Origin of the sequence: Paraherbaspirillum soli (genome assembly GCF_042654985.1) — a bacterium.
Classification (GTDB): domain Bacteria; phylum Pseudomonadota; class Gammaproteobacteria; order Burkholderiales; family Burkholderiaceae_D; genus Paraherbaspirillum; species Paraherbaspirillum soli.
The window spans coordinates 230367-285483 of record NZ_JBHSMT010000028.1; the positions used below are offsets into that span (position 1 = coordinate 230367).

A 55117-nucleotide genomic window follows, 5' to 3' on the forward strand; every position below is an offset into this window, starting at 1 on the left:
GCATTTGGGGACCCGCCTACGGCGGGCAGTGGCTTGCGGTCGCCTTTTGTTTGCTTACTTTATTTTGGCGAAGCAAAATAAAGTAAGTCGCCGTCAGGGCGAAAAGCTGAGATCGCCAAGACGGCAGCACGTAAAGGCAATCGCAAAACCTCGGTGCTCCGTAGTCCGTTAAAAGGGGTCAGAGTAATTTTCGTCAAACTGCCGACGAAAAAAAACTCTGACCCCATTTAACTATGTCATCGCGGCATTCGGTTTCGTGACGACTCAAGAAATGTCGGGCTTTACAGTCCAACCTACGCCGGCTGCGCGCCGCCAGACTGCGGAAGCGCGTGACCGGTTTCGAGCAGCGTCTTCAAATTCGAAAGAACCTTCGGCCAGCCGCCCGATATGCCCGCGAGCATCTGAGGATCGCGCTCGAGGTCTTCATGCGTGACCGTCAAACGAACCAACCGGTCGCCATGCGGCTCGATATCGAATGTGACACGCGAATGTTTCGCATCATCCTCGGCGTCGCTCGGCCTGGCCCATGTGAGCACCAGGCGACGTGGAGGGACGCTCTCGACAATCTTGCCGACAATGTCGACCGTTTGCGCATCGTCGAGGCGCCGGTGCTCCCATCGCGAACCGGGCCGCCAATCCGACACGTTCACGTGTACCGGACAATCCGTAGTCAAGCCAGACCAATATTTGCGCGTCACGTCGGTGTCGACCAAGGCCTGCCACACCTTCTCCGGAGTCGTTGCAATATAGGTCACATATACAAAGCTAGGTTTTGTCATCATCATCTCCTTCCAGTTTGTTCTTGAGGTCGCGCAACGCACCAAGGCGGCCGTGCTCGAATTTCTCGATCCAACGCTCGTAAATCTCGTGCAGCGGCACAGCGTTCAGGTAATGGAGCTTTTCTCGGCCTTGCCAGACAATGGCGACCAGATTTGCGTCCTCCAGCAGTTGCAAGTGCTGCGTCACGGCTTGGCGAGTCATGTCCATGTGCTCACAGAGTGCCGTCAGCGTCTGGCCGTTCTCCCGATGCAACAGGTCAAGCAGGTGCCTGCGACTCGGGTCGGCCAACGCTTTGAATACTTTGTCGATGTCCAAATGTGTTCTTTTAACAGGGTGTTGAAAAACGTCGCGAGCGGCCCGGGTTTTGGTAGATGAGCGCAAACCGACAATCGGCACTCGCAGTAGTTTTTCAACATCCTGTTAGTCCCAGTTGTCGATCTTGATGTCATTAGGGGCGGGAGCACCTTTACCGTTTTCCAGAAACGACTTCAAACTCATCATAAAGATCGCCCACTTGGTGCTGCAATGGTGCATGAATTCCACCGGCTCTTTCCAGCCCTGGTGCTTGAAGAGGACGATGCAATATTCGCCGTCCTGTCTGAGGTCCCAGCTGATTTTTGTGTCCATCCATTCCGCCGGCCCGTCGACCACTTGCCATAGCACCCGCTCGGACGGATGCAGCTCAAGCACTTTCATGTCGAGGCCGCCGGCGTCGGAGCGGAACTGGAGCACTCCGCCGACTTTGCCATCCCCTTGCGTGTTGTTGTTCCACCATGCGGCAAGGCCTTCACGCGTGCTCAATGCTTTATAGACCTCACCCGGCGGCGATTTAATTCCGACTCTATGCAAGATATCCATCGTGACTTCTCCTTATGGGTTGATCGAAACGACTGCGGGCGTTGTCATGGCAAAACCCTGATGGCGTCAGTCATCGCTTTGAAGGCCTTTGGCGATGTCCGGGTACGTGTGAATTATAGGCAAGCAGTCGCAAAATGCAAGTATTTGCCTGCATATTGAATGGCAAAAAACTGCCGCATGGCTGATGCACCTGCTCGCCCTGCCCGGCAGACGCCAGGCGAGCTTTATCCGTCAATCGAAAATCTTGTCCGATGGGTAGGCCAATGAGTCGCGCAACAGATAACTCATCGGCATCTTCATGTTGGTGTGGTTGGGGCCGTTCGGCTGGGTGAACCAATATGCGTATATTTTCTTGAATTCGCCTTCATGAATCAGCCGCGCCATTTCATGATCCACCAATTTCTTGAAGGCCGGATCACCCTTGCGGAACATCAGCGAGTACGGTTCGATCGACAGCGGATCGCCGACGACGGCAAAGGCATCAGGACTTGTCGCATTAGAGCGCATGCTGTACAGCACCACGTCGTCCATCGCGTAGGCATCGGCTTTGCCCTGCTCGACGAAGGAGAACGATTCCTTGTCGTCGCGGCCTTCCACCAGCTTGATATTGAGCGCGCGCACATTGTTGCGTCCATTGATCAGATCGGTTGTGGTGGTGTTCTTGGTAACGACGATGGTCTTATCCTTCAGATCGGGCCAGTTTTTGATGCCGCTGTCCGTCTTCACCACCATCCGCACCCCCGAAAAGAAGTGCGGGATGGTAAAGCCGACACGGGTGCGGCGCTCGGCATTGTTGGTGGTCGAGCCACATTCCAGATCGGCCTTGCCTTCGATGATGCTGGGAAAGCGGGTGCTGGTGTCAGCCGCCAGATAGCGCACTTTCAGCTCCGGCAGCTTCAATTCGCGTTTGACCGCATCGGCGATTTTCAGGCACAGGTCGATTGCATAGCCGACCACGTGCCTGTCTTCATTGGTGAAGGAGAATGGAGGGATCTCCCGATACGCGATCGTGATGCTTTGACTTTCGCGGATCTTGGCAAGAGTATCGCCAGCCATTGCGGCTAGCGGCTAGCGGCGCCAGCAAACACATCAAGCTCAAACCGTTCTTAATCACACCGTGCATAACAAAATCTCCAACAAGTCTGTGCCGGTCACCGACCGTCCCGCCAGCGACCAACAAATTGATCGGGACACATATTTGCCGTGCCCAATATAGTTGAAGAATTCCTGTCGGTACGGGTTATTGTGGTCTGCGCAAGCGATTTGTTAGCACATCGTACTGGCGCTGGGAAAACGCTGAAATCCTGGCTTGCGAGATTCAGAAATCGGCTAGCCGGCTATCGCTTTTTCCTTGGTTCAGGGCCGCAAAGTCGGATGGCGTGATTTCGTGATGAAATCGCGAAACGACCTCTGACCTACTCCGAACATATGATTGGAATTCAAGCGATGAAATTTCCCGCCCCTGACGCGCGCCGCGAAATACTGCTTGCACGCCGCAATCAAAAAATGGCGCGTTCGCCGCATGCCTATGTGCGCGGCAACACTGCCAAGTACTACGAATGGCTGCACAGTCTGCGCGGCCATGCTCTGCCGCAAGGACCGGCGATTTGGATTTGCGGCGACTGCCACCTTGGCAACCTCGGCCCGCTGGCCGATGCCGATGGCGCGATCGAGGTGCAGATTCGCGACTTCGATCAAACCATTATCGGCAATCCTGCGCATGATCTGGTGCGGCTCGGGCTGTCGATGGCCGCAGCCGCGCGCGGCTCCAGCTTGCCGGGCGTGGTCACCGCTCATATGCTGGAACATCTGATGGCGGGCTATGTACAAGCCCTCGGCACGGCTGGCAAAAGCGGTTCGAAGCAAAAACCCGACTTGATCAAAGTGGTCATGCGCAACGCTGTCAGGCGTTCCTGGAAGCAGCTGGCAAACGAACGGATTGTCGATACGCGGCCGAATATCCCGCTGGGAAAGAATTTCTGGCCGTTGTCGAAGTCCGAGAAGATCGCCATCTCGCAATTGTTTGAAACACGGGAAATGGCAAAGCTGGTCACCACGCTGAAATCACGCGATGACGACGCCAGGATCGAGGTATTGGATGCAGCCTACTGGGTGAAAGGTTGCAGTTCGCTGGGTCGCTTGCGCTACGCCGTGTTATTGCGGGTGGGCGACGTTGATCATTGCCTGATCGACATCAAGGAAGCCGTGCATGCTACCGCACCCCGCTATCCGCACGCCAGCATGCCGCGCGACAACGCCAGGCGCGTGGTGGCAGGCGCGCGTCAACTATCGCCGGCGCTGGGCGAGCGCATGATCGCACAACGTTTTCTGGAGCATGGCGTCTTCATCCGGGAACTGCTGCCGCAGGACCTCAAAATAGAAATAGACCAGTTGAGTATGGACCAGGCAACGCTGATGGCGCGTTATCTGGCCTATGTCGTCGGTTGCGCGCATGCCAGGCAAATGGATAGAGCGACCCGCAACAGCTGGCGCAACGAGCTGAAGCTGGATCGCAGCAAGACGCTCGCTAGCCCTGCTTGGTTATGGAACAGTGTTGTGCAGCTGATGGCTAGCCATGAGGCGGGCTATTTACAGCACTGCCATAAATATGCGTTGGGGGCGGATGGCAGCTGATGCATCCGGCTCGTCAAATGTGCCCTTCTATTACTTGGCAAAACATGACAATTGCCCTAGACGATGTTTTCCTTTGGGAAATATGCTATTTTTGCACCCTGAATTTAATGACAGGTTTTTCGTTCGTATTCACGCATTGATCCAACGACCGGATGCAACTGCGACGCCTCAACCCTTGGCCTAAAAGACCCACTATGACCGATCTTTCTTCCTTCCCCATCTCCAACAAATGGCCCGCCCGGCACCCGGACCGGATTCAGCTTTATTCGCTGCCGACACCCAACGGCGTCAAGATTTCGATCATGCTGGAAGAGACCGGCCTGCCTTACGAGCCGCACCTGGTCAGTTTCGAAACCAACGACCAGATGTCGCCGGAGTTTCTATCGCTTAATCCGAACAACAAGATCCCGGCCATCCTCGATCCCGCCGGCCCGGGCGGCAAGCCGCTGCCGCTGTTTGAATCCGGCGCGATCCTGATCTACCTGGCCGACAAGAGCGGGAAGTTCATGCCGCAGGATCCCGCTGGCCGCTACGAGACGATCCAGTGGTTGATGTTTCAGATGGGCGGCATCGGCCCGATATTCGGCCAGCTCGGCTTTTTCCACAAATTCGCCGGCAAGGAATACGAAGACAAACGCCCACGAGACCGTTACGTCGCAGAATCGAAGCGTTTGCTTGGCGTACTCAACCAGCGGCTTGCAGAGCGCACCTGGATCATGAGGGACACCTACACCATCGCCGATATCGCCATCTTTCCGTGGGTGCGCAACTTGATCGGCTTCTATGAGGCCGGCGATCTGGTGGCTATCGCGGATTTCCCGCATGTGACGCGGGCGCTTAATGCATTCCTCGCGCGTCCGGCGGTTGCTAGAGGTCTTGTGATCCCCAAGCGGGGTTGAGATCCGGATAGGCTGTCAGCCAAGCCGACTTTGACGAGTTTGACCGCCAGGTAACGGAGGCTATCGCATTCTTGGAGTTGCACGCGCCCGTTATCGCAAGGATTGCCGCGTTTCGGGGAGTGCAATGGGCGGTACTTGACTTTGGCGTCGCGCTTAACGAAGGATACGTGGCGCAATTCTCGTATTTACCGCCAAGGCTCATCCAGCTTGCCGCGGCAGCAGGAATTGGCGTGGAGATATCCCATTACGCATGTAGCAATGACGATGAAAAGATCTAACATGACGCTAAGTAGGAGCGTTCCACAAGCCGAACGCTGGCGAATTAATACGCTAGCGGTCATGAACATGGTTCTATTAGGCGCTATGGCAGTAGCAAATTCTGCACAAGCCCACGAACCTGAAAAGCACAACGTTCAGCCTGCCGCCGGTTATGTGCCTAGTAGCGAGATCGCCATAAAAATAGCTGTGGCCATTTGGGAACCGATATACGGACGCGAAGCAATTGCCCAACAAAAACCGTATCAAGCCATGTTAAAAAATGGAATCTGGGTTGTTGAAGGTTCACTCCCGAAAGACTACGCTGGCGGCACGGCGATCGCCGAAATCGCTAAAGATGACGGAAGGGTTTTAAGAGTAAGTCATGGCAAATAGATCCCATGGCACATCACTCAACCCCTGACACGCAAACGCGCCGGGCAACGTAACGTTAAAAGGCAAAATGGTCGCCATAGTTCTACTACCGGGCATGGATGGCGCCGGCACACTGTTCGCCGATTTTGTAGCTGCGCTCGGGGCGGATTTCGTGCCGACGGTCGTTTCCTATCCAGCGGACCAGGCGCTCGGATATGGTGCTCTGGAAGAATTTGTCCGCGCCAGCTTGCCGCTGGACCAGCCGTTCTTGTTGCTGGGCGACTCTTTCTCCGGCCCTGTTGCCATTTCGCTGGCGGCTTCGAGACCGGCCGGCCTTATCGGGCTGATACTCTGCTGCTCGTTCGCCCGCTACCCTATTCCCGCTTCGCGACCGATCAAGATGCTGATTAACTTTCTGCCGATGAAGAGCAATTTAATCTCATTGATTGGCCCTTTTCTTCTAGGCAGCTTTTCTTCAGGGGGCCTTCGGAAAACATTAAGGCAGACGCTGGGTCAAGTCCCGGCAAGCACCTTGCGAGCACGTATTCTGGCCATCATCGAAACCGATTATTCAGAGAAACTCAAAGAGATTCAAGTGCCGATTTTGTATTTGCAGGCGTCGGGAGACCATATCGTTCCATCGTCTGCTGCCAGACATATTGCGATGCTGGCCCCGTCTGTGCAGATCGCCACTTTTAAGGGGCCGCATCTTTTATTGCAGGTGTTGGCTGCTGAAGTTGCTGTGGTCGTCAAGCATTTTTCAGGACAGGCTGTGCAGGCTTTTAATACGGCGGTTGACAAAGATGCGCAGTAAGCTGTGTAGAACGCATAGGTAAATCAATGTTTATTAGCCTGCTTGCGACATTTCTAGGTGGCTTGTTACTTTATCTTGGCTGGTGGGCATCGTGCTGAAATATTTTAAGGGCGCGTCAAATACGCACTAACATTACGCTCCGCTCGGAGCCTCTCACGCGCTCCGGTGAGTTTCAATCCTGGAAAGCCTTTTAATGGATTCTCTACCGCATTTATTTTTAATAATCGTTTCGCTGATTGCAACCGGACTTTCTTGGAGCCGAATATTTGGTAAAAGAACTTATTGGCCGATCAAATTTGTTTATCTGGTTTTGTCAGCCATTCCCCTTGTTGGGCCTATTTTCTATTTGCTCATCGAGCCGCCGGAGAGCACTCCAATCACAGCTCCAACCGAAGTGCGATGGACTAGCAGTGCAAAAGGCACACAGGTGTGGCCATCTTTTGCACCGCTGATTGGCTGTTTACGGCGACTTCTTGGAATAAAGAGTGATAGTGAAAGATAAAGCCAGGGGCCGCTATGAGCAAAAAATACCTGACCTCGCACTGGGCGCCATTGTTTCTATAAGCGGCGCAACAGCCTGCTGCTTCCTCGCAGGCCCCAATGGGACGCTACGGATATTCGCCTTTTGGTGTGCCGGCATCATCGTTTTGCATTTATGGAGCAGCAACTCCCGTGCAGCCAGGATCACTGCTGCAGTGATCCTCCCAGCGATCCTGTTGCAATACATGTTGCCAAATAGCTTCCGATCGGCAATAGCCGCTTTGCCGACAGCAAATTGCGACGAATGACCGAAGGAGCCGCATCGGATCAGTCCATCGTCATCGATGAATCACCACCATCAACGCCTTCGCCTCGGTCTTGCCGGTGTTGCGGATCGCGTGATTCTTATCTGCTTGATAATGCGCGGTGCCGCCCAGTTTGATTTTTTTCTTATTGCCGTCCACTTCGACCTCTATCCCGCCGTGCAATACGGTCAAATATTCCATGGTTCCAGGATCGTGCGGGTTGGACACCAGCGCGCCGTTCGGGGCTAGCGTCAACTCATACCACTCGTATTTCCCTGCCAGTTCCATCGGCCCCAGGATCCGCAGCACGTAGCCGGCATGGTGGCCCGGCAGGGTCGGCGTTTCATGCGGTTCCATCACTTGTATCGCTTCCTGCTCGCGTGGCTCGGTGGCAAGCAATTCTTCGATGCCGATGCCCAGCGCGTTGGCCAGCCGCCATGCCACCGCGATGGTGGGATTGGCTTTCTCACGTTCAATTTGCGACAGCATGGATTTTGAGACGCCCGCTGCGCGCGACAGGTCTTCCAGTGTCAATCCCCTTTTCAGGCGTAGTTTTTGTAAGGTCGCGCCAACTTCCGGCGGCGTATTCTGGACTGTGGGCGTTTTCATAAAAGGTGCTTGCAATGTGTGATGAGAGTGATAGTATCCGCTATACTGCACAACGGTTCGATATAGTGGATTTTCTAGATATTGCCAAAATGTGCATCCTAACAGATGAATGGCGTATCAGATATGTTCGGCTGCTATCGTGATTTTTGCCAGTTCGCCGGCCTGCTCACTTGCCAACTTATGCAACTTTTTTTATTAATTAGGGACCGTCATGAACGTAAGTAATTCGAAGCAAAGTTTTTACACCGGACTGGCAAGCAATCTTGAGTTGATGCGCGAGCAAGGCTTGTACAAGCCGGAACGTGTGATCGCATCGCGCCAAGGTGCCGAAGTGGTGTGCGACGATGGCCGGACGCTGATCAATCTGTGCGCCAATAACTATCTGGGCTTGTCCGGCGACGAGTCGATGGTGCGGGCGGCGGTCGAAACCACCGAGAAATACGGTTACGGACTGTCGTCGGTGCGTTTCATTTGCGGCACGCAGACGGTGCATAAACAGTTGGAACAGGCGCTGTCGGAGTTCCTGGGCATGGAAGACACGATCCTGTACGCGGCCGCGTTCGATGCCAACGGCGGCGTGTTCGAGCCGCTGTTCGATGAGCAGGATGCGATCATCTCCGATGCGTTGAATCACGCTTCTATCATCGACGGCATCCGTCTGTGCAAGGCAGCACGCTATCGTTATGCGCACAACGACCTGGCCGATCTGGAAGCGCAATTGCAGGCGGCGGCGGACAAGCGCCACAAAGTGATCGTGACCGACGGTGTGTTTTCGATGGATGGCACGATTGCCCAGCTCGACAAGATTTGCGATCTGGCCGACCGCTACGGTGCATTGGTCATGATCGATGAATGCCATGCCACCGGCTTCATGGGGGCCACCGGCCGCGGCACGCACGAACATCATCAGGTGATGGGCCGGATCGACATCATCACCGGCACCTTGGGCAAAGCCTTGGGTGGAGCGATGGGCGGCTTCACCTCGGCGCGGCGCGAAGTAATAGCCATGCTGCGCCAGAAATCGCGGCCGTATCTGTTCTCCAACAGTCTGGCGCCGGCGATTGCAGGCGCTTCGCTGGCGGTGCTCAAACGCCTCTCCGACTCCACCGAGCTGCGCGACCGGCTGCATGCCAACACCGCTTTCTTCCGCAGCGAGATCACCAAATTGGGCTTCACCATCAAGCCTGGCACGCATCCGATCGTGCCGGTGATGCTGTTCGAAGCACAGCTGGCGCAACAGTTCGCCCAGCGCTTGTATGAGCTTGGTGTGCTGGTGACCGGCTTCTTTTATCCGGTGGTGCCGATGGGACAGGCGCGGGTGCGAGTGCAGATGTCGGCCGCGCACAGTACCGAGCAATTGACCAGGGCGCTGGCGGCATTTGCCCAGGCGGGACACGAGTTGGGCTTGTTGAAGAACGAAGGAAAGTGAACATGGAAAGAATTCTGGTAATCGGCGCCAATGGGCAAATCGGCAGTGAACTGGTGGAAGCGCTGACGGCGACGCATGGCGCCGACAATGTGATTGCCGCGGATATCGGCTTGCGTAGTCTGTATGCGGCCAACCGTTATGAATCGCTGGATGTGCTCGATAGCGAGCGCGTGGCGCAGGTCGTCGATCAATACGAAGTGACCCAGGTGTATCAGCTGGCGGCCTTATTGTCGGTTACCGGGGAGCAGGCGCCGATCAAGGCCTGGACCCTGAATATGAACGGCTTGCTGAACATCCTGGAACTGGCGCGCGAGCGCGGCCAGGCCGGCAAGCCATTGCGCGTGTTCTGGCCGTCGTCGATCGCCGCTTTCGGCCCGAATACGCCCGCGGTCGATACGCCGCAGGTAACGGTGATGGACCCGACCACCATTTACGGCATCAGCAAATTGGCGGGAGAACGGCTGTGCGAATACTACTTCGCCAAATTCGGCGTCGATGTGCGCAGCATTCGCTACCCCGGCATCATCAGCCACAAATCGCCGCCGGGCGGCGGCACCACGGATTACGCAATTGCGATTTTCCATGCGGCCAAGCGGCACGAAGAATACGTGTGCTACCTCGGACCGGAAACCACGCTGCCGATGATTTACATGCCCGACGCGATTCGCGCCACCATCGAATTGATGGAAGCACCGGCGGCGCAGGTACAGGTTCGTTCGTCGTACAACGTGGCCGGCGTGAGCTTTAATCCGCGCGAACTGGCGTTGGCGATTCAACAGCAGCTGCCGCAGTTCCGCATCCGTTACCAGCCCGACGGTCGGCAACAGATCGCCGACAGCTGGCCGCAAAGCCTGGATGACGCAGCCGCCCGCGCCGATTGGGGCTGGCGCGCCGAGGTCGGCGTCGACCAACTGGTCGAGGACATGCTGGCCAACATCAAGGTGCAGGCTTATGAACTCGGTCACGCGGCTTGAATGAAGTAGGGTGGAAAAGCGTAGCGCCTTCCACCGCAGCGAAGCTCGCTTGATCGGCGGCGTGCAATACGTCGGAAAGGTGTAGCAGGGGTTTCAGATGGCATGCCATCTGCCTGCGCAACGGTATCCGCTTGCAAGCGGATACGCGCCCTGCAAGGGCTGTGCTTTTCCGACCTACCTGGTCAAGCCGGCAGCAGCCGCAAACAGGTAATTTCGGACGGCGCCCATAACCTCTTGGGCGGTCCCCAATAACCGGTGCCGCGGCTGGTGTACACCCACAAATTGCGCAGCTTGTTAAGCCCGGCGATATAGGGTTGTTGCAGCGGCACGAAAAAATTCCACGGAAAGAACTGTCCGCCATGCGTATGGCCGGATAACTGCAGGTCGAAGCCGGCATCGGCCGCGGCTGCGGCGGAGCGCGGCTGATGCGCCAGCAACAGTTTTACGCCGACCTGGCTGGGACCGCCGGCCAGCGCGGCGTGCGGATCGCTACGATGCGCCTCGTCGAAATGGTGGGCGGTATAGTCGGTCACGCCGGCTACCAGCAGCGATGCGCCTTGATGCTCCAGCACCACATGCTCGTTCATCAGCACCGTCAAGCCGAGCCGCCGCACTTCGGCAATCCAGTCGTGTGCATTCGAGTAATACTCGTGATTTCCGGTAACAAAATAAGCGCCATGCCGCGCCGCCAGGTTTGCCAGCGGCGCCGTGTGCGGCGCCAACTGGCTAACGCTGCCGTCGACCAGGTCGCCGGTCACGGCGATCAAATCGGCGTCAAGTGAATTCACTCGTTCGACGATTGCTTGCAGATAAGGACGTTTGATGGTCGGGCCGACGTGGATGTCGCAAATTTGAACAATCCTGAAGCCATGCAAAGCAAGCGGCAGATTCGCGATCGGCACATCGACATGGACCACCCGCGCCAAGCGTCTGGCGTTGACAAAACCGATCACACTCACCAGTCCTGCCAGCAGCGGTACAGCCAACGCAGTCCAGCCCGAGACTTGCGCGACATTCGTGCCGAACAACGGGACCAGTAGCAAGTAAATCTGGCGCAACAGCGTCAGCAACAATAAGGACGAGAACACACCCATCGCCAGCATGCCGGCCCATGCCAGCCGATCCGACCATGACTGGCTTTTAACGACGGATGCCAGCAAACCGGCAGGAATCAGCAAAAACGACAAAGGCAACCACCAAGCCAGCAATGACTGCAGAATCGGAGCCGCCGTCAGATCCGGCAACAAGAGCCATCCGATCAATGCGTGCAGGACGCCGAGCAAGAACAGCGTGACAACGATGACTAAACGCGAGGGCATGTGCTACCTATATGAGATGGGAACGACGCTGAGCGACGGCGATTTGAGCGATAACTGAACTCTATGTTGGTGCTCAGGCGCGCGTTTCAAGTCAGGATTATTGCGTCGGAACAATCTGGAACGCCAGGCCAGACTCTATCGCCTCGTTTGAATCGATGATCGCCATCTCGCGTACCCGCGCGCCCGATGGCCCTTGCCAGGCCCAGCGGATCATTTGATCGAGCACATCGGGCTGACCTGAAATGAGCGCTTCGACCGAGCCGTCGAGCCGGTTGCGGACCCAGCCCGATAGCTTGAGCCGCCTGGCTTCGGCCTGGAAGGTGGCGCGATAGTTGACGCCTTGCACGATGCCGCTGATGCGCAAATGTTTGCTTGGTTGCTGTGCCATGTTTGTGCTCGGAAATGGTTAGTCAGGACAGTTGCGCCAGCGTGTCGGCATCGGCGACGCCGCCAAAATATTTCTGCAAGCAATCGTTAAACACCTGATTATCAGCGCTGGCCTGCGCGAACAAGGTCATAGCCGATTGAAATTTCATATCATCCGGATAAGCAAAAATAGCTTCGATAGTGCGGCCGTCAAGCTCCGCCACGATCCGGCTGCACTGGCGCAACCTGGGACCGAGCAGCGGGTGTTCCAAATAGGCCCGGGCTTCCTGCAGCGACGAAATCGCGAACTTGCGCGCCATGGCGCTGTGGCCCAGTCCCTCGATCTGTGGAAAAACGAACCACATCCAATGCGTGCGTTTGCGCCCTGCGCGCAGTTCAGCGCAGACGCTGTCGAACAGCGGCTGTTGGGCCTCCACGAAGCGTTGCAAATCGTAGGGATCGTTCATTTTTTTCTCCGGAGATGCGCGAGATTGCAGCATGCGCTTTTGGCTGCAAGGTGCAATACTTTGCAGTGCCCTGCCCCGCAAATAGTTGAATCAAATGACTATCGCCACCTTCCGTTTCTATGAAGAACTGAACGGCTTCCTCGCGCCCGAACGGCGCCGGCGCGAATTCCAATGCTCATGTGCGCGGGCGGCGACCACCAAACATATGATCGAAGCGCTTGGCGTGCCGCATACCGAGGTCGAATTGGTGCTGCTCAATGGCGAGTCGGTGGGCTTCGACCGCTTGCTGAAAAACGGCGACCGGGTGGCGGTCTATCCCAAGTTCGAGGCGCTAGACATCAGTCCGCTGCTGCAGGTGCGCGAACATCCAATGCGCGTCACGCGGTTTGTGGCCGACGCCCATCTGGGCGGGCTGGCGCACCTGCTGCGGATGACCGGCTTCGACACCTTGTACGACAACAATTTCGAAGACAGCGAAATCGAAAACATCGCCGCCCGCGAAGGCCGCATCGTGCTCACGCGCGACCGCGAGCTGCTCAAGCGCCGCACCATCACGCACGGCTGCTACGTCCACGCGATCAAGTCGACCCAACAGTTGGGCGAAATATTCGATCGGCTGGACCTGGCACGCAGCGCACGACCATTCACCCTATGCCTGCATTGCAACGCACCATTACGCGCGATCGACAAGTCGCAGGTACAGCTGCGCGTGCCGCCGGCCGTGCGCGAACGCTTCGAGCACTTCAGCACCTGCGATGTGTGTCTGCGCGTGTTTTGGGAAGGCTCGCACTGGCGCTGCATGCGCACATTGCTGGACGGGATCATGCCGGCAGGTTAATCAGGCCCAGGGATTTTGTTTTACCTGGCAATCGCTACCGCGGCATGCCTGACCTATACTTTTATCGCGACCTCCGTGGCGCTTGCCCCCTTGGTCCCAATTAACAGGAGCAATGATGAGCACTTCACACCATGCAATCCGCTTCCCCGGCGAGAGCGGCGAATACCGGACGGCCCGAGATGCATTGCTGGACGCGGAAATCGCACTACGCCGGCAACAGGAAGCGGTTGCGGCCTTGCGCAGAAATTTGCCGCTTGGCGGAGCCATCAAGGAAGATTATCTGTTCAATGAACTCGGCCCCGATCTCAATGCGATCGAGGCCAGAAAAGCAGGCCGGGTATCGGACCTGTTGCGCGAGGGAGTGTTCGATGAAAGCGCGCCCGATGTCGATGCGGAAGATGAAGAAAAAACGGTTCGCCTGTCGGAGCTGTTCAGCGACGGCAAGGATAGCCTGATCGTCTACAGCTTCATGTACGGCCCGGAGATGCAGCAGCCGTGCCCGGCCTGCACCTCCATCCTGGACGGGCTCAACGGCAGCGTGCCGCATGCGCTGCAGCGGGTCAACGTGGCGGTGGTCGCCAAATCGCCGATCCAGCGCATCCAGACCTTCGCCCGCCAGCGCGGCTGGCACAATCTGCGCCTGTTGTCCTCGGCCCACAACAGCTACAACGCCGATTATCACGGCGAGACGCCGGACGGCAAGCAGATCCCGGCGCTCAACGTATTCGTGCGGCGTCAGGGCCGGATCCATCACTTCTACAACGCCGAGTTGCTGTACGCCCCCAGCGATCCCGGCCAGCATGCGCGCCACGCCGATGCGATTTGGCCGCTGTGGCACTTGTTCGACCTGACACCGGATGGACGCGGCAGCGACTGGCACCCGCGGCTGGCCTACGACCAGGTGTAAGGACGGCAAGCAAAGGAAAGCATGCCATGCCGAAAAACATCATTCTCGCAGCCTCCTTTGCCGCCACCGCGCCGGAAAAACTGTACGACATGTATCTCGATCCGGTGGCTCATGCGGCGTTCACCGGCGCCCCCGTGACCATAGCAGCGCATCCCGGCGCCGCCTTCAGCGCCTTTGACGGCGAGTTGTCCGGCACCATGCTCCACGTCGAGCCGAAGCGGCTGATCGTACAAACCTGGCGCTCCGCGCACTGGGCTGGCGAGGCCATCGACTCGGTGCTCGTTCTTACTTTCTGGCCGCAGGGAGACGGTGCGCGCATCGAGCTGATGCACATCAATGTTCCCGACGATGACTTCGCCGGGGTCAGCCGCGGCTGGGAGCAGTATTACTGGACGCCGTGGCGGGCTTACCTGGACCATGACCCGCCGCTGCCATGAGCTCTTCGAGGTCGGAGGCCTGCATTGTCGTCGGTCGACGAGTAAATGATCTCTAAAAAGTTCCCTTAAATAAATAAATATGATAAATTTGCACCGCAACTTTCCTGTTGGAAATGACAGGCGAGAAGCGTCTTTGATCCTCAATTATTTGAAAGGTACAGATATGAAACTTTTCTCAAGCTCCGCCCAAGTCAACACTGCAACTGCCCCAACTCCTCCGGACACTGAACGTTCGAACAACCGTCGTCCACGGCATCAAAAATAAATTTAGCGAACCGGGCCGGTGGGCTGCAAAGCCCACCGGCCCTGTCAGTCTGACCCGACTCAAGCCAGCAATCGGAACGCGCGCTCCCGCAGGTAAACCCGGACGCCGTCGATCAGCGAACTGGAATACAGCCCGAATCCCACGACCGGCAAGTCCGGCAGCAAGAACGCCGCGTGCTGCTCCAGGAACAGGCTCACTACACTGGCAGGCACCACAGGCTTGCAGCGAGCCAGCGTGATGTGCGGGCTGTAGCGACGCTTCTCCGGCAGGAAGCCCTCCCCGGCCAGCGCGCCGGCAACTTCCGCGTGCAGTCTCAACAGTTGCGGGTTGTCGCGCACCCCGACCCACAGCGTGACCGCGCCACCAGCGGCGGCGAAGCGGCCTACCCGTTCCAGCGTCAATGAGAACGCCGGCAGCGCTACCGCCTGCAGCGCGGCCCCCATGCGCTCGACGTCGGCTTCGCCCAGATAATGCAGCGTCAAGTGCATCTGATCCTGCGCGATCAGTCGCATCCCCGGCATCGGCAGTGGTTCTATGCGTGCCAGCTCCGCGGTCGCGGCGGCTGGCAGGTCAACAGCGATGAACAACCTTGGCATACCCTCTCCCACGACATGGAAAACTGCGAACAACAGTCGAATTTGCAGTCTAGTAAAAAGGAACAGGCTGTCAAAGCGCAATGCATAAGCCCAGTTGACCGGCTTAACGTAGTAACATGTGTCCCGGCTGCAACTAAATTCGTTTGTCAAAGTTTAAAATTTTTCAAGAAAGAGAGATTGATATGAGTCGTTGGGGGTCCAAGGCGGTCTACAGTATTGCGCTGGCGTGTTTGATGACGCCATACATCGCGCCAGCCGCGCCCGTCGCCCCGGCTATGAAGCCGGATGCCGTTGCCGCTGGATCGAACAGTGCGCCAAAGACCAGCCAGGCAGACCAGGAGATCAAAGTGCTCAAGGACGTGGCCCAGGTGCGCCCGACGGATAAAACGCCATGGTTGCGCATGACGCAGATCAAGTTTGACGCAGGCAATTATGGCGACGCAGTCACATACGCGTTGGAAGTATTGCAGCGCGATCCTGCGGATAAGTTTGCGAAAGGTATTGTGGCTTTAGGCAGTCTCAAATTGTCGATCAAAGCGCTGAATGATTTGAGCGCACAGAACAATTTGAACGGGACGGTCCTTGCCGATGCGCAAAACCAGGCAAAAATGTTGCGCGAAAGCCTGGGCGAAACAGGAGTAGTTTCAGCAGCAGCGCCGGAACAAAAAACCACCCCTCCTGCCAAGAAAAAGGCCGTGCGCGCCGTCAATCGTAGCGCCGCACCAAAAGCCGGTGGCGATACACAGCCGTTCAGTAACTTGCAATAATCCTGCGCGATAGGTAGGCGCGGCTGCGACACCCGCCGGCTTACCGTTGCAGCGTCGCCCCGCCGTCCCACAGCACCATGGCGGGCATGCTGCGCTTGTCGCTGACCGCTTGGTGCAACGCATCGTAGCTTTGGTGCAGCAGCGACGCAATTTCGGCCCAATCGGCGTCTTCGGCGCCACCCGCATCTGCGCGGGTATCACGGATGTTCATGGCTGCGGCGCGCAACTGGCCGTACTGCAGGGTCGAAGCGGCCGAGACATGATAGACAGACGCTGCCGCTTCAGCGCAGGCGCGTCCCAATGCGCTTTTCGGATAGTTGACGCGGTCGCGATGCACTATCCACCACTCCAGTTCCAGCGCTGCCGCGCGCTGGACGTCGAAATCCACATTGCCGGTGCTGCGGATCAGGCCGAAGTAAGTGTTTAGCGCGGGCAATGCCAGTTCGTAATCGCTGCGTCGCTTGCCGTCCTTGAAGGTGAACGCGGCGGCCGTGCCGTAGTAGGCCCCAAGATAGGACCTGAGCAAGGGGAACTGATACTGGCTGCGCAACATCTGCGCCAATTCGATGAACAGCGCCGCCGGCTGGCGATCGTAGTACGAGCGCCACATCTTGGTCTCCAATTGTCCCAGGGTCACCGGATCGAACTGGCGCAGGTCGCGCTGCAAGGGCCAGAAGATATCGACTCCGGCGTACAGCAACAGGACCGCCAGGATGATCAGGAACACGCGTCGCATGATGCACTTGCCGGGGCGTTTATTTGACCATGCGCTGCAGCACCGCGGCCAGCGCCTGATCTTCCAACACCGGGTACGTGTTCAATTCCATCAGATCGCTCCACATCAGCGCGAATTCAGCCAGCGCCTGCGGGTCGTCGGTCTCCACCAGATCGAATCCGCCGTTGAAATCGGCGCGGGTCCAGCGCCCCAGCAGCGTCACGCCTTTGGGCGGCAATCCCCCGGTTTTCTGGAAGCGGGCGATGGCCTCATTGCGAATTTGCGCATCGGCTTTCCACGAGAACGTCGTGATGAATTTCATGCTGTTTCTCCTTGTTGATGCGCCTGCGGTCAGGCTGCACCTACAAAGAATAATGCAAAAAAATCAAAATTCCAGTTGCAAAAAATTCTTTACTACCCGGGATTAAATACTTGCTTACAAATACGTTGTCACGCTGAAGAAGCCTGGGCTTGGTAGCGCCGCACAATGCAATCAATGCTGGCCCAGAATGCCGGCAGCAGGTCGGCCACGGCGCTCATGCCGCCGCTCTTGATGTCGCGCTGCAGAACGTCGCAATGCGCTATCGCATCGTGCTCTCGCAATACCAGCAGCGCCCCCTTGAGGCGATGCAGCCGGCGCAGAAAAACACCGCCGTCGGCGCCGGCCGCCGCCTGCCGCAAAGCAGCCTGGTCCGCTTCCCAAGTCGCCAGGAAAGCGGCCTGCAGTTTTAGCGCAAACGCGCTGTTTTGCGCCGGGTCCGCCAGCGCGTCGATTGCGGCGGCAGGCGCTGCCGCGTTTCCCAGCACACGGTTGAGAGCATCGCCCAGCTGAACTATGCCGACCGGCTTGTGCAACACATAGGCAAACCCGTGCCGATCGGCGTCGCGATCCTGTTCGGTGCTGGCCGTGTTGACAATGATGGGCGTCATTATGCCGCGCTCACGCAAGGCTGACAGCAAGCCCTTGCCATCCATCACCGGCATGTTCAGGTCGCTCAGGATCACGTCATACGATTCAGTCAGGCAACGCTCCAGCGCCTGTTGCCCATGTTCCACGGTATCGATCCGGTAGTAGCCCAGCGCTATCAGTTGCGGTCCGATCAGAGCTCGGCTGACCGGGTCGTCCTCCACCACCAGCACCCGCTGGCGGCGCAACGCCGGAGCGGCAGGTACGGCTAAAAGCGGTCGCGCCGGTTGAACGTGACCCTGACCGCAGATGCTCAGCGCCAGGCGCAAGGCATCGCTGGCATAGGCGCTGAGCGCGATGACACTTGCTCGCCGTTCGGGATGCAAAGGGCCGTTGGGCGAGATCCAGACGGTATCGCAGAATGGCAGTGCGCCGAGTGCGCGCCAGGCCTCAGGCAAGGCCGCAGCGCCGGCGGCCAGCAACAGGATGGCGTCGGGCGACGCGCACGCTCGCGCTTGCTCGGGATCGGCAGCCCAGATCAATTTGACGGCCGGTAGCGAACGGGCTATGCCGGCTTCCAGCATGGCCCGCCAGCCTGGGGTATCGGACAACACGACAATGGTGTCAAATGCCACGTCCAGCGTGTCCTTATCGGCATCGCTCGCAGCAGCCGCAATCTGTAGCGGCAGTTCGACGCTAAAGATGCTGCCCACCCCCTGTTCGCTATCGACCGCGATACGCCCTTGCATCAAGTCGGTCAAGCGTTTACACAAGGACAATCCGAGTCCGGTGCCGCCGAAACGGCGCGCCACCGAGCCGTCGGCCTGGGAAAACGGCGTGAAGATGTCCTCTTGCCGATCTTCGGCGATGCCGATACCCGAATCCGATACCGAAAAACGCAGCCACGCCAGTTTGTCGTCCGCTGCGTGCGCGTCGATCAACTCAAGCTGTAGCGTGATTACGCCGGACTGGGTGAACTTGGCGGCATTGCCGAGCAGGTTCATCAGGATCTGCGCAATCCGATGACTGTCGCCCAGCAACAAGGCCGGCAATTGCGGCGAGCTGAAGCAAAAAAAGTGCACATTCTTGGCGGCGATCAGCGGCGCGAAGGTCTGCGCGCAGCGTTCCGCCAACGCGTGCGGACTGAACGGCTCGCTGTGCAGCGTCAACTCGTTGGCCTCGACTTTGGAGAAGTCCAGGATGTCGTTGATCAACGCCAGCAGCGCATCGAAGGAGCGCCGTATCGTGCCGACCCGCTCTTTTTGCGGCAGAGACAGGCTCTCCATATCGAGCAATTCGAGATTGCCCAAGGCTCCGTGCAGCGGGGTGCGGATTTCATGGCTCATGGTGGCCAGGAACATCGACTTGGCCTGATTGGCCTGATCGGCGGCGAGTTTGGCTTGATGCATCAGGCGTTCGGCATGTTTGCGTTCGCTGATATCGGTGAGGCCGAACAGCACCACGTCGCGCTCGCGGTAACGGGTGTGGGAAAACGCCGCGGCAACGTCGCGCAGGCCGCCCTCGCCGGCCGCATCTTCCACCGTTGCTTCCGCAAAGTGGAGCTTGCCGGGCGTGCGCGCGCCAGCGCCAGACGCGGTCAGCAACTGCCGATAAAACGCCGCCTCGCCGTTTGCCGCATGGTGCACCAGCTTGGCGGCAATCTCGTTTTGCAGCACCATCTCGCCGCTCAGCGGATCGACCACGCCCAAGCCGACCGGGGCGGTCTCGATCACGGTGCGGTTAAACGCTTCACTGTCATGCATCCGTTGCGAGTGGAGTTGCAGCGGAGTAAACACGAAACGATCGAGGGTGATAACGAAGGCCCACAGGATCGCCAGCAGCAAGAACATCAGGGCGAGCAGCCAGGACAGCTCCGGCCATAGTCCGGCAAGGATGGTGGTCCAGTCGAACGCATACACGGCGATCCAGTTCGGCCCCGGGACGGTCTGCGTGACAAAGTAGACGCCGCCGCGGCGTGCGATCTGCACATGGTCGTCGGCCTTGCTCAGGACGTCGGGATGGGCCAGCAATGTGCCGCTCCAGCTCTGCTCGACGGCGTCGTTCACATCGACGCCGAACAAATGCCGATGCCTGCGCGCCACCACAAAAAAACCGCGCTCATGCGCGCCATTTTGAAAAAGATGGGCAAATTGCTTGAGCGGCACCACCACGGAAATCACCGCCGCCCGCCGGCCGCCGAGAAAAACCGGGCTGGCGAAATGGGTGATCAATTGACCGTCGAACGGGTCGTCATACAGGCTGATCCAGAAGACGCGCTGGCGCTTCAGGGTCTCGGTCGAATACTGGGACAGCTCCTGCTCGACCTTGGCAACACGCTGGTGGATCAGGTCCGGCATAGCGCCCTGCCGCGCCGCTTGCAACAGCGGCGGCCGCAGCGGCGGGATAGTCGCCAGGAACCGCTGGTCGGGTGTGTAGGTAAAACCGCCGAGAAAATGACCGGTGTCGCGTTGCCGGAAACCTGGCGCCGGCGATACTTCGCGGATGATGCCGAACAGCGACGTCAGACGGTCTTGATCGGCAGGCGTGGTCAGCGTGGTGAGCACCGAGAACGGCGCAGCGGTCAGGTCGGGTTCGGTCAGGGTGACGCCATGCTCGGTCGCCAGCCGCTGGCGGTACTTCTGTACAGGGATGCCGTCGCGCTGGTGCAAGGTCCAGAGCGCCTCATAATTTTCGACGTACTGTTTCAAGCCCACTTCGTAGCGGTCAACCCCGGTCTTGACCAGTTCGCGCTGGCGCGCAAACACGTGCTGCTGGTCATTGATAAAGCGCTGTACCCGGGAATTGATGCCGACCGCCATGGTCAGCAGGACCACCAGCGTCAACAGCGCCGCACCGCCGTATAGCAGGCGCTTGGCATAGCGTCCGGACACCTCCGGCAGGATCGCCGCAACGCCCGGCGGCACCAGCCGGGTCCGCAGCCATTGCGCTACCCGCTGCCTGCGGGTCATGTCGGATCGGATCCCGGATCGGGCTGGCGATGCGTTCCTCCCATGCGGCCGAAGGCATTGATCAGCTCAATATCATTGCGCGCGCCCAGCTTGATCATGGCTTTCTTTTTCTGCGTGCTGATGGTTTTCAGGCTGCGCTTGGTTTGCAACGCGATCTCGGTCACCGTCATGCCCGACACAAACAGGCGCAACACTTCCACTTCGCGCACCGACAATTTGACCGCCGACAGCAATTGCGCGCCTGGATTGTTTTCCAGCATATATTCCAGCATGGCCTTGGACGTTGTGGGGTCCAGATATCGTTCGCCGCGCATCACGCTGCGCACCACCATCGGCAGCGCGGAAAATTCACCGCTGCTCTTGCTGATAAAACCCAACACCCCCAAGCGCATCGCCTGCCGCACCACCACGATATCGTCGTGCGCGGTCAGCAGCACGATCTTCAGCGCCGGATACATGCGCCGCACCCGTTCCAGCATGTGCATCCCATCCGGTTCGCTGTCGCCTTCGAACGAGTAATCCGTAATCAGGATGTCGCACGGCACCTGGCGCAGCGTCTCGAATAACTCCGAGATCGTCACCGCCGCAGACAGCAGGTGAATATCGGATTCGTTCTCAAACATATTACTGACGCCCAGGATGACGACCGGATGGTCGTCGGCCACGACCACATTGATAGCAGGCGCACTATCCCGCGATGAAACATCTGAGATATCTGCTTGCACTATTGAAATGGGTTCTGTCATAGATAAAATGGATGAAAAAGCACCGATTTGCTCGGTTTAGTAGGATTCGGCATAAGAATATTCTTATTATTGCTGTTTTTCTAGTGTCGAAGAGAAATATTAAAGCGCTTGCTTGCCGCCTAGCGAGCTCAAGACAAATGGCTTTTACTGCAGGTTAATTGCAATTTCATTACTGCCGCACTGACAACACCCGGTTGCGCATCGGGAACCGTCAAGCGCTCGCCGGCGGCATGGTTGAGTTGATGATAGGCGGCGCTTCCGCCATCAAGCCGACCCAATGCAATGTCGACGCGGCTTGCGAGTCGGTTTTTGCCGCATGCATGGAGGCGTGATAGTGCCGCTTGTTGGCGTGCCGGACCGATCTCTGCCTGATGCGCTCGGTACGCTGGTCGCCATAGGCAACAATCTGCTCAAGCATGGCCGACAATTCCGGATCGCCATGCATTGCCTGCATCAATTGCCGCCACAGGTCGTATTCGTTCCAGCGCTTGAAGCGCATATACGCGGTGTGCCACTTGCCAAACTCCGGCGGCAAATTGTTCCACCGCGATCCGCCAGCCGCCACCTGCAGCACGGCCTCGATAAACAGGCGGTTGTTTTTACCGCGGACTCCCGGATCGCCGCGCTTTCCGGCTAACAGCGGCGCCAATTTTTCCCATTGATCATTTCGTAGTTGCATCATGATTCCTTTATCTTTCTACTTGGCGCATTCGATGCTCGGTCCGGGCTCATGTCCGTCGAGGCCGGATCGTTGCCGTTAGTGTCGGCCTATGTTTCGTCCGCACTATCCTTCGCTGGCAGATAGCGGGTACCGAGACCGGACGCCAATAACGCCGCTTCTACCTTCCCCCATGCCACAGCGTCGTAAGCCTCGCTGCCCCTTATCGCCTGCTGCGCCGAGTGAAACATGCGCCACATGGTCGGCATGCAACGCAAAGAGTTATCGGCAGCGCCCAATTGCCGGCGCAACCTGGACGCCAACGCAGGATTATGGGCAGCCCAGACATCCGCATAGGATTCCATCGCCGCCAGCGCATACGGATCCTTAGCCGTATCCAACACGTAACGTCCCTTACCCAAGTCAATAAACATCACTTACTCCTGATTCAAATTTGCACATACATCGTCGAGCGAGATTTCATTCAGTCCACGAGGCAACACAACCGGGACGTGAAATGTCGTGCAACCATTTTGCGGGGCGCCGAAGCGTAGAGAAATTGCTCGCGGTCCGCTTTTGTAGCAGGAGTATTCCTATACCGCTGTGTGCGTAACTTCCGATGTGCGCTTCACCAGATTCCCTCCTGCATGAACTGAATGACGACCGGGAATGCCAGCACCATCAACGTGACCGGAAGAATGAAGACCAACAACGGAAAAATCAGCTTCACCGGCACTTCCATTGCCTGCCTTTCAGCCCGCTGAAAACATTCGCACCGACGCCGTTCGGCTTGAAACTTCAACGTATTGGCCAAGCCGCTCCCCATGCGCTCGGCCTGGATCACGGCGTTGCTGAAATGGGTGATTTGCTTGATCCTGACCCGCTGCTCCATACGGCGCAACGCCTCGGCCCGGCTCAAGCCGGATTCCATGTCGTGCAGCATGCGCTTGAACTCGTGCTGCAAGAGGCCGCTCGGGCCTTTGTCGACCGCGTACTCAAGCGCGGCCGTGACCTTGCTGCCGGCGCTTACCGCCATGCTCAGCAGATCGAGGTAAATCGGCAGATGCCGCAAGATGGATTTCACATTTTCGGCCCGCATGTTGCGCAGCCAGATGCAGGGATAGAACATGCCCGCAATGGCGCACGGCGCCAGCAACAGCGAATAAAATCCAGGCAACATCAGCATAGCCAATCCGGCCAGCGAGCTTGCGGCAAGCGCGCAGAACAGACTGAGCGACACGAATTGCCGCTCGTTCATCAGCGCCGTCATGCCAGTCGTCGTCAGACGCCGGTGCGCGCTGGCCAGCCATTGCTGCGGATAGCGCCGGCCCCAGTTGCATTCCATGAACCGCACCGCAGGCCAGATCATCCGCAGTGCGCGCGGCAAAGGATAGCGCCAGCTTCGGTCTTCTCTCGGCACTGCAATCAGCAGCAGCTGCCACAGATAAAACAAAATGCAGCAGAGCAGGCAGAACGTGCCGACAGCGGCGGCGACAATAAATAGCATCATGATTTACACATCGATATCGGTTATTTTGCGGATCGTCAGATAGCCCAGTATTTCCATGACCGCGATCGCAGCCAGCGTGCCCCAGCCGAAGGGCGAGTGAAACAACGGCGCCATCGCCAGCGGCTCCACCAAATGCAAAGCAAGCAACAGCAGCAAAGGCAGGCAGCACATCGCCAATCCTTGCACCTTGCCGATTAACGCCAAATTCCGGATCCTCGCTTCAATCCGATGCTTCTCGCGCAGCGTTTTGGCGGCAGACTCCAGCACCCCGGCCAGATTGCCGCCGACTTCCCGAGCGACCGAGATAGCGGCTACCAGCTTCATCAAATCGTGCAACGGCAGCCGCCGCTCCATATTTTTCAGGGCCGGCTCCAGAGCCGCCCCTAGCTGGATCTCGCGCAGCAGCAGCGCTAGCTCAGCGGCCATCGGCAGCGGCGCTTGTTGCGCGGCAGCCGCCAGCGCGGCCGGCAAATCGGCGCCGGCCCGGAGTTCGCCGGCGACAGCCAGCAGCACGTCCGGCATTTGCATCTCGATCCGGCGCAGGCGCTTGGCCCTGGACCTGCGTGCGAACGGCTTAGGCAATAAGATGCTCATCGGATTTCCCTTAAGCCGCCGAGCGGCCGTGCTCCAGCTTGGACGTTTTCAAGAAGGCCCGCGCATCGTTGGCCGAACCGCCCAGCGGCGCACGCACCTGACGCTGATCTTGCGGTTTGGTCTTCCACCACATGCGGTAGATGATCCCGTCCCGCTTGACAAAGTGATGCCACAACGCGGCGGCGCCATGCAGTGCAACGGTGGCGTAGAACACCCGGCCCAGGATTTCATGCAGCATGACCATCCGCGTCACCAACTCGGTATCGCGCGGCACCAGGATCGGCAAATCGAAACCCAGCAGCGGCATCGGAATCGCCATGCCCTTGGCGTTGACGATAATCCAGCCGATCAGCGGCTCGGCCAGCAGCAAGGCGTAGATCGCCAGATGCACGGCATGCGCGGCGGCATGCTCGAAGCGGCTGCCGCCCGGCGCCGGGGGCATGCGCCGACCCAACAGCCGCACCGCCAGCCGTATCACGGTGAGAGCCAGCAAGGCAACGCCGCAGCCGATATGCAGCACCATCACGGAACGCATGGAGATGCCGCCGCGCTCAACCAGCACATGACGCAATTCGGCCGAAAATAAAATTGCCAGCATCAGCAGCACGGTCAGCCAATGAATGCCGACCAGCGGCCAGCTATAACGGTTTTTGTTGATTGTTTTCATGATTTCTCATCTCAAAGATCATATTTTTCGCGATCCGGCGCATCGCCACAAACTTCCTAAAAGGAATCTCAATGCCGCGAAAAAAAACGTTCCATGTACGAGAACATGGAACGCCTGAAAAAAAATGGTAGAACGTAGGGCGGATGAGCGAAGCGTTATCCGCCGTCTTGGATGCATCACACACCTGTGGCACATCCATCGGCGGATAACGCTACGCTCATCCGCCCTACTCAAAAGCGCCCTACTCGGATTCGCGCCTTAAAACGCCTTGGTCACATTCAAAAACAGCGAAGGCTGACGCTTCAATTGAAAGCCGTTCAGGTTTTGCGCCACAGGTTCGACGTATTCGACGCCGAGGCGATATCCCTTGAGCGGACCGGAACCCGCCATCGCATTCAGGCCGACACCCACTTCGACTACCTTGCCGCCGTAGTTGGCGGTATCGTCGTCGGGCATACCGGTGGTATGCGGGCCGTTGTACTCGCCCTTGATCGCGCCTTGCGCGGTGTATGACAGACGGCTGGTCATGTTGAGCCAGTCGGCCAGCTTATAGCCGCCCCAGCCGGTCAGATGCAGCTTATTGCCGAGCCGGTAGCCGGAAGCATTGGCATCCTGCATCGGCAGCACGGCATCGGCCTGCAAGCCCCAGTTCCATTTGCCGCTATGGCCGGTGTAGGTGATGCTGGGCATCGCATCCCAGGTGCCGCTGCCGAGCTGCATGCCGTAGTGGGTAAACTTGCCATTGACGTTCTTCTCGCTGACCGAGCCGGTCGGCACGCTGACGGTGGCGCCGACCTGCACATGGTGGGTGCCGTCATCGTACAAGCGGAACAAGGCGCTGACCGGGGTGTCCCCCATGCCGCGGGTGCTGTGCGTCATCGGTCCCATCCCGTGCCGCATCATCGGCAGGCCTTCCATCCCCATCGGCATTTCCATGAACATCGGCATCACCATGATGTTGAACCAGTCGGTCGGCGCATACATGATGTCCAGCATATGCATGTTCATCACCATGCTGGTCGGTTTCATATGATAGCCGGCAGCGTCCAGCTCGGCATTGCCGACGTTATCGGTCCCATGCTGCATACCGCCGCCCTGACGGGTTTGCGAAAAACGATAGCCGAACATCCACTCGCCTTTGGCGTGCATGTGGTCGTACATGACGCCGGCCGGGCCGTGGCTTTCTGGCGATGGCGTATCGGCGCCGTCATGTCCTTCATGGGCGTGTGCCGCGATGCCGGCGGTCAGCAGCAGCGCCGCCGCGGCGCAACGGCTCAGTTGGAAAAATGCTGGTTTGAAGCGTGGGGATTGTTGTGTTTGGGATTGCTTTTTCAATTTGATCTCTCTTGATAGTAAATAGAATTCGATGTCGTGCGGCGGACCGCTCAGGACATTGGTATTTGGAACAACTTGAGAGAGATCGGTGGAGCGCGGGAACGATAATCCGGCCAGTGTGCCGCCGGCTGTAAAACCTCGATCCAGGCGTGTGAAAAAAAAGCGATCGCAGCCGCGCTGACCAGCGTCACCGGCGGCAGCGCCGGCAAGCCGAAACTACCGGCATGGACGCCGCAAAACGGGCAAGTTTCGGCCGTGCCGGCGGCCTTCTTAGGAGCTGTGTCGGCAGGCGCTGCCGCATCCGGCGACGGCATGTGATGCGCGATCAAACCGAGGCCCATGATGGCCATCGGCTTGCCGCTGGCGTATGCCTTGCCTGCCGTGACCGACGGCGCCAATGCGTTGAGCAGGATCGCAAAAATCGCGATCCATGCATTCAACTTGATAAAGCGGCGCAGCGAGGAAGTCATGAGGATACTGGTCTGACGGAAAACCGCCATTGGACCAGCCGCCGCACGGCGGCGCGAACTTCCTCAAGTAAATCTCAAAGCTTGCTTTGTTAGTTAGTCAGCCCCGCGCACCCGGCGCGGCGGCACCGGCGGATACCCGAAAAATTCCAGCACGCTATTGACGACTTGTTCCCGGTCATTGTCGACGCAAATCATGTGATAGCTGTTTTCCAGCACCACCACCCGTACATCCGTTAGAGAGGCTTGCAGGAATTCGGCGGATTTCAAGCTGGTCAATTCGTCTTCGCGGGCATGCACCACCAATGTCGGACATGCGATATTGCGGGCGCCGGCGCGGACCCGGCGGCGTAGCCGGTCGACCTGGCGCACGCAGGCCAGCGGCACCCAGCGATAGTGAAAATTGTCGCCGCGCGCGAATTTGGCCTTGACGATGGCGCGCACAGTCGAATTCTTGATGCCGAACGGCTCGCCCTCTTCCACCTTCATCCTGCCCGGCAGCCCCGGAATCCAGTACACCAAGTGGCGCAATTGACGATACCAAGGGGTGGACCAGCCATCTATAAAAATAGGCGGCGCCAAGGTCACCAATTTCCCTTTGCTGTGCTGTACCCGATCGCATAGCGCCAGCGCCAGCAAGGACCCCATGCACATGCCAAGCACGTGGAACACCTCGTATTGAGCGGCCAATTCATGATAGCTGGCGACGACCGCATCGAGCCAGTCGTCGGCGCTGACCGATACCAGATCTTCGGGCTGGGTGCCGTGGCCAGGCAGGGTAACGGCGTGGGTTGCCACCCCGGCGCGTTGCAACACCTTATGCAAGGAGCCGAGATCGAATTGCGTACCGCCCAGGCCGTGGATCAGCAAGGCCCCGGTGCGAGCGCTCATGTCATGCTCCGTTGCTGAGCGGCCTCCTTGAGATTGAGCCGCCAGGCGCCGGCCACCATGGCGACCGATTCGTCGGCATCCAGCAGCACCGCACTCATGTCGGTCACGCTGGTCACACCGCCCGCCGGCAACAGCAGCCGGAAATTCAGGTCAGGCCGGGCATCGTCGTCCGTGTCGTCCAGCCAGCGGCGGCGCAGCTGCTCGCGATCGTCAGGATGTATATGCGCCAGCACCTGATCGAGATCGCTGAAGGCCGCCGCCGGCACGCCCAGCAATCCTTGCAGGTCGCCGTTCCAGAATATTTTCTTGCTGTGCGGGGCCAGGCTATAGACCAGTTGCCGGCTGACGGTCAGCGCCAGTTCGACATCGCTCTTCCACTGCCCGGCATCTTCGTGCAACTGTTCGCGGGTGGTTTTAAGCGCGCTGATCAGCAAGCTCAGGAGCGCGGCAACCGCAAGATAAAGCTGCGCCTCCAGCAGCGAATGGCTGGAAGTGTTGTCCGCCAGTTCGGCAAACGGGCCGGTGCCTTGCGCGGTATTCAACAACACCAGGAATGCCAGCATCGCGACCGCCAGCGAGCCGCCGCGGCCGCCCCACAACAGCGTCAGAACCGCAGCGAAAAATAGCGGCACGTAGGTCAGCGCAAAATTGATGCCGATCGAGAAGTTGACTATGCCGCCGCCGTCGAAAATCACAAAAGCTGTGAGCCCCATCGCAACAAATGCCGCCAGCCCGAGCAGGAAATCGTCGCGATTCCCTGGGTCCGAACGCATCGCGTGAAAACGCGACCAGCCGGCAAGTATCGGGGTCACGATCAGTATCCCGACCAGATCGGATGCGGCCCAAACGCGCGCGGTCGGCCAGAACGGCACGTCCAGCACCAGCAAGAACCAGGCCGCGCCGATCGCGGCGCTGACCGCGCTGCAAGCGGCGCCGATAATCAACAGGCGACGCAGGAAAAACAAGCCCTCCATCGGCGCCTGCGTCATCCGCACCAGCGCCACCACCATCGCGGCAATCCCGATTTCATCGGCGGCGAACAACACCGTGCGCAACAGGCTGCGATCCTCGATCCAGCCCAGCAGCAGTTGCGCCAGCACGAAGCCGGCGATCAGCGGCAGCCAGCGCGAGGTCTTGTTCAGCATGAAGGCGGCCACAGTGACGCCGGCCGGCAGCCAGATGTAACCGGTCGCGGCAATTGGTCCGTTGAGCTGGTGCGACATATAGCCCATGACCAGGTAGAGCAAGCCCCATAGCAGCGCGGCGACAATTTGATTGCTTAATTTCACGATGAATACCCTAATGGTGTTTGCCGATGAAAGCGTCTTTTAAAACACGCGTCCCATTTGCAGATACAGATTCCAGACTCCGCGCGGAGCAATCGCCAGCCCAAAATACAAGGGGCCAAGCAGGCTGTTCCCGCCCAAGAACACACTGGCGCTTTTCTTGTAACCGCCCTTGCCGAAGGCATCTCTGGTCTGCCAGACGTCGCCGACTTCCAGACTGCTGCCGAGCACCGTATTGCGCAATCCAGGCAAGCTCAGTTCCCGCATGTCGTTCAGGTAGGTCAGGCGGCCATACAGCAAATAGTTGCCGGTGAATTGGTCCGGTGCGTAAGCCGATAGATGCTGGAAGCCGCCGAGTGAGAAGCCAAGTCCGCCGTTGCCGTTGACCTCATTCGCTTGATTGCCGTAAGTGCCGGCGGCTTCCAGCCCCAGGTTGAGCGTGTGACGGCCGCGGCTGACCGCCCACAATGCTTTGGCCTGAGCGTCGCTGTAACTGTTGTCCACACCGCCAAACGCCTTGTTGCTGATCGCCGACAGGTAGTAGCCTTTACGCGGAAACAAAGGATCGTCGAGCTGATCGATGGTGAGCTGTGCGCGTGCCACCGGCTGCTTGGTCCGTTGCACCGGCAACAGCACTGGAGTCAACCCATCGTCCGATACAAAAAGCGCGCTATACGACGGCGACGCGACCTGCCATTGATAATTGACCCCGGCCCGGAACTCACCAAGCCGCCCGATCGGAATACCCAGGTCTACGCCAACTTTGGTGGTGTCTACCCGGAACGCGGTGACCGGCACCGTGTTTGCGTTGGTATCGCCGTCATCCGAGTAAACGTCGACGTGCCGCCGTCCGTATTCGGCATAAGGTGCGACATACAAGCCCAGCGTGTTCCAAATCGGTTGCCGCAATTCGGTATGCAAGCTTGCACGCTTGCCGCCCAGCACAGCATCGCTGCGCCATTCCAGCCCGCTTTGCGTAATCCACGGCAAGCGATGGCCGATCTGCAGATTGAAATCGCCGCGCCCGTCGAAATTGTTCGACACACCCAGGCCGTACAGCAGGAAGTGCGGCCCCCAGGATTTATCCTCGGCCTCTATCTGCAGTACATTGCGGCCGTCCCGATTCACAAGCTCTTGCGTAACGCGTTTGAAATCGCCGTTGGTCGACAAGCGCGCCATGTCCTGATTGAGCGCAAGGGGGTCGTAGCGATCGCCTTCCTGCACGTCCAGCGAACGCCGCACCATCGAGGCCGGCACCCGACCCCGGCTCTTGATCTCGATCGCGTCGATCCGGGTGTCCTGCGCCAGCAGCGGGCCGTTATGCCGGGCGGCCAGATAGGACTGCCATTGCTGCGGCGGCAGCGCCAGTGCCGCCAGTTTCTCCCGCTGGCGCTGCGCGGCGTCATAACCGGCCTTGACGCCGTCCTTGCCGCGTGAAAAATCTGAGAACGACAGATCGCCCAGATCCGGTTCGATCAGCACATCATCTGGCTTGAGCAAGCCGATTTGCTGCTTGACGTTCTGGCGCACCAGGATGGTCACCATCTGTTGCGCCACCGCGGCCGGCGAATCGAGCGTCGCCGGATCGTTCAACTCGGTCGCGATGTTGACCGCAATGATGACGTCGGCGCCCATCTCGCGCGCCAGCGTTACCGGCAAGTTGCGGACCAGGCCGCCGTCCACCAAAATGCGTCCATCCAGCTTGAGCGGTGCGAACAGGCCCGGCACCGCCATGCTGGCGCGAATCGCGCGCGGCAGCGAACCCTGCTTCAGCACCACCTCGGCGCCGGTCCCCAGATCGGTCGCCACCGCACGAAAAGGAATCGGCAATGCATCAAAGGAGATATTGGCCGGCAGTTGCGGCGTCCAGTTTTGCATCAGCGCCAGCAGCTTGTTGCCCTGCACCAGGCCGGCCGGCAGCTTCAGCTTGCCGTCGCCGTAACCGGCGGACAATCCGATCGGATATTGAAAATCGTCTTCCCGCTGCGACTGCGGCAATTCCGCCCGCTGATTCCGGTCAAAGGCAATATCGCTCAGATCGGTTTCAATCAATCTGCGATCCAGCTCGTCCGCTGACAACCCGCTCGCATACAGTCCGCCGACCACGGCCCCCATGCTGGTGGCCGCGACAACATCAACCGGCACGTGCATCTGTTCCAGCGCCTTGAGTACCCCAAGATGGGCATAGCCGCGGGCGCCGCCGCCCGACAAGACCAGGCCGATGCGCGGCCGTGCGCTTGCGGCTGTATCGGCGGCCGCTGCCGCGCTCACATGTGACGAGGGCAACACCAGCAGCACCGGCAGCAGGTAGTTACGCAGAGGGGAAACCAGCCAGGAAGGCGGGATACGACGATTCAAGAGATGCATCTTAGGAAACACGGGAAATTTAATTAACGCATGCGGATTTCCGGGTTACCCGCCGCAATCCTGGTGCTCGTTTATACCCGCTCCAGCCGATAACCGTAGTTGTAAACGGTGGAAATGACCAAGCCGTTTTTCGAGCGCAAGCCGAGCGTCGAACGCAGGTTGCTGACGTAGGTGGCGAGGCTGGCATCGTACTTGCGGTCGATCACGCCCCAGATGTGCTTGCTGAGAAAATCCTTGGTCAGAATGCGTCCGGCGTTGTTGAACAACAGCAGCGCCAGCTCGAACTCACGCAGCGGCAAACTGATGTCCTTGCCTTCGACCTGCACCGTGCGCGACTCGGTATTGAGCGTAAATTTGCCCACCGTGACGACTTCGGATTTTTCATTTTCGGGATAGTACTTGCGGACCTGGGCATTGACCCGGGCCAGCAATTCATGCTCGCGCACCGGCTTGGTCAAATAATCGTCGGCCCCGGAATCGAGCGCATGAACGATGTCTTTTTCACTATCGTGATGGGTCACCATGATGACCGGCAGCGTGTTGAACAAGGTCTGCCGCACCCATTTCAACACCTCGATGCCCGGCATGCCGGGCACATCCCAGTCGAGCAGCAGGACATCGACCGGCTGCGCCCGCACCAGTTCGATAAAACTGTCGCCGTCGGCGCGGATCACGGTGTCGTAGCCGCCGCGCTTGAGCAGGTTGGCAACCATATTGGCCTGGGCCGGGACGTCTTCTAGAATCGCAACGATCATATAAGCTCGATTAGTTGATGGATCACGGGCACCTCTAAAAACCGTAGCGAGCGGCCCAAGGTCGGAGCGAGAAGCACAGCTGTACGGAGGTACAGCGAGCATCGCAGCTCCGAGATTGGACCGCGCAGTAGGTTTGTAGAGGTGCCCTTATGGACTTTCCACTACTGGATCACTACTACCGGGCGCAGCCGGAACATGAACGAACGCCCATTCCTTATAGCTGCTTTGCCCCGCAAAGCCCTCATAACCCGAGGGGAATCCGCCCTGCTTTTGCGGCGCGCCTTCCGCCATGCTATACACCCCCATCACGCCGCCGTCCGGCGATTTGATGAGTCCCCACTCGGTATCGCCTGTCATTGGATCGCGATAGAGCTTGCGCAAGTGCCGTAGTGTATAGGGAACCCGGTCATCGCTCAACAGCGCCGCCAGCGTACGCGGATAACGGCTGCCGGTGGCGGAACGGTAATAGGAGGCGATCGCCTGCCGGTACTGGTCGCCGATGAACAACAGCTCCTGCTCTTGCTGGCGCTGGCGTTGTTTGGCCCATACCTGCGCCGCCCCGGTGGCAAACAGCGCCACCGCCGTCACCAGCAGCAGCACGGCGATATAGGCCATACCGCTTTGTCTGTGTTTACCATCCCGCATAACTGGTCCCGTCCAGCGCATTGCCCTTGGCGCCGCTCTTGACATCGGCCACGCCGGCGATCTCGCCGCTTTGCGGCAGCCAGCTATCGCGGCGGCCGGTGATCGGGTCCTGCGGTATTTCCTTTAAATAGCGCTCTGTCACCAGCACCTCCAGCGAGGCCGGATTGGTCGCATGATCGGCCCGATAATCGTCGATCGAGCCGCGCATGGTGAACAGGTTGTGGCGCAGCACGGTTTCCTTGGCGCGCGTGTTTTGCTTGAAATAACCTGGCGTCACCAGCGACATCAGCGCGCCGATGATGGCCATCACGACCAGCAGTTCGATCAGCGTGAATCCTGCACCGCGACTCTTGTGATTTTTACCATTCATTGTAGGGAACTCCATTGAGACCGGGCTTTTTGCTGCTGGAGCGGATATCGAAGACATCGCTGCCGGAAGAAAACGACTCCGGTGAACTATCGTAGCTGCGCGTTTCCCAGCTGTCGGCAGGCGACTTGCCGTCGCAGCTGTCGCACATCGGGTCCGGCGGCAGACGGCGCAGGAAATACAGTTTCGCGCCGCTCGGGTCCTTTTTGTTGGCGACGCCTTCCACCAGTACATTCAGGTCGGGCGGATAGCCGCTCTGCTCGATCGACTTCTCGATGCTGCCGTCGGCAGTGGCGCGCTTGTAGGCGTCGATCGCGGTCCGCACCGTTGCCAGCGTTTGCCGCATTTCAGCCTCCTGGCGGCGCTGCTTGATCAGGTCGCTCACCGGCGCTGCCACGGTCATCAGCAATGCCAGCAGCGTCAGCGCTGCCAGCAATTCGATGAGCGAAAAACCTCGCTGCATGCGCATGACGGGCCTCATACCGCCGACAACGCGGAACCGGCGCTATTGAAGCTGGCGGGAGTGCCGCTCAGCGTCATGGCCGGCTGCGTCGCAGCCAAGGCTGGCTCCGCTGCCGCCATGCGCAGCGCGTCCTGGTCCGCCGCTTTCACGATGCCGTCGCGGGTCGAATCCGCATTGGAAGAATCGGCCGGTGCGGCCGCTGCCGGCTCGTCCTTGACATCCGCATCAGGAGGCGCAATCGGATCGCTCAGCGCCGGCACTTTCGCATCGGTCGGCGCGGACATCTTCTTCGGCGTTGCGCTAGTCGCGCCGGCCGGCAATTCGAGCGTCAGCGTATCGGTCGTGACCTGCGATTCGGTGCCCGACAGGAAGGTGCTGACGCCGGCTTCCGGCAGGTCCAGGTTGCGTTCCACATGCGGCGTGATCAGCAGCACGATTTCCGAATTCTCACGATTGGTTTTCTTGCTGCCGAATACCCGGTCCATCCACGGCAGGTCGCTCAGACCAGGAATGCCGCTCGCGCCGTTGATATCGTTTTGCTTGATCAGACCCGCCAATACCTGGGTTTCGCCGTCTTTAGCGGTCATCACGGTTTCGGCATTGCGCGTTCCCAGCGTATAGGCGACGTTGCCGCTGGCAGTCTTCAGGGTATTGAGGATGTTGCTGACTTCCAGGTTGACCTTGACGCTCACCTCGTCGTTCAGGCTGATGCGCGGTTCGACTTTCAGCATCAGGCCGACGTCCTGGTAATTGATGGACTCTGTCACGACGCCGTTGGCATTGACGTTGGTGATGATAGGCACTTTTTCACCGATCTTGATGTTGGCTTTTTCCTGGTTGCGGACCCGGATTTTCGGATTGGCCAGCACCTTGGTCTTGCCTTGTTTTTGCAGCATGTTGATCGCCATCGACAAAGCGCCGTTGTCGCCGCTGACGCCGACTTTCTCACGGTTCAGGCGCAGCAGGTCGGCCAGCGTAAAGACGCTGCCTTCCACTGCCGATCGCGCCGACAGATTGACCTTGCCCGGGAAATCCACGCCCAGATCGACTTCGTCGGTGGTATTGACTTCCAGCACCTGCACATCCATCGTCACTTCCGACTGCGGAATGTCGAGCGAAGCGATAATCCGCTCGGCCACGCTGACTGCTTCCGGCGTGTCGCGCATGATCAGTGCGTTCACCCGTTCGTCGATATGCACGTCCTTGGGCTTGATCATCTGGCGCAGCGCGGCCATGGCGGTCTTGGCGTCGGTGTGGCTCAGGTAAAAGGTGCGCAGCACGAATTCCTTGTAATTCTTGTCCTTGTCCGCACGCGCCGGATAAATCAGCACGGTGTGCTCGTTGAGCACTTTTTTCTCCAGCTGATTGGTGCGCAACAACAGGTTGATGGCATCCTCGGCCGTGGTCTTCTCAGAGAAAATACTGGCCGGCATCGAGGTCTGGACGTCGCGATCGAACACGAAATCCACCCCCGTCATGCGCGAGATCACATCGAAAATATTGATCATCGGCTGCGATTTAAAATTCAGCGAAACCGGTTTGCGCAATGCATCGGCCAGACGCGGCCGGGTGCTGCGGCGGCTATCCTGACGGCGCGAGATCTCGTCGCGCAGGGCCAGCGCCGGTGCGTAAGCCGGTTGTTCCAGCAAGATCTTGCCGACGATGTCGAGCGCCTGTTGCGGATGCTTGCTCTTGATCTTGCCGGCCTGCGCCAGTTCGGCCTGCATCTCGGTGCGGCGCTGGATTTGCTTCTTCAGCTGCTCGGCCCGCATATTGCCGGGCTGTTCAGCCAGCACTTTTTCCAGGTGCGCCAGTGCTTCGGCTTCTTTGCCGGCGTTCATTTTCGATGTCGCCTGGCGCAGCTCTTCATTCACATAGCCGCCCTGCTCGCGCACGACGCCCTGCTGCTTCTCGGTGTCGTCGGGACGTTTCTTGAGGTCATCCTTGGCTGCTTGCAGCGATTCCTGTTGCGTCAGCTGCGGCTTGGCCGGGGAAAAATGGTCCTTGATAGCGCCGGTCATCGCACACCCCGATACGAGGAAGGGTGACAACAGCGCGAAAATAATAGTGTTGCGTTTCATGATTGTTTACTCTCTGGTTAGCGCGTTTGCTCAAAGCCCGAGGCCCGTCAACGTCAATGTCAGTTCTTTCCCCGCAGGGCCTATGAAAATGGCATCGTCGTCGTTCAATGCCTTCAATTTGTACTGCTGCTCGATCACTTCGCCGGGATGCACCGCACCCGGCACCTTGCAACTGCGGCAAAGCACGAAGGTCTTGCCCATTCCATCCAGGACGACGATGCGCTGCTTGCCCTCTTTCCATTCGGCTACCGCGGAAAACGGCAGCGGCATATCGGTCGCGATCAAGGCGTCCGTCAATTCGGGAAGTTCCATTTCATCCGCCGCAGCGGTGTCCGGCATATCGCTTTGCGTCAGCGAATCCCAGCTTTGGGCCGGAAACAGGTCGACCGGCTCGACGTCCTGATTGCCGTTGGCGACCGCTGCCGCGCCGCTGCCGATACAGGCCAGCAGCACGGCCAGTTGCGCAGTCCGCTGCCAGCGCGTCGAGATGCAGGATCTGATTGTCTTCATCATTCTCATCGTCCTCATCGTCCATCCCCCAGCAAGCTCAGGCGCAGTTTCATGCTCAGCAAGGTGTCTTCGATTTTCTGCCGTTCCAGGCTGACCGCGTCCAGCCGCAGCAAGGGCTGCGCCTGCAATGCGGTCAGCGCCCGCGACAGATCGCTATAGCGGCCGCTGGCCACCACGTTCAGGGTCCAGCGCGCCATGCGCCCTTTCACCTCTTCATCCTCGCGGTAGGTCGAGTCGCTGACATCCAGTCCGTACTGGCGCAGCAGTTCAAACACGATCAACTTGCGCGCGCTGATATTGGCGCCCAGCAAAGCGGCCGCGGTCTGCGTCGCTTCCGCCGTCGGCGCCGGCGCCCTGGATAACTTGGCCAGGTCCGCCGTCACCGTCTGCTGTTCTTGTTGCAGCGCTTGCCCTTCCGGCAGCAAAGCCAGCCCTTGATACGCCACCAACCCCAGCGCAGCCGCAGCTGCCAGCACGCCGTTGCGGCCGATCCGCTCCAGCACGCCTTGCGCATGCCAGCGCAGGCGCGGCAGCGGATTGCCGATTTTTATCTTGAGTTTTTGTTTCATGATTGCTCCACCAGCACGCTAAAGACCACCGCCCGGTTCGGGTCGCCGGCCTTGATGCCGTGACGCAGCAAGGTGGCGCGTGTTTTACTTTCCTTATTGCGCAAGCGTTCGACATAGATATAGGCCTGCTTCAGGTCCGAAGTCACCGCCTCGATCCTGGCCTGCTTGCCTGCGCCCTCGACCGCGATCGACAACAACGCCACTTTCGGACTCCACGCCTGTTCCAGCCGCTCCAGTACGGCCGGCCGCGTTTTTGCCGCCGCGCCGCCCTGCGCCGCCACCAGCTCGTGCACTTTGCGTTGTTCCGGCGAATTGGCTTTGCTGCCGCGCTCGGCGCGTTTCAGCGCTTGCTCGCGCTGCGCCAGCTGGTCGCTCAAGCCGTCGACCTCCTGCTGCAGCGCCTGGTTTTGCATGAAGCGGTAACCGGCCCCGGCGGTTGCCGCCAGCGCCAGGCAGACAAGCACCGCCGTCAATGGTCGAAAAGCGCTGCGGCGCTCTCTAAAATCGATATGTTTCAAGCCCTTCATGCCGCCTCCTTTTGCAGTAGCGGGCTGCCGAGCCAGATCGCGTCCGCCTGCATGCTGACCGCCGCCGCGTCCACCGTGCCGCTCCAGTAACGGTTTGCGGGCGGCGTCTGCTGCGCTTGCTGCGTGAGCAGTTCGGTTGCGCCCAGCGCTTCAGATGCGCTCTGGCCATCCGCCAGCACCAGGGTCGCGACATCGCGCCATTCCCGCTCGCTGCGCACCAGGGTGGTCACCGCGCCCGGCTCGACGATCGTCAGCGTGTAATCGGCGGCCATCAATTGCCGGCGATAGCGCAGCAAAGTGGCCGACATCAAATCGCGGCAGCCGCTCAAATACCAGCCGGCCTCGACTATTTGCGCCGCGATCCCGTCCAGCAACGCCGCATCGGCGGCGAACGCCAGGCGCGCCTGACCGAAGCCGGCGCGTTCCACCCGCACCCGCAACGGCGACTCGAAGCCCTGCTCGCGCAACAGTCCCTGCGCATAGCCGCTCCAGGATGCATCGTTGCCGGCCAGACCAGGCTGCCAGGGCAGCACCACGCTGCTTGCCCACGGATAGCCCAGCAGCACTTGCAGCCGCTGGCGCTTTGCCAGCAAGCTGGGCTGCACGCCTTGCAGCAAGGTCGCCAGTGCAGCGGCCGGATTGCCTTCATGCCGGCATCGCACTGGCGGCTGCAGGTCCGCATCCTTGCGTTGCCGCGTTTGAGGCGGCGCGCTCAGCGCGACGTGTTCGGCGTCGATCAACGCCACATATTCATTCCATTGCCACAGCACGCTGCACCTCCTGATAAGTAGTCAAGCCCTTGCGAATCGCTTCCACCCCGGCATCGCGCATCGACTGATAGTCTTCGCAGTGAGCCAGCGCCTCCAGCCTTTTTTCGGGGGAACGCTCCATCAGCGCGCCCTTCATGCGGCTGTCCAGGCGCAGCACTTCCACCAGCGCGATACGGCCGCGAAAACCGGTGCCGCGGCAGGTATCGCAACCCGGCCCCGGCTTCACCGCATGCAAATCCTCGATATCGGTGTTGGCGTCATACGGGCTGCAGTCCGGGCAAATGCGCCGCACCAGCCGTTGCGAAGCGACGCCATTGAGCGCCTCCAGAAAGGTCGATGGCTCGACCCCCATGTAGATAAAACGATCGATCACGCTGAACGCATCGTTGGCGTGCACCGACGACAGCACGCGGTGTCCGGTGAGCGCGGATTGCACTGCAATCGAGGCGGTTTCTTCATCGCGGATTTCACCGACCAGAATGGTGTCGGGGTCGTGCCGCAGGATGGAGCGCAGACCGCGGGCAAATGTCAGCCCTTTCTTTTCATTGACGGGGATCTGCAACACCCCGGCCATTTCGTATTCCACCGGATCTTCAATCGTGATGATCTTGTCCTCGCCGGTATTGACTTCGGACAGCGTGGCGTACAGGGTGGTCGATTTGCCGCTGCCGGTCGGCCCCGTGATCAGGGTCAAGCCGTAAGGCAGCAAGGCAAGCGCGCGAATCCGGCGCGCAGTCTCGCTGGTAAAGCCGAGCGTATTGAGATTGAGCACGTCGCCGCGCGACGATTTATCCAGCACCCGCAGCACCGCGTTTTCGCCGTAAGCGCCGGGCATGATGGAGACCCGGAAGTCGATCTCGCGTCCTTGCAGCGCGACCTTGAAGCGACCGTCCTGCGGCACCCGCTTTTCAGCGATGTCGAGGCTGGACAGCACCTTCAGGCGCGACATGGCCTGATTCGCCACTTCCAGCCCTTGCACCGGCCGGATCAGCTGCATCACGCCGTCGATCCGATAACGGATAAACAGCCCTTCCGGCCCCGATTCCAGGTGGATATCGCTGGCGCGGCTTTGCAGGCCGTCATACAGCGTCATGTTAATCAGACGGATGACCGGGCTTTCGTCCTTGGCGATGGTCGCCAGCGAGATCGACTCCACCGCTTTCGCCAGCGAATCGTCGCCGGCATCCACGCTGACATCGTCCATCACTCTTTCGCTGGCTTCGGATTTTTTCAGCAGCTCGTCGATCAAGCCCGGCAAGCTCATCGCGAAATACGGACGGCGCGTGACCAGGCGGTTCTGCAAGCGCACGCGGGTTGCCCGCGCCAGCGGCTCGGCCATCACCAGAAATATGGCGCCACCCAGTTCGACCGGCAACACGCGCGAGGCCAGCGCCTCCGTCAACGGCAACAGATCGAAACGCAAGGCTGCGTTGTTCAGTTCATCTTTCGACAGCGCGACCATGCCCAGGCAGGCGGCGGTTTCCGCCAACTGTTGCGGCGACGCGGCGAGCTTTTGCTCCAGGTAAGCCGACGCCGAAACGCCTTGCTGGCTGGCTTCGAACTGCCATTCGCGTAATGTATTTTGAATTGCTTCCATCAGTAATTCCCCTTAAGTCAAACCGTATTTTTGATCGTCGCCGGCATCCGGGCAAAGAAGCTCAAGCAATTCTCAAGAGCATCAATTGGGAGGGCGTTGCTAGAAATTGAGATCCATTTAAAAACCGTAGCGAGCGGCTCAAGGTCGGGGCGACGAAGTTGCAACACCTGGAGCCGTACGACTGTACGGTGACGAACTTGTCACCCCTGCAGCCCCGAGATTGGCGGGCTTGCCAAATCCTGCAGTAGGTTTTTAGCCGATGCTGCCGGCTAGTTCGAAGATGGGCATGTACAAAAGCGTGACGATGGTGCCAACCAGTCCGCCGACGCCGAGCATCAAGATCGGCTCAAACACCTTGCTGAAGATCTCGATGGCGCGATCCAGCGCGCCGTCATGAAAGTGCGCGATCCGTTCGCACATGCCGCCCAGGTCCCCGCTCTGCTCGCCGACCCGCAGCAAGCGCTCCGCCACCGAGGTCGTCAACTGGTGATTGGCCAGCGTCTCCGACACGGTGCGGCCGGCGCGCAATTGCACCAGCGCCTGCTCCAAGCGCAGCACATAATCTTGCGGCAGGATTTTTGCCGACAATTCAAACGCTTCCAGGGCCGGCGTGCCGCCTTCGATCAGCAAGCCGACCGTGCGATAAAAACGCGCCAGCACGAACAGGTTGCAGACATCCTTCAACTTCGGCAGGTGCCACAAACTCTTCACCAGCGCCGCCTTGACGCGGCTGGTGCGCAGCAGCCAGAACGCGCCGCCGAATGCCGCACCGATGCCGATCCCGATCGCTATGCCGTGCGACTGCACGATGCCGGCCCACCACAACATGGCTTGCGCGGTGCCGGGCAATTCCTGCATGCTTTCGAACACGACCGAGAAGCGCGGGATGACAAAGAACAGCATGAACAGCAGAATCGCCGTCCCCACCCCCATCACCACCAGCGGATACACCAAGGCACCGGTGATCCGTTTGCGGATATTCTCGATCCGGACTTCGTAATGCTGATAACGCTGCAGCGCAACCGGCAACTGACCGCTGCCTTCGGACGACGCCACGGTCGCAATCAATAACGGCGGGAACACATTCGGCTGCGCCGCCAACGCCTTGGAAAACGGCTGGCCCTGATACATCACCGACAGCATTTGATCCAGCACCGTGCGCGCGCCTTTATCGTCGGCCTTGTCGCGCAAAGCCTCCAGCGCTTCGATCAGCACCAGCCCGGCCTCCATCAGCGTCGACAGCTCCTGCAGGAACAATCCCAACGCGAACTTGGCCGGACGCTGCCATGAGCGCCGCTCGGCCTGGCGGCGAATCTCCAGCGGCGTGCCGTCGGCGCTGGTCAGTTGCGCGCGGACTCCCGCTTCGTCGTCGGCTTCCACCGCTTTGGTGACAATCTGGCCTTGCGCCAGCAGCCGTACCTGATATGTCGTCACGCTTGTTTCTCCTTATTTCGCGGATGGTTGAACGGCTTTGCCGTTTGGCGTCGTGCCTGCACGCTGGCCGCTGAGCTGGCGGTATTCTTTCCAGACCTTGGCGACATAGCGCTTGCGCGCTTCTTCGCGGTTATCGGCGCCGCCGGCGTTATAAGCGCCGACCGCCTTCCAGGTGTATCCGTAGCGCTTGATGAAATCGGCCAGGATCGCAGCGCCGGTGCGCACCGAAGTGCAAGGCTCCTTGACCAGCCGTTCGTGGGTAATGCCGACCTGCTTCAAGCGCGGCAGGTGAATGCTATTGACCTGCATCAGCCCGACGTCATAGGTGCCGTTGCTGTTGCGATTGAGTGCTTTCGGGTTCAGCGCCGACTCGACCTTGGCGATCGAGTACAGCAGCAACGGATCGATGCCATGCTCGCGCCCCGCTTCGGTCCAGCAATTGGCGGCGCTGGCGGATGTGGCGCAGATGCCCAGCACCAGCATCGCGCCCAGCCGCTTACAAGCCATAGACAAGGTCTGCATCATCGTTACTCCCGCCGACACGACCGTCTTTACCCAGCGATACGACTTCCGCCTCGGCGTCGCGGCCCGGAACATTCCATTGATAAGCGCGGCCCCAGCCATCGGCCGGGATGTTTTTCGCCAGATACGGGCCGTACCAGTTTTCCACGCCCTGCGGCTGTTTCACCAGCGCTTCCAGCCCCTGATCGGCGGTCGGATAGTTGCCCACATCGAGGCGATATTGGGTGAGCGCGTCGCCGATGGATTTCATCTGAGCCTGGGTCGATTTGACTTTGGCTTTATCGACCTGCGAGAACAATTTGGGACCGACGTAACCGGCCAACAAGGCGATGATCAGCAATACCACCAGCAATTCGAGTAGGGTAAAACCGCGCTGCTTGAGCGATTGGCGACGGCGGGAAAGAGTAATGAGGTTCATGAGATTTCCATATGAAATGCTCGCTCGCGCCGGATAGGGGGCGTGATGAGGAGCGTTGGATTATTGGGCGCGTTCGCATGCTGCAATCGGAAGCGCGGCGTATTGGATATCGACGCTTGACATGCTGCGGGTCGATACATCTGGCATCGACAACTCATAAGTCGTCAACGCAGGCGTATTTTTTCATCGCGGGGGGATGGGCTCAAACTTTCTGAACAGAATCTAAAGAGCAAGGAGGCGTCGTGGCGTGCCGAATTACTGTGTCCTCGATTAACTACTACGTGCGTAGGGCGGATGAGCGCAGCGTTATCCGCCGCTGGATGCTCCGCCGGTGTTTGATGCGTCCGCAACGGCGGAAGACGCTGCGCTTTTCCGCCCTACATGACTGGAAAGCCCAACATTTCTTTAATCGCGACCAAACGTTGGGCTTTGAAGCCCAACCAGAATCTAAAGAGCAAAGAGGTGTCGTGGCGGGCTCATCGACAGCAAAAATAGTGTTTGAACTTCAAGAAAATCTGCGCTATCTTGCTCAGGTCGTGAGAAAGAGCGGCCTGGTTGAACAGCCAGTGTTATGCGTAGTACCGGGCAGACAGCCGCCCCCCGGGCGGTTTTTCTTCGTCTGCCCCTATCAAAGTGCGCCTTCTAAGGTGGGCCTTGGTAGGGAGGGCTTCGGCCCTGCCGGCTTATGGTACTTACGCACCGGTCTGTTCACCCTGCCTTGCGCCCGCCACCTTCGTCAGCCGATGAAGGGCGGAAACCCCGCCGCAAAAGGAGATCGCATGACCTACGCAAAAAATGCCAACAAAACTTATATCTTCCCGCCTGAACCCGGCTCGCCCGAAGCAGCGCTGCACAAGCCGTTTTCCTGGCTGGTCCCGGAACTGCAGCACGACCCCGACGCGCAATTTTCATCTGTTACGAAGAACTTCAGCTTTGGCATCAAACGCTGCCTGCAACTGATCCACGCCACCGATTTGGCCAGCGGCGTTTATGCCGACCCGGCGCACCCGCCATTGCTGAGCGTCGATGTCCGCGAGGAGCTGATGCTGTTTTCCATTGATGCCGCCGACGAGTTGGGAGAAAAGGCGGCCAGGGACATTGAACGCCGCAATGAAAAGTATTTAAAAGAGCGTCGGTAGCTTGCGCTTTCCAGTAATGTAGGGCGGAAAAGCGCAGCGCCTTCCGCCGTTTCGGACGCATCAAACACCGGCGGAGCATCCGGCGGCGGATAACGCTGCGCTCATCCGCCCTACGCACGTAGCAGTTAATCGGGGACATAGTTCAAGAGGCGTCGTAGATACTGTGGTTGAGCCGAAGGCGAAGCCCAACCGCTGCGACGACGGTGAAAACGTTGGGCTTTCCGGTTATGTAGGGCGGAAAAGCGTAGCGCCTTCCGCCGTTTCGGACGCATCAAACACTGGCGGAGCATCCAGCGGCGGATAACGCTGCGCTCATCCGCCCTACGCACGTAGCAGTTAATCGGGGACATGGTTTAAGAGGCGCCGTCAGGGCGAAAAGCTGAGTCCGCCAAGACAGCAGCACGTAAAAACAACCCTCCGCGATCCGACACCAAAAAGCCCCTCCCGTCACCGGAAGAGGCTTTCAGTCGACCAGCGCAAGCGCTATCGAGATGACACATGCGTATATCTGACAAGCCGCGACATCATCCCGGCTTGCCTGCGATGCACGCGGGCCTTACTTGGCAGCCCAGGCTTCCGTCCAAGCCAAACCTTTACCCGGCTCATAATACATAGCCGATTGACCGCACCAGCCGGCAGAAGCACCTGGTTTGCACTCAAAGATTTTGCCGTCGTTGATCACCAGGTCGCCGCCCTTGTAGATAGTGCCTTCCTTGTACGCAGGGTGATTGCCGCCGTCACCGTCACCGCCACCGGTTTTGGCTTTGACCTTGACCGAATGGCTGGCCGAAGCGCTGGTCTTGCCGTCGTTGACGATGACCTTGAACGCGAACGTCTTGTCTTTCGCCAGTTCCGGCGCGGTGAAGCTCAAGCTAGCGCCGTTCGGCGTGGCGACGATACCTGGCGGCACGTCCCATTTGAACGTCAGCGGATCGCCATCCGGATCGCTGGAGCCCGCTGCCGACAAGGTCACTTGCTGGCCGGCTTCCGCTGTTGCCGGACCGGTTGCTACTGCGACCGGTGGCTTGTTGGCCGGTGGATTGCCGCCGCCATTGTCGCCGCCGCCGTTATCGCCACCTGTCGCATGGTCGATTTCGAAGTTATACAGCTTGCCGTTGCCGAAGATATCGTTCTCGGTGCCGTTGAGCACCGGCTCGATCTTGCCATCCTTGCCCAGCTTGCCGATCTTGACCCGCTGCGATTGGCCGTTGACCTTTTGCGCCAGCGCATAAATCCATTGCGCCGCCGGAGTCTGGTCCGCCGCTACGGTAATCGTGTGCTTTTCAACATCGCTGCCGCGGGTTTTGTCGAATACACGCAGGGTGATGTCGTGGCCCATCACAGCGCTGCCGCCGCGCACCGGGCCGATAGGCTTCCAGCTCGACGGCGCGCCGCCGGCGATATCGATATCGGAACAGCCATAGAACGCTTCTTGGCTATCGCTGCGCTGCCAGACGTAATACAGGATGTGCTTGCCTGTCATGCCAGTCGGGACCGTGACGTCCATCGTCGACTCACCGGGGATACCTGGCCCCTTGCCGACGCCGCCGATCTCTTGCAGATCATCCCAGCGCAGCGTGCGCGAATAGTCGTAACTATCCTTGCTGATGTAAAACTTGAAATATTCAGTCGCATGCTGCGCAGTCTGGTTATAAGTCAGCGTCAGCTTGCCGTTGGCATCCGGACTGACCACGGTCGCCTTCCACGGCGACAGCAAATCCAGTCCCTTGCGCCCTTCGGAGCCGCCGGAGCACAACAGGCCATTAGGGACTACCGCAGTATGGTTGCCACCGGCCCCACCCTGGCTATTGCCCTGCCAGGTATAAAAAATATCGGTTCCGCTGGTTTCCTTGGCGGCGCGACAAGCCGGATCGCTCGGACTTTCAGGGTTTTCACCCATGGCCGTGCTACAGATATAGGCGCGGCTGGGCGGATTGACCACCGTACCGTGCGCGGAAGCGATGGTCGGCGCCAGCGACATGGCGGCGACCGCCAGTTGCGTCAATACCAGCGCCGGAGCCAGGCCTTTGACAAACTTGTTCTTCGGATTATGCGATTGCTTCATTAAAGATCCTTTAAAGGGTGGAAAATGGCCGGTTAGCCACCATGGCGGATCAACAATCGCCGGCACGGTAGCGTTTCCAGGTGGCGCCATTGTTCCAGCGCGATCAGCGCGGCTCAAAGAATCTCAAAGGAGTCTAAAAGGCAGGGAAGATTTGTTGTTAGAATCTATCCCCTTCCATCTTCAAATCAAACCGACAATGCGCGAAGTCCCCGACCTGATTGCTTGCGAAGGATGCGATGCGCTGTATCGCAAGCAGCCATTGGGCCACGCTGAAATCGCCCGCTGTCTGCGCTGCGGCACCGAACTGGAGCGCGATCCGGGCAGTCAGCGCGAACGGCTGCTGCCGCTGACCGTGGCGGCCCTGATTCTGTTCGTCATCGCCAACGCCTTCCCTATCGTCGAGATCGAACTGCAAGGTTTGCGCAGCCAGACCACGCTGTTCGGCGCCATCCTGTCGTTGCAGGCCGAGGGCATGTCGCTGGTGGCGCTGCTGGTGCTGGCCACCACCATCCTGTCGCCGCTGTTGCAGTTATTGTTCCTGTTCTATTTGCTGATCCCGCTCGCGCGGCAAGTGCGGCCGCCCGGATTCAGCTGGCTGGTGCGCGCCATGCAAGCCATGCGGCCGTGGGGCATGGTCGAAGTTTTCCTGCTGGGCGTGCTGGTGGCGGTGGTCAAATTATCGAATATGGCGACCGTCTTGCCGGACGCCGCATTGTGGGCCTTTGGCGGGCTGACGGTGGTATTGACTGCCGTGTTTTCTTTCGATCCGCGTTATTTCTGGCAGATGGCGATGGAACCACCGGAAGCAACGCGCTCATGAAGCAGGCGAACAATCCCGGCGACGGCGACGACCTGGCGCTGCCGACTGCCGCCAGCCTGGGCATGGTGTCCTGCCGTCGTTGCGCGGCCGTCTGGCAAGGCGCCGGCGAACATGAACGCTGCGGCCGCTGCGATACCCCGCTGCATGCGCGCAAGCCGGCCAGCATCCAGTGCACCTGGGCCTTGCTGGTCGCCGCCTGCATCATGTACCTGCCGGCCAACCTGATGCCGGTCATGATCACCAAAACGCTGTTCGGCGTGCAGCAGGACACCATCATGAGCGGCGTGATTTATTTCTGGGTGTCCGGCGAATGGGAGCTGGCCGCGATTATCTTTATCGCCAGCTTTTTGGTGCCCTTGTTCAAGCTGACGGCGCTGATTTTATTGACCGCGACCGCGCAGCGGCGCAGCCGCTGGCGCCGCCTGGAACGCACCAAGCTGTACCACGTGATAGAAGCGATCGGCCGCTGGTCGATGCTGGATGTATTCGTGGTGTCGCTGCTGGCCGGATTGGTGCAGATCGACGGCTTCGCCAGGATCAATGCCGGCTTCGGCGTGTTGGCGTTCGGCTCGGTGGTGGTGCTGACCATGCTGGCCTCGCTGACTTTCGATCCGCGCCTGATTTGGGACGATAAAGAGACAGAACACAACGAAAGCAAAAAATGAGTGAAGACAAACAAGATCCTCAATTACCCCCGCTGCCCTCCCCCAAAATCAGCCGCAAGCGTCAATGGCTGCCATCGCTGGTGTGGCTGATCCCGATCGTGGCCGCCGTGGTCGGCCTGGTCCTGGTCGCCAGGATCCTGAACGAGCGCGGGCCGGAAATCACGATCACCTTCCGCACCGCCGAAGGACTGGAAGCCGGCAAAACCAAGGTCAAATACAAGGATGTCGACATCGGCACGGTGCAGGCCATCAAGCTGAGCAAAGACCGTTCGCACGTATTGGCGGAAGTGCAATTGTCGAAAGAGGCGGAAAGCTTCACCGCCGCCGATACCCGCTTCTGGGTGGTGCGGCCGCGAGTCGCGGCATCCGGCATATCGGGCCTCGGCACTTTCTTATCGGGCGCCTATATCGGCGCCGATGCCGGTACTTCGGCAGAAACAAAACAGGTATTTACCGGCCTGGAAGTGCAGCCCATCATCCAGGTCGGCGCCTCCGGCCGCCAATACTTGCTGCATGCGAGCGACCTGGGGTCGCTGGATATCGGCTCGCCGGTGTACTACCGGCGCATCAAGGTCGGCCAGGTGGCGGCTTACGACCTCGATAGCGACGGCAAGGGCGTCACGCTGCGCATCTTTATCGACACGCCTTACGACAAATTCATCGGCATGAACACCCGCTTCTGGCATGCCAGCGGCTTCGACATGCAAATCAATGCCAGCGGCTTCAAGCTGCGCACGCAATCGCTGGCGACCGTGGTGCTGGGCGGCATCGCGTTCCAGTCGGCCGACGACGACCTCGGTGCGCCGGCGGTCGCCAACACCGCCTTCGCGCTGGCCGAAGATGAGAGCGCCGCCTTCAAAGAGCCGGACGGCAAGGCCGACACCCTGCTGCTCTACTTCAACCAGTCCCTGCGCGGCCTGACGCCAGGCGCCAGCGTCGATTTCCGCGGCGTGGTGCTGGGCGAAGTGAAGTCGATCGGGATCGACTACGACGCCGCCAAGCGCGAATTCAAAATGCCGGTGGTAGTGCAGATTTACCCCGAACGCCTGGGCCGCAAGTTTGCCGAGGATGAACGCCACTCCAGCCGCACTCCGCAGCAGCGGCTGCAATACATGGTCAGCCGCGGCTTGCGGGCGCAGCTGCGCACCGGCAACCTGCTGACCGGACAGCTGTATGTCGCGCTCGACTTCTTCCCGAAAGCGCCGGCGGTGCAGCTCGACACGTCCAAACCCTTGACCGAGCTGCCGACCATTCCGAATAGCCTGGATGAAGTGCAGGCGCAAATCGCGGAAATCGCTCGCAAGCTCAGCAAGGTCCCGTTCGATCAGATCGGCAGCGATTTGCAAAAGACGCTGGGCACCCTCAATCGCACGCTGACCACCACCGAACAACTGGTGCAACACCTGAACAGCGATGTCGCGCCGGAGATGACGGCCGCGATGAAAGACGTGCGCAAGACGCTCAATGCGGCCGAACGCACGCTGTCGTCCGATGCGCCGTTGCAGCAGGACATACGCCAGACCTTGCAGGAACTGACGCGCTCGGCCGCATCGCTGCGGGTCTTGACCGATTATCTGGAACGCCATCCCGAATCGCTGATCCGGGGCAAGCAGGAGGACAAATAATGACATTAAGCACATCCCGCCTATGCAGCCTGGCTGCCGCGCTGCTGCTGGCCGCTTGCGCCTCGGCGCCGACCCGCTACTACACGTTGTCGGCGCCGCTGCCGGACGCTGCCGTCGCGCAAACTCCACCCATCTTCATCGAAGTGATGCCGGTCGCCGTGCCGGAACGGCTGGCGCGTCCGCAGTTGGTGGTGCGTCCGCAAGGTGTGCAAAATGCGCGCGTGGAGATCCTGGAACAGGATCGCTGGTCGTCGCCGTTCAATAACGAACTGCGCGATGCCCTGGCCGGCGGCATCGCCAACCGGCTGGGCGCGGTCGACGTCACGCGCGGCGGCCGCCCATCGTCGCAAGCGGCCTATCGGATCGCGGTCGAACTGCGTCATTACGATGCCGTGCCGGGCGCGCAAGTACAGGCGACATTCGGCTGGACTATTACCCGCTCGGACGACAGCCGTAGCGCGGCCTGCCAGTTATCCGTCACGGAAGCGGTCAACGGCGCCGGCATGGATGCGCTGGCACTGGGCGTGCAGCGCGCGGTAGCGGCGGCGGCAGCGGCGATTTCTGCGAATGTGACGGCGCTGCAGGCGAATCGCACCGTGCAGTGCGGCGGATAAGGTCAGCCACTCTCCAATGCTGTCCATGCACTTATTTAGTTCCGCTTCTCGATGAGCAATAGGACACCCCCCAAGTAGCCCGCAAAGCGCTACGTCCTGCGGCAGCAGTTCGGCGTTGCCAAGCCGCTAACGATAAGTAGCATTGATCGTAATCGCGCCATTGGCGGTGCCGGGCACGACTTCGCTGGCGGTCTGCTTGTAGCGCACCTTGAACCCGTAGCCGTTCTGCGCATTGGCGCTGGTCGTGGTCCAGTCGACGCTGCCGGCCGGCGCCACGGTTTTGCCGTCCTTATCCAGCAATTCGATTGCGACCCCTTTGGCGGTGCTGTCGCTGCTGAGCGGGAACAAGGTGTCGCCGCTGGTGCCGGATAGGCCAAACGTGATGCCGCTCAGGCTGCTGTCGCAGCCGGCAAAGCTGAGCTTGGCATCGACCGAGGACGAGGTCGCGCCAGTGCCGCTGAACACCGATGCTGCGACATTGCCCAGGCTGACGGTGGCCGGCCCCGACATGGTGCAGGTTGGGGTGGTGATGGTGCCGGTAGTGACATTGAAACTGGCGGCCTGCACATCGGAATATCCCGGAGGGGTACGGAAATTGATATAGCCATACTGCTTGAAATCCAGCGTGCCGGCGGTAATTGGTCCGGTCTTGATAAGCCTGAATTCGATGTTTCCACCATGCCAGTAATAGCTCCCGGAAAATCCCTTGCCTTCCGCGGTAGAAGTGAATGCGCCGCCGTTACCGTCGCTGGTCGGGACGATTTGATAGCCGATGCCGCTGAGGTTGGTGCTGTACACATCGGTATAGCCTGACACCAGCTTGCCCTCTGTCGTCCGTCTCTGTGGGTAGCTAGTGTCCCGACAGTCGGTCACGATATTGCCGGCCGTGGGCATGTTGACCGTGACGGTTTTGATGGTTGCGCCAACCGCAGTATTTGACGGCACGGAGATGCTGCCTAACGGCACGTCGCGCTTCGCAGTGGTCCACGATGAGGTTAACTCGCAATTACCGACAGCTTTAATCCGTATTTTGGATACATCCCATATGATCATGGGATATTCTTGACTCGATACGTACGTGAACCAGTCCCAGCCTAACGATCCTCTCCCATAAATATAAAGCCGTCTGACGTTGTGGAACGAAAATGAGTGAACATGGAAGTTGGGCATAGAAAACTCCACTTCTTCACCGTAGTCATTTACGCTCTTGCAAATAGACTGCCCTTTGTAATTTGCCTCGCGATACACACAAACTGCCCCCGCACGTGCTTCAGAGTTGAGTATCAATGTCATTACTAGAGCAGCAAGCAACTGGATGACGATTTTCGCCACGCGTGCTGGCACCACCTGAGCACAGATAGCGTGCGGCGAGGCCTCGCGGCTTTGCACTTGGTGACTCGTATTATTCATCCCCGATTCCCTCAACCTTAGTCATAGCTGATATCGACCGTCACGCTGCCATTAGCAGTGCCCGGCGTCACCGCCGCAGTAGTTTGCTTATAACGGGCAAACAATTTATAGCCGGTCGCCGCAGCAGCGGTGTTGGCTGGCGTCCAGTTCAGCGTCGTGCCGGGCTTCAGCACGGTCTTGCCATCGGTATTCAGCAGTTCCAGCGCGACGCCGCTGGCCGCGCCGCTGCCGGCGCTGAGCTTGAACAAGTCGGGGTTGACGCTGTCGGCGTCTTTGTCCGCGCCGATTTTCAGCGCCACCTTCAGGTTGGTCACCGACGGGCAGTTCAGCTTCACATAAAAATCCTTGGCCGCGCTGGTGGCGCCGACCGCGTTGAAGTCGCCGGCGCCGATGCTGCCCATGGCCACTGTTTGATTGGCGTCGGCAGCGTTGACGGTACAACTGGTGGCGGTGATGGTGCCGGTCACATTGAGCGTGATGCTGTCGGCCAGCGCCGGCGCATTGCTGGCAGCGACCAGCAATGCCGTCAGCAGTGCCAGCCGACGCCGGCTGCGGCGTGAGGTATGCCTGATGTTCATGATTTTTTATCCTTGTTGTCGGCTGGCGCTTGGCCGCCGGCCAGTTGCTCCGAAACGCAGGTTGCGTTGGCAATCCGCTGCACCGAGACGTTATCGTCGGCGCTGCGCTGCATGCCGGCGCCTTCGCTGGCGACCGGCAGTTGCAGATCGACGCGGCAGCTGTCGGCGGCCTTGTCGCCCCAGCGCACCAGCAGCAGGTCGCCGTGGTTGACGCTGGACAGGAAGGTTTCGCCATCCTGGCCGACCATGGCTTTTTCGATGCCGCGGCCATCTTCGACCCGGGCCCCGAACGGCAGCGGTTTGCCGCCGGCATCTTGCAGCGTGACCAGCACCCGCGTGCCGTTGGACGCGGCAAAGCGGGTCAGCAGCACCGCGCCGCGGGTCGGCACCACTTCCGTCACGCCATCCTTGACGTCTATCCCTTCCGGCAGACTGGCGGCGTCGAGCGCGATGCGGTTGTGCCGGTACGGCGTCAGGTTGGGCACCACCGCGGTGCCGCTGCCGTCGGTGCGCAGGCCGGGCCGCGATTCGATGCCGATCCCGGGCCCGCCGGGAATTTCGACGATGGCCATCGTCTCGCCCAGTTCCTGGCCCAGGGACACACCGCCGGCATAGGCCAGCGCACCGCCGGCCAGCGACAGGTTGGTCTTGCTGTAACCGACGCCCTGGCTGCGGCCCAGATCGACCCGCCCCTTGGCACCCAGATAGCTGAGCGAAGCATTGACGCTGGCGTCTTGCCCGGCGCCGCCGCTGGCGCTGACGTTATAGCTGAGGCGGCGGTCTTCAAACGCGGTGCCGTACAGATTGGCTTGACTGCCGAGCTGGCCGCTGGTATCCCGGCTGGCGCTGAGACTGGCGCTGGCGTTGTCGCCCAGCGGCAGCGACAGGCTGAACGTCAGCTCGCGATTGGGACGGCTGCCGCCATCGTTGCTGTAATTGAAGTTGATGCCGTAGGACAGCCCCTTGTAAGAGCCGGAGTAGCCCAGTTGCAGCATGTTGTTCTTGCTGCTGCGGCCCCAGTAGGTTTGTTGCGACAGCGACAGATAGACCGAGCCCAAGCTGCCCAGTTGCTGGCTCAGCGAACCCTCGATGCGGCCGCGGCGATTGTAGAACGGCCGGTTGTGATCCTCGGCCGCCTGCTCGGCGACCGACTCCGAAAAGCTGCGATAGCCGGGCGTGGAATAGCGGTAGCCCAACAGCCGCAGATCGGTCGAGCTGGGCCGGAACGATTTCGCATACAGCAGCCGCAGCGACTGCCCGCTCTGGCTCGCGCCGCGTTCGGTGCTGCTGGTGGCATGCGACAGATCCAGCGAGACGGCACCGGCATTGCCCAGGTTGATGCCGGCACCGAACGCCGCCGATTGATAATGCGGCGACAGCAGCAAGCCGCCGTAAGGCGTGATGCCGTGCGCGAAGCCGCGCGCCAGCGTGCCCAGCAAAAAGCGCGGCCGCTGGCGGCCGTTGTAGCCGCTGCGATATTCGCCGGCGGTGGCGTTGTAGCTCCACAAGCCCTCGCGCTGCAAGGTCGGCACCGCCGAATACGGCTGCGTATATTTGGTCTGGCGGCCGTCGGCCTCGGTCACCACGACTTGCAGATCGCCGCTGCCGGACATCGGATACAGATCGTCGATCACGAACGGGCCGGGCGCGACGTAGGTGGTGTAGATCACATAACCGTTCTGCCTGACGGTCACGGTGGCGTTGCTTTGCGCCGTGCCGCGGATGGTCGGCGCGTAGCCGCGCATGCTGTCGGGCAGCATGCTGTCATCCGAGCTGAGCTGCACGCCGCGGAACTGGAAACCGTCGAAAATCGCGCCCGGCGTATTGCTGTCGCCAGCCACCAGCCGTCCGCGCAATGCGTGCAGGTCGCGCTCCACATAAGTATTGGCAAATTGCCACTGGCCGCGACCGTTCTCGCTGCGGTTATAGGCGCCGACCCCGCGCAAGCGCCAGGGGCCGAGATTGACGCCGCCGCGCAGGCCCAGGTAAGCCGTATTGCTGCTGTCCTGATGGCCGTTGTAGCTGCGTTCCGCTTGCGCCAGGTTGAGCTGATAGTTCAGCATCGCCGCGCTGACCCCCTGCTCCCACAAGCCCTGATCGATGGCGCCGCGCGCGCTGCGCTGCATCGCCGCTTGCGGCACGCTGACCATTAATTTCTGGGTCTCGGGCTGGTAGCTGATGCGGGCGTCGGGGATGCCGATGTCCTTGGTATCGACGCAGGTCAACGCATCGGCCGCCGCCAGCGCCGGAAACGCCGCCGTGTTGACGCCCCATTCGGCCAGCATCGGAGCGGTGACGCACGGGGTCGCATCCTGCTCCGGATTTTCTGCTTTGAACGGAAGCGTGCGCGCTTCGACGTGCGCGCCATTGACCAGCACGTCGACCCGGTAATCGCCGGCCAGCACCCGGTTGCCGGCGGCAAAGATCGACAGATCGGCGGTCGCGCTGGCGCCGCCCAACTCCAGGAAATCGTTATTGAATTCGACGTTGTTGTCAGCCCAAGCCGGACCCAAGGCCGTCGCGCAAACAAGCGCGCACAGCAGCGCCAGCGGCCGCATGCGCCAGGCGCGCGGCCGGGCGGCAAGTCGGATGCGGGCGGGCTGCTTGCACATCAACGCGCTCCACGCGGCTTATTTGGCGCTGGCGGACGGCGCCGCCAGGCGGATGGTTTCGGCATCGGTTTCGCCGCCGAAGTCGTTGATGGTGGTGAACGTCACCGAGCTAGGCGCTTGCGGCACGGTTGCTGTGGTCGCCTTGCGCGGCGTCAGCGGCAGCATCAGTTCGGCCAGCGGCGCCACCATGCCGCCCTTGATCTCCTGGCTGTTGTTGTCGGCATCGGCCACCTTGACCGAACCGAAAGTCAGGTGATAGCGCGAAGCATTGGCAACCTTCAGCGCCGGCTTGCCGTCGGCGCCGGTCGCCAGCGACCAGCTCAATTGCTTGGCGGCTTCGGCCGCCTTGCCTTCCAGCCCGGGCGGCCGGTAGAACAGCTTGACGCGGCTGCGGATTGCCAGTTGCAGCACATTGTCTTCCTGGCTCTTGGGCGGGATTTCCTTGACGTTAAGGATGAACACCGACTCGCGATCGGTCGGCAGGTCGCCGCCGTTGCGCAGGATGCGCAGCATGCTTTCCTTGCCGGCATCCAGCCGCAACAGCGGCGGCGCCACCAGGAACGGCGCGCGCGGCGCATCGGCGGCGCTATCGCCGTCTCCCATCTGCTCGACCCAGCTCTGCACCACGTAAGGCAGCTCGGGGCCGTTCTTGACCGTGACCGATGCTTCGCGCTTGGCGCCATCGAAGATGACCCGGGTGCCGCTGATCGTGACGCCTGCATGCGCCGCCGACATCAAGCCGGCGGCGCACAGCAACGCGGCCAGCGTGCGCGCGGAGCGGCGCAAAAAAATAGGGGTATGAAGGGACATGATTACTTCCGGAAAATGATTGGGGATCAGGCGCGGGCACTGCCGCTGGCACGGCATGCCGCGCGATCAACTTGAACAACGCAGCGTTGCGGTCCGGCCGCGCCGCTCTCGCAAGCGGATTGCGGCCGGGCGATCAAGCCGCAGTGGCTTAGTCGTAATCCACGGTAAACATCGCAGTGCCGTTGGCCTTGCCTGGGACTACGCCTGGAGCGGTCACTTTGCCGTTGCCATCCTTGACGTCGGCCTTGGTCGCTTGATAAGCGGCCTTGAACTTGAGCACGTTGCCGCCTTCGGTCAGCGTGATTTTTTCGCCAGCCGTACCGATGCTGTAAGGCTTGCCGTTAGCGTCAGTCACCAGGATGCCGACACCCTTGGCGGCGCCTGCGCCGTCAGCGATTTTCAGCAGACCAGCGGCATCCGCATCTTCCACGCCGGTAAACTTCACCGTGGCGCCATTCAGCGTCGACGAACTGCAATCCTGCAATTCGATCGTGAAGTCGGTGCCGGTCGATTGTTTGCCGACCGCGTCCAGCACTTTGGCCGATACGCTGCCCAGTTGTACGGTCTGGTTGTTGCTGCCGCCCTTGATACCGCAGACGTCGGCCGTGATATCGCCCTTGAACTCGATTTGACCG

Annotated in this window: 59 protein-coding genes (1 of these 59 running past the window's edge); 17 read left to right on the forward strand and 42 right to left on the reverse strand. The window is 59.8% G+C overall.

Annotation, left to right across the window (positions count from 1 at the left end; translation table 11 throughout):
- Positions 1-293: 293 nt before the first annotated feature.
- The 4 genes from ACFPM8_RS17095 to ACFPM8_RS17110 form a co-directional block, all read right to left on the reverse strand.
- Complete coding sequence (locus ACFPM8_RS17095) at positions 294-779, reverse strand: SRPBCC family protein (RefSeq protein ID WP_378999194.1); 486 nt, start codon at positions 777-779, stop codon at positions 294-296.
- Positions 766-1089: an ArsR/SmtB family transcription factor gene (locus tag ACFPM8_RS17100; protein ID WP_378999398.1), complete on the reverse strand. Its 324-nt coding sequence runs from the start codon at positions 1087-1089 to the stop codon at positions 766-768. The genes ACFPM8_RS17095 and ACFPM8_RS17100 overlap by 14 nt, the downstream gene beginning before the upstream one ends.
- Before the next feature lie 111 nt (positions 1090-1200).
- The gene (locus ACFPM8_RS17105; protein ID WP_378999196.1) at positions 1201-1638 is read right to left on the reverse strand and encodes an SRPBCC family protein; all 438 of its coding nucleotides are present in this window, start codon (positions 1636-1638) and stop codon (positions 1201-1203) included.
- A 231-nt stretch (positions 1639-1869) separates the two neighbouring features.
- A complete protein-coding gene (locus tag ACFPM8_RS17110) occupies positions 1870-2694 on the reverse strand; it encodes an amino acid ABC transporter substrate-binding protein (RefSeq protein WP_378999198.1) in 825 nt (274 codons plus the stop codon).
- 390 nt (positions 2695-3084) lie between these two features.
- Between ACFPM8_RS17110 and ACFPM8_RS17115 the strand changes: the two genes are divergently transcribed.
- The 6 genes from ACFPM8_RS17115 (at position 3085) to ACFPM8_RS17140 (ending at position 7403) form a co-directional block, all read left to right on the forward strand.
- Positions 3085-4272, forward strand: a complete 1188-nt coding sequence (locus tag ACFPM8_RS17115) for a DUF2252 family protein (protein ID WP_378999201.1) — start codon at positions 3085-3087, stop codon at positions 4270-4272.
- A 194-nt stretch (positions 4273-4466) separates the two neighbouring features.
- Positions 4467-5171, forward strand: a complete 705-nt coding sequence (locus ACFPM8_RS17120) for a glutathione S-transferase N-terminal domain-containing protein (RefSeq protein WP_378999203.1) — start codon at positions 4467-4469, stop codon at positions 5169-5171.
- Positions 5172-5435: 264 nt separating this feature from the next.
- Positions 5436-5822 (forward strand): YbbC/YhhH family protein, encoded by a 387-nt coding sequence (locus tag ACFPM8_RS17125; protein WP_378999206.1) that lies wholly within the window; start codon positions 5436-5438, stop codon positions 5820-5822.
- Positions 5823-5889: 67 nt separating this feature from the next.
- The gene (locus tag ACFPM8_RS17130; RefSeq protein WP_378999208.1) at positions 5890-6615 is read left to right on the forward strand and encodes an alpha/beta fold hydrolase; all 726 of its coding nucleotides are present in this window, start codon (positions 5890-5892) and stop codon (positions 6613-6615) included.
- A 193-nt stretch (positions 6616-6808) separates the two neighbouring features.
- Complete coding sequence (locus ACFPM8_RS17135; RefSeq protein WP_378999210.1) at positions 6809-7117, forward strand: hypothetical protein; 309 nt, start codon at positions 6809-6811, stop codon at positions 7115-7117.
- The gene (locus ACFPM8_RS17140; RefSeq protein WP_378999211.1) at positions 7107-7403 is read left to right on the forward strand and encodes a hypothetical protein; all 297 of its coding nucleotides are present in this window, start codon (positions 7107-7109) and stop codon (positions 7401-7403) included. The genes ACFPM8_RS17135 and ACFPM8_RS17140 overlap by 11 nt, the downstream gene beginning before the upstream one ends.
- A 30-nt stretch (positions 7404-7433) precedes the next feature.
- Here the strand turns inward: ACFPM8_RS17140 and ACFPM8_RS17145 are convergent, their stop codons facing one another.
- Complete coding sequence (locus ACFPM8_RS17145) at positions 7434-8009, reverse strand: helix-turn-helix domain-containing protein (RefSeq protein ID WP_378999213.1); 576 nt, start codon at positions 8007-8009, stop codon at positions 7434-7436.
- A 211-nt stretch (positions 8010-8220) separates the two neighbouring features.
- Between ACFPM8_RS17145 and kbl the strand changes: the two genes are divergently transcribed.
- Positions 8221-9438, forward strand: coding sequence for a glycine C-acetyltransferase (gene kbl / locus ACFPM8_RS17150; RefSeq protein ID WP_378999215.1), 1218 nt, complete (start codon positions 8221-8223; stop codon positions 9436-9438).
- A 2-nt stretch (positions 9439-9440) separates the two neighbouring features.
- Positions 9441-10412, forward strand: coding sequence for an NAD-dependent epimerase/dehydratase family protein (locus ACFPM8_RS17155; RefSeq protein ID WP_378999217.1), 972 nt, complete (start codon positions 9441-9443; stop codon positions 10410-10412).
- A gap of 182 nt (positions 10413-10594) precedes the next feature.
- Here ACFPM8_RS17155 and ACFPM8_RS17160 read toward each other — a convergent pair whose 3' ends face one another.
- The 3 genes from ACFPM8_RS17160 to ACFPM8_RS17170 all read right to left on the reverse strand — a co-directional run bounded on the left by ACFPM8_RS17160 (position 10595) and on the right by ACFPM8_RS17170 (position 12564).
- Positions 10595-11731 carry a metallophosphoesterase gene (locus ACFPM8_RS17160; protein WP_378999219.1) on the reverse strand — a complete coding sequence of 379 codons (1137 nt, stop codon included), beginning with the start codon at positions 11729-11731 and terminating at the stop codon, positions 10595-10597.
- A gap of 97 nt (positions 11732-11828) precedes the next feature.
- Positions 11829-12119 (reverse strand): acylphosphatase, encoded by a 291-nt coding sequence (locus tag ACFPM8_RS17165; RefSeq protein WP_378999221.1) that lies wholly within the window; start codon positions 12117-12119, stop codon positions 11829-11831.
- Positions 12120-12141: 22 nt separating this feature from the next.
- Positions 12142-12564, reverse strand: a complete 423-nt coding sequence (locus ACFPM8_RS17170) for a DUF1810 domain-containing protein (RefSeq protein ID WP_378999223.1) — start codon at positions 12562-12564, stop codon at positions 12142-12144.
- Positions 12565-12658: 94 nt separating this feature from the next.
- On the opposite strand from ACFPM8_RS17170, the gene ACFPM8_RS17175 reads away from it, so the two are divergent.
- The 3 genes from ACFPM8_RS17175 to ACFPM8_RS17185 all read left to right on the forward strand — a co-directional run bounded on the left by ACFPM8_RS17175 (position 12659) and on the right by ACFPM8_RS17185 (position 14746).
- Positions 12659-13402 carry a Mut7-C RNAse domain-containing protein gene (locus tag ACFPM8_RS17175; protein WP_378999225.1) on the forward strand — a complete coding sequence of 248 codons (744 nt, stop codon included), beginning with the start codon at positions 12659-12661 and terminating at the stop codon, positions 13400-13402.
- A gap of 115 nt (positions 13403-13517) precedes the next feature.
- Positions 13518-14309 (forward strand): DUF899 family protein, encoded by a 792-nt coding sequence (locus ACFPM8_RS17180; RefSeq protein ID WP_378999227.1) that lies wholly within the window; start codon positions 13518-13520, stop codon positions 14307-14309.
- Positions 14310-14335: 26 nt separating this feature from the next.
- Entirely contained in the window at positions 14336-14746 is a 411-nt protein-coding gene (locus ACFPM8_RS17185) for an SRPBCC domain-containing protein (protein ID WP_378999229.1), read from the forward strand.
- A gap of 324 nt (positions 14747-15070) precedes the next feature.
- Here ACFPM8_RS17185 and thpR read toward each other — a convergent pair whose 3' ends face one another.
- Complete coding sequence (gene thpR / locus ACFPM8_RS17190) at positions 15071-15607, reverse strand: RNA 2',3'-cyclic phosphodiesterase (RefSeq protein ID WP_378999231.1); 537 nt, start codon at positions 15605-15607, stop codon at positions 15071-15073.
- Positions 15608-15750: 143 nt separating this feature from the next.
- Between thpR and ACFPM8_RS17195 the strand changes: the two genes are divergently transcribed.
- The gene (locus tag ACFPM8_RS17195) at positions 15751-16374 is read left to right on the forward strand and encodes a hypothetical protein (protein ID WP_378999233.1); all 624 of its coding nucleotides are present in this window, start codon (positions 15751-15753) and stop codon (positions 16372-16374) included.
- A gap of 40 nt (positions 16375-16414) precedes the next feature.
- Here the strand turns inward: ACFPM8_RS17195 and ACFPM8_RS17200 are convergent, their stop codons facing one another.
- The 27 genes from ACFPM8_RS17200 to gspG all read right to left on the reverse strand — a co-directional run bounded on the left by ACFPM8_RS17200 (position 16415) and on the right by gspG (position 42144).
- Positions 16415-17110, reverse strand: a complete 696-nt coding sequence (locus ACFPM8_RS17200; RefSeq protein WP_378999235.1) for a hypothetical protein — start codon at positions 17108-17110, stop codon at positions 16415-16417.
- Between the two features lie 19 nt (positions 17111-17129).
- Positions 17130-17411 carry a DUF3303 domain-containing protein gene (locus ACFPM8_RS17205; protein WP_378999238.1) on the reverse strand — a complete coding sequence of 94 codons (282 nt, stop codon included), beginning with the start codon at positions 17409-17411 and terminating at the stop codon, positions 17130-17132.
- Positions 17412-17539: 128 nt separating this feature from the next.
- The gene (locus ACFPM8_RS17210) at positions 17540-20965 is read right to left on the reverse strand and encodes an ATP-binding protein (RefSeq protein ID WP_378999241.1); all 3426 of its coding nucleotides are present in this window, start codon (positions 20963-20965) and stop codon (positions 17540-17542) included.
- The gene (locus ACFPM8_RS17215) at positions 20962-21630 is read right to left on the reverse strand and encodes a response regulator (protein ID WP_378999243.1); all 669 of its coding nucleotides are present in this window, start codon (positions 21628-21630) and stop codon (positions 20962-20964) included. The genes ACFPM8_RS17210 and ACFPM8_RS17215 overlap by 4 nt, the downstream gene beginning before the upstream one ends.
- 292 nt (positions 21631-21922) lie before the next feature.
- Complete coding sequence (locus ACFPM8_RS17220; protein ID WP_378999245.1) at positions 21923-22390, reverse strand: transposase; 468 nt, start codon at positions 22388-22390, stop codon at positions 21923-21925.
- Between the two features lie 89 nt (positions 22391-22479).
- Positions 22480-22803: a hypothetical protein gene (locus ACFPM8_RS17225; protein ID WP_378999247.1), complete on the reverse strand. Its 324-nt coding sequence runs from the start codon at positions 22801-22803 to the stop codon at positions 22480-22482.
- Positions 22804-22997: 194 nt separating this feature from the next.
- Entirely contained in the window at positions 22998-23879 is an 882-nt protein-coding gene (locus tag ACFPM8_RS17230) for a type II secretion system F family protein (RefSeq protein WP_378999250.1), read from the reverse strand.
- A 3-nt stretch (positions 23880-23882) separates the two neighbouring features.
- Positions 23883-24473 (reverse strand): type II secretion system F family protein, encoded by a 591-nt coding sequence (locus ACFPM8_RS17235; protein ID WP_378999251.1) that lies wholly within the window; start codon positions 24471-24473, stop codon positions 23883-23885.
- A 10-nt stretch (positions 24474-24483) separates the two neighbouring features.
- Complete coding sequence (locus ACFPM8_RS17240) at positions 24484-25140, reverse strand: cytochrome b (protein WP_378999253.1); 657 nt, start codon at positions 25138-25140, stop codon at positions 24484-24486.
- Positions 25141-25398: 258 nt separating this feature from the next.
- Positions 25399-26475 carry a transporter family protein gene (locus ACFPM8_RS17245; RefSeq protein WP_378999255.1) on the reverse strand — a complete coding sequence of 359 codons (1077 nt, stop codon included), beginning with the start codon at positions 26473-26475 and terminating at the stop codon, positions 25399-25401.
- Positions 26476-26525: 50 nt separating this feature from the next.
- Complete coding sequence (locus tag ACFPM8_RS17250) at positions 26526-26945, reverse strand: DUF2946 domain-containing protein (protein ID WP_378999257.1); 420 nt, start codon at positions 26943-26945, stop codon at positions 26526-26528.
- 93 nt (positions 26946-27038) lie between these two features.
- Positions 27039-27833 (reverse strand): alpha/beta hydrolase, encoded by a 795-nt coding sequence (locus tag ACFPM8_RS17255; protein ID WP_378999259.1) that lies wholly within the window; start codon positions 27831-27833, stop codon positions 27039-27041.
- Positions 27830-29122 carry an MASE1 domain-containing protein gene (locus tag ACFPM8_RS17260; protein ID WP_378999261.1) on the reverse strand — a complete coding sequence of 431 codons (1293 nt, stop codon included), beginning with the start codon at positions 29120-29122 and terminating at the stop codon, positions 27830-27832. The genes ACFPM8_RS17255 and ACFPM8_RS17260 overlap by 4 nt, the downstream gene beginning before the upstream one ends.
- 39 nt (positions 29123-29161) lie before the next feature.
- Positions 29162-31486 carry a patatin-like phospholipase family protein gene (locus ACFPM8_RS17265; protein WP_378999263.1) on the reverse strand — a complete coding sequence of 775 codons (2325 nt, stop codon included), beginning with the start codon at positions 31484-31486 and terminating at the stop codon, positions 29162-29164.
- A 71-nt stretch (positions 31487-31557) separates the two neighbouring features.
- Positions 31558-32241, reverse strand: a complete 684-nt coding sequence (locus ACFPM8_RS17270; protein ID WP_378999265.1) for a response regulator transcription factor — start codon at positions 32239-32241, stop codon at positions 31558-31560.
- A 147-nt stretch (positions 32242-32388) separates the two neighbouring features.
- Entirely contained in the window at positions 32389-32856 is a 468-nt protein-coding gene (locus ACFPM8_RS17275) for a type II secretion system protein (RefSeq protein ID WP_378999268.1), read from the reverse strand.
- A 16-nt stretch (positions 32857-32872) separates the two neighbouring features.
- Positions 32873-33256, reverse strand: coding sequence for a type II secretion system protein (locus ACFPM8_RS17280; protein ID WP_378999270.1), 384 nt, complete (start codon positions 33254-33256; stop codon positions 32873-32875).
- The gene (locus ACFPM8_RS17285; protein ID WP_378999272.1) at positions 33246-33722 is read right to left on the reverse strand and encodes a type II secretion system protein; all 477 of its coding nucleotides are present in this window, start codon (positions 33720-33722) and stop codon (positions 33246-33248) included. The genes ACFPM8_RS17280 and ACFPM8_RS17285 overlap by 11 nt, the downstream gene beginning before the upstream one ends.
- Before the next feature lie 8 nt (positions 33723-33730).
- Positions 33731-35797 (reverse strand): secretin N-terminal domain-containing protein, encoded by a 2067-nt coding sequence (locus ACFPM8_RS17290; protein ID WP_378999274.1) that lies wholly within the window; start codon positions 35795-35797, stop codon positions 33731-33733.
- A 30-nt stretch (positions 35798-35827) separates the two neighbouring features.
- Positions 35828-36310: a hypothetical protein gene (locus ACFPM8_RS17295; protein WP_378999276.1), complete on the reverse strand. Its 483-nt coding sequence runs from the start codon at positions 36308-36310 to the stop codon at positions 35828-35830.
- 11 nt (positions 36311-36321) lie between these two features.
- Complete coding sequence (locus ACFPM8_RS17300; RefSeq protein ID WP_378999277.1) at positions 36322-36876, reverse strand: hypothetical protein; 555 nt, start codon at positions 36874-36876, stop codon at positions 36322-36324.
- The gene (locus ACFPM8_RS17305; protein ID WP_378999279.1) at positions 36873-37403 is read right to left on the reverse strand and encodes a hypothetical protein; all 531 of its coding nucleotides are present in this window, start codon (positions 37401-37403) and stop codon (positions 36873-36875) included. The genes ACFPM8_RS17300 and ACFPM8_RS17305 overlap by 4 nt, the downstream gene beginning before the upstream one ends.
- Positions 37400-38173, reverse strand: coding sequence for a hypothetical protein (locus ACFPM8_RS17310; protein WP_378999281.1), 774 nt, complete (start codon positions 38171-38173; stop codon positions 37400-37402). Before ACFPM8_RS17310 ends, ACFPM8_RS17305 begins: the two co-directional genes overlap by 4 nt.
- Positions 38154-39770: a GspE/PulE family protein gene (locus ACFPM8_RS17315; RefSeq protein ID WP_378999283.1), complete on the reverse strand. Its 1617-nt coding sequence runs from the start codon at positions 39768-39770 to the stop codon at positions 38154-38156. Before ACFPM8_RS17315 ends, ACFPM8_RS17310 begins: the two co-directional genes overlap by 20 nt.
- A gap of 252 nt (positions 39771-40022) precedes the next feature.
- Positions 40023-41204, reverse strand: coding sequence for a type II secretion system F family protein (locus tag ACFPM8_RS17320; RefSeq protein WP_378999285.1), 1182 nt, complete (start codon positions 41202-41204; stop codon positions 40023-40025).
- A 12-nt stretch (positions 41205-41216) separates the two neighbouring features.
- A complete protein-coding gene (locus ACFPM8_RS17325) occupies positions 41217-41729 on the reverse strand; it encodes a transglycosylase SLT domain-containing protein (protein ID WP_378999286.1) in 513 nt (170 codons plus the stop codon).
- Positions 41701-42144 (reverse strand): type II secretion system major pseudopilin GspG, encoded by a 444-nt coding sequence (gene gspG, locus ACFPM8_RS17330; RefSeq protein WP_378999288.1) that lies wholly within the window; start codon positions 42142-42144, stop codon positions 41701-41703. Before gspG ends, ACFPM8_RS17325 begins: the two co-directional genes overlap by 29 nt.
- A gap of 260 nt (positions 42145-42404) precedes the next feature.
- Between gspG and ACFPM8_RS17335 the strand changes: the two genes are divergently transcribed.
- Complete coding sequence (locus tag ACFPM8_RS17335) at positions 42405-43283, forward strand: hypothetical protein (RefSeq protein ID WP_378999290.1); 879 nt, start codon at positions 42405-42407, stop codon at positions 43281-43283.
- A gap of 556 nt (positions 43284-43839) precedes the next feature.
- Here ACFPM8_RS17335 and ACFPM8_RS17340 read toward each other — a convergent pair.
- Positions 43840-45348, reverse strand: a complete 1509-nt coding sequence (locus ACFPM8_RS17340; protein ID WP_378999292.1) for a lytic polysaccharide monooxygenase — start codon at positions 45346-45348, stop codon at positions 43840-43842.
- Positions 45349-45544: 196 nt separating this feature from the next.
- Between ACFPM8_RS17340 and ACFPM8_RS17345 the strand changes: the two genes are divergently transcribed.
- From ACFPM8_RS17345 to ACFPM8_RS17360, 4 genes are read left to right on the forward strand one after another with little or no spacing between them, the layout of a single operon-like run.
- On the forward strand, positions 45545-46168 hold the full coding sequence (locus tag ACFPM8_RS17345) for a paraquat-inducible protein A (protein WP_378999294.1): 624 nt from the start codon (positions 45545-45547) through the stop codon (positions 46166-46168).
- Positions 46165-46833 carry a paraquat-inducible protein A gene (locus tag ACFPM8_RS17350; protein WP_378999296.1) on the forward strand — a complete coding sequence of 223 codons (669 nt, stop codon included), beginning with the start codon at positions 46165-46167 and terminating at the stop codon, positions 46831-46833. The genes ACFPM8_RS17345 and ACFPM8_RS17350 overlap by 4 nt, the downstream gene beginning before the upstream one ends.
- On the forward strand, positions 46830-48458 hold the full coding sequence (locus ACFPM8_RS17355) for a PqiB family protein (protein WP_378999298.1): 1629 nt from the start codon (positions 46830-46832) through the stop codon (positions 48456-48458). Before ACFPM8_RS17350 ends, ACFPM8_RS17355 begins: the two co-directional genes overlap by 4 nt.
- On the forward strand, positions 48458-49072 hold the full coding sequence (locus ACFPM8_RS17360) for a PqiC family protein (RefSeq protein WP_378999300.1): 615 nt from the start codon (positions 48458-48460) through the stop codon (positions 49070-49072). Before ACFPM8_RS17355 ends, ACFPM8_RS17360 begins: the two co-directional genes overlap by 1 nt.
- A 126-nt stretch (positions 49073-49198) precedes the next feature.
- Here the strand turns inward: ACFPM8_RS17360 and ACFPM8_RS17365 are convergent, their stop codons facing one another.
- The 5 genes from ACFPM8_RS17365 to ACFPM8_RS17385 form a co-directional block, all read right to left on the reverse strand.
- Positions 49199-50482 (reverse strand): fimbrial protein, encoded by a 1284-nt coding sequence (locus ACFPM8_RS17365; protein ID WP_378999302.1) that lies wholly within the window; start codon positions 50480-50482, stop codon positions 49199-49201.
- Positions 50483-50499: 17 nt separating this feature from the next.
- Entirely contained in the window at positions 50500-51060 is a 561-nt protein-coding gene (locus tag ACFPM8_RS17370; protein WP_378999304.1) for a fimbrial protein, read from the reverse strand.
- Positions 51057-53672, reverse strand: a complete 2616-nt coding sequence (locus tag ACFPM8_RS17375) for a fimbria/pilus outer membrane usher protein (RefSeq protein WP_378999307.1) — start codon at positions 53670-53672, stop codon at positions 51057-51059. Before ACFPM8_RS17375 ends, ACFPM8_RS17370 begins: the two co-directional genes overlap by 4 nt.
- Before the next feature lie 18 nt (positions 53673-53690).
- On the reverse strand, positions 53691-54482 hold the full coding sequence (locus tag ACFPM8_RS17380; protein ID WP_378999309.1) for a fimbrial biogenesis chaperone: 792 nt from the start codon (positions 54480-54482) through the stop codon (positions 53691-53693).
- 148 nt (positions 54483-54630) lie between these two features.
- Positions 54631-55117, reverse strand: partial view of a fimbrial protein gene (locus ACFPM8_RS17385; protein WP_378999311.1) — the 3' portion only. 80 nt of this gene lie beyond the right edge of the window; only the last 487 of its 567 coding nucleotides appear in the window; the start codon falls outside the window, past its right edge; its stop codon occupies positions 54631-54633.

Excerpts from the sequence above, each read along its gene's own strand:
- ACFPM8_RS17095 (WP_378999194.1), bottom strand. The coding sequence starts at position 779 with ATGACAAAACCTAGCTTTGTATATGTGACCTATATTGCAACGACTCCG.
- ACFPM8_RS17105 (WP_378999196.1), bottom strand. The coding sequence starts at position 1,638 with ATGGATATCTTGCATAGAGTCGGAATTAAATCGCCGCCGGGTGAGGTC.
- ACFPM8_RS17110 (WP_378999198.1), bottom strand. The coding sequence starts at position 2,694 with ATGGCTGGCGATACTCTTGCCAAGATCCGCGAAAGTCAAAGCATCACG.
- ACFPM8_RS17115 (WP_378999201.1), top strand. The coding sequence starts at position 3,085 with ATGAAATTTCCCGCCCCTGACGCGCGCCGCGAAATACTGCTTGCACGC.
- ACFPM8_RS17120 (WP_378999203.1), top strand. The coding sequence starts at position 4,467 with ATGACCGATCTTTCTTCCTTCCCCATCTCCAACAAATGGCCCGCCCGG.
- ACFPM8_RS17125 (WP_378999206.1), top strand. The coding sequence starts at position 5,436 with ATGAAAAGATCTAACATGACGCTAAGTAGGAGCGTTCCACAAGCCGAA.
- ACFPM8_RS17130 (WP_378999208.1), top strand. The coding sequence starts at position 5,890 with ATGGTCGCCATAGTTCTACTACCGGGCATGGATGGCGCCGGCACACTG.
- ACFPM8_RS17135 (WP_378999210.1), top strand. The coding sequence starts at position 6,809 with ATGGATTCTCTACCGCATTTATTTTTAATAATCGTTTCGCTGATTGCA.
- ACFPM8_RS17145 (WP_378999213.1), bottom strand. The coding sequence starts at position 8,009 with ATGAAAACGCCCACAGTCCAGAATACGCCGCCGGAAGTTGGCGCGACC.
- kbl (WP_378999215.1), top strand. The coding sequence starts at position 8,221 with ATGAACGTAAGTAATTCGAAGCAAAGTTTTTACACCGGACTGGCAAGC.
- ACFPM8_RS17155 (WP_378999217.1), top strand. The coding sequence starts at position 9,441 with ATGGAAAGAATTCTGGTAATCGGCGCCAATGGGCAAATCGGCAGTGAA.
- ACFPM8_RS17160 (WP_378999219.1), bottom strand. The coding sequence starts at position 11,731 with ATGCCCTCGCGTTTAGTCATCGTTGTCACGCTGTTCTTGCTCGGCGTC.
- ACFPM8_RS17165 (WP_378999221.1), bottom strand. The coding sequence starts at position 12,119 with ATGGCACAGCAACCAAGCAAACATTTGCGCATCAGCGGCATCGTGCAA.
- ACFPM8_RS17170 (WP_378999223.1), bottom strand. The coding sequence starts at position 12,564 with ATGAACGATCCCTACGATTTGCAACGCTTCGTGGAGGCCCAACAGCCG.
- ACFPM8_RS17175 (WP_378999225.1), top strand. The coding sequence starts at position 12,659 with ATGACTATCGCCACCTTCCGTTTCTATGAAGAACTGAACGGCTTCCTC.
- ACFPM8_RS17180 (WP_378999227.1), top strand. The coding sequence starts at position 13,518 with ATGAGCACTTCACACCATGCAATCCGCTTCCCCGGCGAGAGCGGCGAA.
- ACFPM8_RS17185 (WP_378999229.1), top strand. The coding sequence starts at position 14,336 with ATGCCGAAAAACATCATTCTCGCAGCCTCCTTTGCCGCCACCGCGCCG.
- thpR (WP_378999231.1), bottom strand. The coding sequence starts at position 15,607 with ATGCCAAGGTTGTTCATCGCTGTTGACCTGCCAGCCGCCGCGACCGCG.
- ACFPM8_RS17200 (WP_378999235.1), bottom strand. The coding sequence starts at position 17,110 with ATGCGACGCGTGTTCCTGATCATCCTGGCGGTCCTGTTGCTGTACGCC.
- ACFPM8_RS17205 (WP_378999238.1), bottom strand. The coding sequence starts at position 17,411 with ATGAAATTCATCACGACGTTCTCGTGGAAAGCCGATGCGCAAATTCGC.
- ACFPM8_RS17210 (WP_378999241.1), bottom strand. The coding sequence starts at position 20,965 with ATGACCCGCAGGCAGCGGGTAGCGCAATGGCTGCGGACCCGGCTGGTG.
- ACFPM8_RS17220 (WP_378999245.1), bottom strand. The coding sequence starts at position 22,390 with ATGCAACTACGAAATGATCAATGGGAAAAATTGGCGCCGCTGTTAGCC.
- ACFPM8_RS17225 (WP_378999247.1), bottom strand. The coding sequence starts at position 22,803 with ATGTTTATTGACTTGGGTAAGGGACGTTACGTGTTGGATACGGCTAAG.
- ACFPM8_RS17230 (WP_378999250.1), bottom strand. The coding sequence starts at position 23,879 with ATGATGCTATTTATTGTCGCCGCCGCTGTCGGCACGTTCTGCCTGCTC.
- ACFPM8_RS17235 (WP_378999251.1), bottom strand. The coding sequence starts at position 24,473 with ATGAGCATCTTATTGCCTAAGCCGTTCGCACGCAGGTCCAGGGCCAAG.
- ACFPM8_RS17240 (WP_378999253.1), bottom strand. The coding sequence starts at position 25,140 with ATGAAAACAATCAACAAAAACCGTTATAGCTGGCCGCTGGTCGGCATT.
- ACFPM8_RS17250 (WP_378999257.1), bottom strand. The coding sequence starts at position 26,945 with ATGACTTCCTCGCTGCGCCGCTTTATCAAGTTGAATGCATGGATCGCG.
- ACFPM8_RS17255 (WP_378999259.1), bottom strand. The coding sequence starts at position 27,833 with ATGAGCGCTCGCACCGGGGCCTTGCTGATCCACGGCCTGGGCGGTACG.
- ACFPM8_RS17265 (WP_378999263.1), bottom strand. The coding sequence starts at position 31,486 with ATGCATCTCTTGAATCGTCGTATCCCGCCTTCCTGGCTGGTTTCCCCT.
- ACFPM8_RS17270 (WP_378999265.1), bottom strand. The coding sequence starts at position 32,241 with ATGATCGTTGCGATTCTAGAAGACGTCCCGGCCCAGGCCAATATGGTT.
- ACFPM8_RS17275 (WP_378999268.1), bottom strand. The coding sequence starts at position 32,856 with ATGGCCTATATCGCCGTGCTGCTGCTGGTGACGGCGGTGGCGCTGTTT.
- ACFPM8_RS17280 (WP_378999270.1), bottom strand. The coding sequence starts at position 33,256 with ATGAATGGTAAAAATCACAAGAGTCGCGGTGCAGGATTCACGCTGATC.
- ACFPM8_RS17285 (WP_378999272.1), bottom strand. The coding sequence starts at position 33,722 with ATGCGCATGCAGCGAGGTTTTTCGCTCATCGAATTGCTGGCAGCGCTG.
- ACFPM8_RS17290 (WP_378999274.1), bottom strand. The coding sequence starts at position 35,797 with ATGAAACGCAACACTATTATTTTCGCGCTGTTGTCACCCTTCCTCGTA.
- ACFPM8_RS17295 (WP_378999276.1), bottom strand. The coding sequence starts at position 36,310 with ATGATGAAGACAATCAGATCCTGCATCTCGACGCGCTGGCAGCGGACT.
- ACFPM8_RS17300 (WP_378999277.1), bottom strand. The coding sequence starts at position 36,876 with ATGAAACAAAAACTCAAGATAAAAATCGGCAATCCGCTGCCGCGCCTG.
- ACFPM8_RS17305 (WP_378999279.1), bottom strand. The coding sequence starts at position 37,403 with ATGAAGGGCTTGAAACATATCGATTTTAGAGAGCGCCGCAGCGCTTTT.
- ACFPM8_RS17315 (WP_378999283.1), bottom strand. The coding sequence starts at position 39,770 with ATGGAAGCAATTCAAAATACATTACGCGAATGGCAGTTCGAAGCCAGC.
- ACFPM8_RS17325 (WP_378999286.1), bottom strand. The coding sequence starts at position 41,729 with ATGATGCAGACCTTGTCTATGGCTTGTAAGCGGCTGGGCGCGATGCTG.
- gspG (WP_378999288.1), bottom strand. The coding sequence starts at position 42,144 with ATGAACCTCATTACTCTTTCCCGCCGTCGCCAATCGCTCAAGCAGCGC.
- ACFPM8_RS17340 (WP_378999292.1), bottom strand. The coding sequence starts at position 45,348 with ATGAAGCAATCGCATAATCCGAAGAACAAGTTTGTCAAAGGCCTGGCT.
- ACFPM8_RS17345 (WP_378999294.1), top strand. The coding sequence starts at position 45,545 with ATGCGCGAAGTCCCCGACCTGATTGCTTGCGAAGGATGCGATGCGCTG.
- ACFPM8_RS17350 (WP_378999296.1), top strand. The coding sequence starts at position 46,165 with ATGAAGCAGGCGAACAATCCCGGCGACGGCGACGACCTGGCGCTGCCG.
- ACFPM8_RS17355 (WP_378999298.1), top strand. The coding sequence starts at position 46,830 with ATGAGTGAAGACAAACAAGATCCTCAATTACCCCCGCTGCCCTCCCCC.
- ACFPM8_RS17360 (WP_378999300.1), top strand. The coding sequence starts at position 48,458 with ATGACATTAAGCACATCCCGCCTATGCAGCCTGGCTGCCGCGCTGCTG.
- ACFPM8_RS17365 (WP_378999302.1), bottom strand. The coding sequence starts at position 50,482 with ATGAATAATACGAGTCACCAAGTGCAAAGCCGCGAGGCCTCGCCGCAC.
- ACFPM8_RS17370 (WP_378999304.1), bottom strand. The coding sequence starts at position 51,060 with ATGAACATCAGGCATACCTCACGCCGCAGCCGGCGTCGGCTGGCACTG.
- ACFPM8_RS17375 (WP_378999307.1), bottom strand. The coding sequence starts at position 53,672 with ATGTGCAAGCAGCCCGCCCGCATCCGACTTGCCGCCCGGCCGCGCGCC.
- ACFPM8_RS17380 (WP_378999309.1), bottom strand. The coding sequence starts at position 54,482 with ATGTCCCTTCATACCCCTATTTTTTTGCGCCGCTCCGCGCGCACGCTG.